This is a genomic window from Sphingomonas sp. CCH10-B3, assembly GCF_001556185.1.
GTDB classification, from domain to species: Bacteria; Pseudomonadota; Alphaproteobacteria; order Sphingomonadales; family Sphingomonadaceae; genus Sphingomonas; species Sphingomonas aquatica.
In genome coordinates this window covers 1-57,671 of record NZ_LSIJ01000064.1, presented here as the reverse complement: position 1 = coordinate 57,671, position 57,671 = coordinate 1, and the positions used below count along the sequence as shown (strand labels likewise).

Genomic DNA, 57,671 nt, shown 5'->3' with positions numbered 1-57,671 from the left:
GACCGTTTTGACCGGTGCACCGGTCACCGATGCGGGTGGCCATTTCTATCCCGGCATTCCCGGCGACTATCGTTTCCCGTTTGTCGCGCAGGGGCGCTATCGCCTCGTGGTACAACCGCCAGCGCCCTACACCGCGCCCTCGGCCGCGAGCCCGCAGGTGCTGGCCGCGCTGCGCCGCCCCGACGGCCAGCCGGTGGAAATCGGCGAGGGCTCCTATGGGCGCACCATCATCATCGACCGGCCCGAGCCGGTGCGCGTCGATATTCCGCTCGATCGCCCGCGCGTCGCCGCCAGCGTCACCAAGGTCGCCGACCGTGGTCTCGCCGCGCCCGGCGATCTGGTGATTTACACCGTCACCGTGCGCAATCCCGATACGCTACGCCCGAAGCGCGGACTGGTGCTGGTCGACACGCTGCCGGGGGCGATGCGGTTGCGGCGCAACACCGTGCGCGTCGATGGGCGCGCAATGCCCGACGCCGTCAAGCCGAGCCCCGACGGCGGCAAGCTGACGGTCGACCTGGGCACGGTGCCGCCCGGCGCGGCCCGCGTCGTCCGTTACGCACTCGAAGTGCGGCTCGACGCGCGCGACGGTGTGGCGGTCAATCGCGCACGCACACGCGACACGCTCGGCACCGAAAGCCCGATTGCCGAAAGCGTGGTGCGGATCAGCCGCGAGACGATTGCCGATCGCATGACGATCATCGGCCGCGTGATCGCGGGCAATTGCGGGCTCGACCCTGATGGCCGCCCCGGCGTGCGCGGCGTGCGCGTGCTGCTGGAGGACGGTAGCTATGCCATTACGGATGCCGACGGCCGCTACCACTTCGAAGGCGTCGTGCCCGGCGTCCATGTCGTCGCGATCGAGCCATCGACCTTGCCCGCGGGTACCAAGGCCGTCGACTGCGCGCGCAACACGCGCAGCGGCGGCAGCGCGGTCTCGCGTTTTGTCGAAGGTAGCGGCGGGTCGCTCCACCGCGCCGATTTCCGCATCGCGCTCGACCCCGATTATGTGCCGTCGGCAGGCGCGTCGTCACGCCCCGCCACGCCCGCTGCGGTTGCCAGCGACAAGGAAGCGGCCGGCGGCGAGGAGGACTGGTTCGCCGACAACACCCCCGGCATCGACTGGCTCTATCCGCGCCCCGATACCAATCCGCGCGCGCCCGCCGTGCGTATCGTCATCAAATATCTGCCGGGCCAGAAGGTCACGCTGTTTGCAGGCGGCAAGCCTGTCGATCCAGTGACTTATGACGGCGAGAAGACCAATGCCGAGCGGACGATTTCGGTCAGCCTGTGGCGCGGCGTGCCGCTTGGCGAAACGGGCACGCGTTTCACGGCCGAAGTCCGCAACGCCGACGGCAGCCTGGCCAAAAAGCTCGAACGCCATGTCGCTTTCGTCGCACAGGCGACGGACGCCGTGGTGCTGCGCGACCAGTCGGTGCTGGTCGCCGACGGCATCACCAAACCGGTGATCACGCTGCGCATCACCGACCGCCACGGCCGCCCGGTTCACCATGGCCTGACCGGCGATATCCAGCTGCCCGCCCCCTATGCGCCCGCCGTCGAGGCCGATGCCGAACAGGCGCGCCAGCTCGCCGGGATGGAGCGGCCGCGCGCGCAATGGCGGGTCGAAGGCGATGACGGCATCGCGCGGGTGATGCTCGAGCCGACCACGGTCAGCGGTGCGCTCGGGCTCGTCCTTCCCTTCTCCGACGGCAGGACAACGCGGCAGCGGCGCATCGACCTGTGGCTCGATCCCGGCGACCGACCATGGACATTGGTCGGGTTGGCCGAGGGTACGCTCGGCTACACCCGGCTGAAGCAGGGGCTCGAGCCCGCCGCGACCAGCACGGACTCGCTCAGCGCCGACGGGCGCATTGCGCTTTTTGCGCGCGGTCGTGTGCGCGGCAAATGGCTGATGACGCTCGCTTACGATAGCAAGAAGCGCGAAAGCGAAACGCGCTTCGGGGGGACGATCGACCCCGACACCTATTACACGGTCTATGCCGACCAGAGCGAACGCCGCTTTGGCGCGGCATCGGTGCGCAAGCTCTATCTCAAGCTCGAGCGCCCGCAATTCTACGCTTTGTTCGGCGATTATGACACTGGCATCAATGAGCCGGTGCTGGCGCGCTATGTCCGCTCGTTCAACGGCATCAAGGCCGAGTATCGTTCGGCGCACGTCTCCGCGCTCGGCTTTGCCGCCGACGCGCCGAGCCGCCACCGGCGCGACGAACTTCAAGGGACCGGCCTGTCGGGGCCGTATCAGCTCGGCGCGCGCGATCTGCTGGCGAACAGCGAAACGATCGCGATAGAAACGCGCGACAGGCTGCGCGGTGACAGGCTCGTCGACCGGCGGGTGCTGACGCGTCACATCGATTACGACATCGATTACGGCGCGGGCACGCTGCGTTTCCGCGAGCCGGTGCTGTCGCGCAGTTCGTCGCTCGACCCGCAGATCATCGTCGCCGATTATGAAGTCAACGGGGTCGGGCGCCGCTCGCTCAATGCCGGCGGACGCGCAACCGCGACGCTGGCGGGCGGCAAGCTGCGGATCGGCGCGACCGGCATTCGCGACGCCGATGATCTGGGCGCAACCAGCCTTGGCGGCGCTGACCTGCGCTACCGCCCCGACGCGAGCACCGAAATCCGCGCCGAAGCCGCCGCCAGCGTTGCCGAAGCCGGGCGCGGCAGCGGCACGTCGATCGCCTATTTGGTTGAGGCCGAGCGTCACAGCCAGAAGCTCGACCTGCTTGCTTATGTGCGGCAGGAAGGCGCCGGCTTCGGCATCGGCCAGACCGCGCGCACGACGCAGGCACGGCGCACGATCGGCTTTGAAGGCAGCATGCGGCTCAGCGAACCGCTGACGATTTCGGGCGCGGCGTGGCATGAGCGATCGCTTGGCGCCCCGGCCAGCCGCATCGCGGCCCGCGCGCTTGCCGAGTATCGGACATCGCTGACGGATTTCCGCGCCGGCGTCACTTTTGCACAGGACCACCGCGTCGATGGCCTCACCGCGCAATCGACGATCGTCCAGCTCGGCGCGACGCGACGGCTGTTCGACAATCGGCTCGAACTCGATGCGCAGACCGAATTCGCACTCGGCAAGGCTGCCAGTGTCGATTTCCCGGCGCGCCAGCGCGTCAGTGCGCGCTTCGCTCTTACCAAATCGGTACGTCTTGCTGCCAGCTATGAACGCGCGCGCGGCGACAAGGTGAAGGCCGACACGCTGCGCGTCGGCGTCGATCTCCAGCCGTGGTCGGGCGCGCGACTGACCAGCGCGATCGGCCAGCAGGGCGGCGGCGAATATGGTCCGCGCGCCTTCGCCGCCTATGGCCTGGCGCAAACGATCGCGATCAGCAGCCGCTGGTCGGTCGATTTCTCGGTCGACGGCAATCGCACGCTGTCGGGCATCGATCCCGCGTCGGTCATCAACCCCGCACAGCCGGTCGCATCGGGCGGACAATTGACGAGCGAGGGCGGCATCACTGAGGATTTCGTCGCGATCACCGGCGGCGCGACCTATCGTGGCGAGCGCTGGAGTGCCGCTGCGCGCGCCGAATATCGCACCGGATCGCTGACCGATCGCTATGCCGTCACCGCATCATTGCTGCGCCGGATCGGCGAAGGCCGCGCGCTCGGCGCCCTGCTGACCGTCGCGCATGCCGAGGACCGCACAGGCCAGGTCACCGAAACCGCCAATCTGGCGCTGTCATGGGCGCATCGCCCGTCGACATCGCGGTTCAGCTGGTTCGACAAGCTCGAAGCGCGCAGCGATCTGGTGCGCGGCGCGGTGCTGGGCCAGCCCGGGCCGATCGGCGGCGCACCGCTCGGCATTTCGGGCGATGTTGCGTCGCGCCGAATCATCAACAGCCTGTCGCTCAACTATTCGGCCAAGGAGCACCGCGGCAGCGAGTGGCTCGATCGCAGCGAAATCTCGCTGTTCTGGGGCAGCCGCTATGTCGACACGCGCTTCGGCGATGCCGATATCAGCGGCTGGAGCAACATCGTCGCGCTGGAAACGCGCTTCGATCTCAATAGTCACATCGATATCGGCGTGGCAGCGAGCACGCGGCTTTCAACCGGCTCCGCGACGGTCGGTTATGCCGTCGGACCCTCGATCGGCCTGCGCCCCTTCAAGAACGGCTGGCTGGTGATCGGCTATAACATCGCCGGGTTCGACGACCGCGATTTTGCCGCCGCGCGCAGCACGCGGCAGGGCGTCTATGCCTCGTTCCGGCTGAAATTTGACAATGGCCTGCTGGCCGATCTTGGGTTGCAGAAATGATCGCTCGACTGATCCTGTTCGTCTTTCTGCTGGCCAGCGCGAGCGCCGCGCGCGCCGATTGCGATGCTGCCAACCGCTATGTCTTCAGCTTCGCGAACCAGAGCGCGGCGACGCTAAGCTATGGCACGACCTACAGCTATACCGCGCGCAACGGCAATGGCGCGACACAAACGGTGACGATGACGCTGACGCAAAATGGCCTGTCGTCGACCGCGGCAGGCGGGGTGACGCTGCCCGCAATCACGACGCTGGTGACCGGCTCGACGCTTGCGCAAACGCTCACCATCGGCGGTATTTTCAGCGGTCGCACCGCCAACCTGACCGGCACGACGCGCGTCGTCACCCTGACCTACAACTTCCCCGAGCCCGTGCGCGACGTGTCGTTCACGCTGCACGACGTCGATTTTGCGGCCAACCAGTTCCGCGACTGGATTCAGGTGACGGGCTCGGCCGGGACCGTCGCAATGTCGGCGCCGCCGGGTAATGGCAATGGCGCCTCCGCCGCGCGCACCGCGACCGGATCGACCGTCGCCTTCGGCACGCTGTCCACGCCGGTATCGCTGACGGTTTCGCAAGCCGCGGGAACGGCCGCGGCGGGCAACAACTCCGATGAGGGCACCGTCAACGTCAGCTTTGCCGCCCCCGTGACCAGCGTGACGTTGCGTTACGGCAATTATCCGCTCGTCAGCGGCGAGAATTCGACCGGGCAGCAGGCAATCGGCATCAGCGGCGTCAATTACTGCCCGTTGCCGCGCATCACCGTGACCAAGACATCGACGCCCTATCTGACGAGCGGGACCAACCGCTTCGCGATCCCCGGCGCCGATGTGATCTACACCTTTTCGGTCGCCAACACCGGCGGCAGCCCGGTCGATGCAGCGACCGTGGTGCTGACCGACGTGCTGCCGGCCAACGTCACCTTTTACGGCGGCGATGTCGATGATGGCGGGCCGGCGACCGGGCCGTTCGAATTCACGCCCGGCTCGAGCGGGCTGACGCTGCCCACCAGCGGCATCGCCTATTCGAACAACGGCGGCGCCAGCTACGCCTATCAGGCGACGGCCAGCTATGATGCCAATGTCCGCGCCATCCGCCTGACGCCAAGCGGCTCCTTCGCTGCCAACAGCAGCTTCACGGTGCGGTTTCGCGCGCGGATCAACTGATTATTGCACCAGGCGGCCGCGCGACGGTCATTTCAGGTCGCCCTCGGGGCGACGTGCAGGGTGACTCGCACGCCGGGGCGACCGTTTGCATCGATCGCTTCGATCGTGCCGCCACGCGCGACGACTTGGCGACGCTCGCCAGCGGGGAGCAGGATCGTGAGCGTCGTGGCACCCTCGCCACCCGTCCGCGACACGTCGAGATCGATCCGGTCGCCCCGCGCGCTACCTTCGATCCGCCAGCGCGTCAGTGGCGCGCCGACGCTTTCGCCATCGTCCTCCACCGCTTCCCACGCGAACTCGTCATCGCCGATCGGCGGGAACAGCCACACCCCGCGCTCGAGCGCGCCGGGCCGGAAACCGCCGCGCGCGAGATCGACGAACAGCCCCGATCGGGCGCGTGCGAACAGCGGCGGCGGGCCGTCGAGCGGGGCGGCAACCTCGACGCGCATGCCGCCCGCATGCGCCTGGCCGCTCCAGACGTCGTACCAATGATCGGCGCCCGGCAGCCGCACCGTCCGCGTCGTCGCGCCGGGTTCGACGACGATCGCCGCGAGCAGATTGCGCCCGATCAGATGGTCGTCGCTATCCGCCCACGCCGCCGGATCGTCCGGATGATCGAGCCAGAGCGGACGCAGCATCGGTTCATAGTCGCGCGCATGACGGTGGAGCAGGTCGTAGAAGAACGGGATCAGCGTCTGGCGCAACGCCATCAGCCGCCGGATCGCGGGCGTCGCGTGCGGGTGCATCCACGGCTCGTTGACGGTGCGGTCGTCGTTCCAGCTATGGATGCTGAAGCGCGGCATCAATATGCCCGCCTGCACCCAGCGGATCAGCAGTTCGGCGTCGGGCGCCGGCCCCGCAAAGCCGCCGACATCATGCCCGCTGTTCGACACGCCCGACAGCGAGAGACCGAGCCCCATCTTGAGATTGTAGCGCAGCGTCGGCCACGCGGTGCGATTGTCGCCCGACCAGGTCTGCGCGTAACGCTGAAGCCCGGCCATGCCCGACCGCGTGACGACATAAGGCCGCTTGGCCGGCGCATGCGCGATCTGGGCCGCGCGCGACGCGCGCATCATCAGCAGCGGCTGGAGCGGCAGCGCCTCCGCCGCCGCGCGCGGGGTGCCGAAGCCATGGATGCGCGCGCGCGCGTCCCAGACCTCATATTCGTTATTGTCGTTCCAGGTCGCGGTGATCCCTTGGTCGAGCAGCGCAGTCGTCACCTGCCCGCGCCACCATGCCGCCGTCGCCGGATTGGTGAAGTCGAGATAGACGCCCGGCGCATCCCAAAATTGCGCTTCGCTCGGCGCGCCCTGCCCGTCGGTAATGAGCATCCCGCCGTCGCGGACCGCATCGATCTGCGGATGGTCGAGCAGCATCGCGGGCTTGATGTTGGCGACGAGCTTCACGCCCGCATCGGCATAGCTCTTCGCGAAACCCGCCGGATTGGGAAATTTGTCGCGGTTCCAGTGGAAGACGTAGCGCTTGTCGCCGATCGAGGTGTAGCCCGACGAGAGGTGAAACGAGCCACAGCCGATGTCGTGCGCCGCCAGCCCGTCGATGAATTCGGCCATCCGTCGCTGCGCATCGGGCGCGTCGGTATAGGTCATCGTCGAGCCCGAATAGCCGAGCGACCAGCGCGGCGGCAGTGCCGGGCGTCCGGTCAGCCAGGTGAAGCGCTTGGTGACGCTCAGCGGATCCGGCCCCGCGATCATGTAGAGATCGATATCGCCGTGCTCCGCGACCATGTGCCGATAGGTCCCGTGATAATTGTCGAGCTCTTGCCCGAAATCGAAGGTCGCGCGGGCGAGCGTATCGTAGAAACTGCCGTGGCAGCTGCCGTCGGCCTGTGCGGTCAGGACATAGGGGATCGACTTGTAGAGCGGGTCGCTGGTTGCCGCATCATAGCCCATCGGGTCGAGATTGGTCAGGCGGAAGCGCCGCCCGCTCCGGTCCATCGGTCCCGATCGCTCACCGAGGCCATAGTAACGCTCCCCGGGGCGGCGGACGAGATAATGATGCGCGCGCCCGTCCCACCAGCCGAAGTCATAGGCCTGCGTCGGGCGATCCTCGGCGATCACGTGCCACTGGTCGCCAACCCGCTGCGCCCAGCGGCACCGGAGGCCGGTGAGGGCGATGCTCAAGCGGAGATGCGTGGTTGCGATCGTCAGGATGTCGCCGGTCTGGCCGACATCGAAATCGGGGCAGGCGAAACCTTGGGTCGTCATCCGGTCGCGGCCGGGCTCGGCGATGTCCTCGGCCCCCGGCGCGATCGCCCAGCTCGGCGGGCTGCGCAGCGTGCCGTCGGCAAGCAGCAGCAGCCGGACGATATCCTCCTCGAGCACGAAGACATGCGCCACCGCGCCGGTGTCCGACGCGAGCGTCACCCGCGCGCCGTCGCGCCCGGCGAACGCGAACACGGGCGGTGCCGAGATCGTCGCGCGCCGCGTCACCTGGCGGCTCCGGGCACCGCGAGGCGGCTGATCGTCAGGATGAGCACGGCAGCGCCGATCAGGTCGAACAGCGCGAGGCAGGCGAACAGCGGCGCATAGCCGATGCCGTCGGCAAGTTGTCCGATCGCGAGCGAGAACAGCAGCCCGCCGGTCCACCCGGCCATGCCGACGAAGCCGTTCGCGGTGCCGACTTCGGCGGGCGTGAAGACGTCGGCCGACAGCGTGTTGATCAGCACCGAGATCATCTGATGCGCAAAGCCGCCGACGCAGAACAGCGCAATCGCCATCATCGGGCTGGTGGCGAGCCCGATGCAGCCCGGGGCGATCATCAGCACCGCGCCGATCGCAATGCCGGTGACGCGCGACGGAATCAGCTTCAGCCCCACGCGTTTCATCAGAAAGGGCGACAGATAGCCGCCAAGGATGCCCCCCATGTCGGCGGCAAGGAACGGCAGCCATGCGAACAGCGCGATCTGCTTCAAGTCCATGCCGCGCTCGGTGACGAGATAGAGCGGGATCCAGAAGCTGAACGTCTGCCATGCCGGCTCGGCGAGGAAGCGCGGCACCGCGATCGCCCAGAACCGCCTAGTGCCGACGATTGCCCGCGCCGATACCTTCGCGCCTGCAATCACCGGCGGGCGATCGGCCTCGATCAGCGTCAGCTCAGCTGGCGTTATCGCAAAGTGATCGGCGGGCGAGCGGTAGAATGCATACCACAGCACCGCCCAGACCAGCCCGATCGCGCCGGTGACGATGAACGCCATCTGCCAGTCGTAGAACGCGCTGATGCCGATCACGACCGGCGGCGCGAGCACCGCGCCGAGCGACGTGCCGGCATTGAACCATCCCGTCGCCACCGATCGCTGGCGCGCCGGAAACCATTCGGCAATCGCCTTCATGCCGGAGGGGATCGCCGCGGCTTCGCTCAGGCCCAGCAGCCCGCGAAAGAACGCCAGCCCCTGCCACCCGCCGGCGAAGGCATGGAGCATGTTCGACACCGACCAGGCGACCGCAAATACCGCAAAACCAATCCGCAGGCCGACCGAATCGACGATGAACCCGCACACCGGCTGCATCAGCGTATAGGCGAGCTGGAACGCGCCGACGACATAGCTGTATTGCTCGGTCGAGAAATGCAGCTCGGTCTTGAGTTGCGGCGCCAGCACGCCGAGCGAATTGCGCGCAAGGTAGTTGAGGATTGTGCCGAGCGAGACAAGGCCGACGATCCACCAGCGCAGGCCGACGATGCTGAAGCGGCGCGTGCTCACCAGTTCCACATCGTGCCGTCGCGCAAGCGAGCGATCGGCAACTGGCGCGGGTCATAGGGATATTTGGCGGCGAGCTCTTCGTCGATGTCGACGCCGTGGCCCGGCGCATCACCCGGATGCAGCAGCCCGTCGGCGAAGGAATATGCATGCGGGAAGATCGCGTCGGTTTCGGGCGTGTGGCGCATATATTCCTGGATGCCGAAATTGGGCACCCAGCTCTGGAAATGGAGCGCCGCGCCCATCGTGACGGGCGACAGGTCGGTGGCGCCGTGGCAGCCGGTGCGCACCTGCCAGATCGCGGCAAAATCGGCGATGCGGCGCAGATGGGTGATGCCGCCCGCGCCGACGATGGTCGCGCGGATATAATCGATCAGCTGGTTCTGGATCAGGTCCTTACAGTCCCAGATCGTGTTGAACACTTCACCGACCGCGAGCGGCGTCGTGCTGTGCTGGCGGATCAGCTTGAAGGCTTCCTGATTTTCGGCCGGAGTCGCATCCTCGAGCCAGAACAGGTCGTAGGGCTCGAGGCTTTTGGCGAGCTTGGCGGCTTCCTGCGGGGTCAGCCGGTGATGGGCGTCGTGGAGCAGCAGCGGCGCCTCGCCGAATTTCGCGCGCAATGCCTCGAACAGCTTCGGCGTGTGGCGCAGATATTCGGGCGTCGACCAGATCGTCTCGGTCGGCAGTTCGGCGTCGGCAGGTTCGTAGAACAACTTGTCCTTCGACACCCCATAGGGCTTGTCGAGCCCTGGCACCCCGCTCTGCGCGCGGATCGCGTGATAGCCCAAGTCGATGTAGCGCGCGACTTCGTCGATCGTATGGGCGATGTCGGCGCCATTGGCATGACCATAGACGAGCACGCCGTCGCGGCTCTTGCCGCCGAGCAGGTCGTAAACGGGTGCGCCGAGCGCCTTACCCTTGATGTCCCACAGCGCCACGTCGACGGCAGCGATCGCGCGCATCGTCACCGGGCCGCACCGCCAATAGGCGCCGCGATAGAGCAATTGCCAGATGTCCTCGATCCGGCGCGCGTCGCGGCCGATCAGCAGCGGGCAGACATGATCGCGAAGATAGCTGACGACGGCCAGCTCGCGTCCGTTGAGCGTCGCGTCGCCGATGCCGTGGATGCCCTCGTCGGTCACGATCTTGAGCGTCACGAAATTGCGCCCCGGGCTCGTCACGATCACACGTGCATCGGTTATTCGCATCGGCTGCTGTCCCCCCCTGACCGGTCAGCCCACGCTAGCCAATCGGTGCTGGCCTGTCTCTATTGGCCTGACCAATTCCAGGGAGAAAGCCATGGCGGGTCCCCCACGCGACGATGCCCGCCGCCTCTATGTGCAGGTCGCGCAGACATTGGCGCGGCAGATTGCCGATGGCGACGATCCGATCGGCGCGCGGGTGCCGTTCGCGGAGGCCGACACGACCGATTTCCGCCCGGTCGAAATCCTCGAAGCGCGGTTGCTGATCGAAAGCGAAGCGGTCGAACAAGCGATCGAGCAGGCGCGCGCGACCGACGCCGCAACGCGGCAGCGCTATGGCAGCGCGGTCTGACCGCCGCTAGCGCGCGGCTTCGTTCGCGAGTTGCTCGGCGGCGACGCGCTGCAGCGCTTCGGTAACGCTGGGGGCAAAGCCCAAGTCGTCGGCGGCCAGTTCCTTCGCGCCCAGCCGGCGCGGGTCGAGCCCGGTCACGCGCCCGAAGATCAGGAGCGCTTCCAGATAATAGCCGTAAGCGCTGCCGTGATAATGGTCGAAGGTCCACAGATCGACCTGGTTGAAGGCAATGCCGTCATAGGGATTGGGATCGGCGATGCGTGCAGCGATCGCCCGGCTCCACGCTTCGCCGATCGGGATGATGCCGCGGATCTGTGGCGCGGCGGCGCGCGCCATGTCGGCGCCCCGGCGCAGGTCGAGCGCCATCTGCTCGATCGGCTGCCCCGACCAGCGGCTGCCAGGCTGATAGACCATGTCGGCACGCGCCCAGGTGGCACTCAGTTCGACATCGACTGCCGGATTGCGCGCCGCGAACATCGCCGCCAGCAGCCCGGCATAGCGGACGTGCAGCGCCGGATCGCCCGGCCGCTCGCGATCGAGCAGGCTGTGCCCTTGCAGGATCACCACGTCCCACGCCCGGTCGAGCACCGCGCGCCGGCTGTCATAATGCCAGTCGAGCCCCTTGCCCCCGCTGGTCTCAAGGCTGACCGCGTAGTTGAGCCCGACCTGTTCGGTGAAGCGCTTGAACAGCGCCGGCACGCCGCCGATGCCGTTCTGGTTCAGGTCAGTGACGGTTTCGGCGCGATAGCGGCGGACCGGCGAATAGGCGGCATAAGTGAAGCTGTTGCCGACGAACAGGATCGTCCGCGCCTTCGCCGGTGCCTGCGCGACCGGAGCGGCAGGGGCAGCAGGGGCAGCAGGCACCGCCGCCCGCTGCGCCGCTGCCGGCCAAGCCCACAGCGCCGCTGCCAACAGGATCAGGATCTGCCGCCCCGTCATACCGCCTCCGTCAGAACCGCTTGCCGATGGTCACATAGAGATAGCGACCATAGGGATTGTAGAGCGCGCCGAGATAGCCGTCACTGGCCAGCGGCGGATCGACATCGAACAGATTGCGCACGCCAATCCGCACCCGGGTGCCGTCGAGCGGGCCGCGCTTGAAGCGATATTGCGCATAGAGGTTCACCGTTGCCTGCCCGGCCACGACATAAGGATTGCCGTTCACGTCGAGGAAACTGGTGTCGTTGACGTCGCTGACCGTGGTGATCTGCGTACCGACCTGAAACTGCTTGAGCGACCAGGTGATGGTGGTGCTCGTGCGCCATTCAGGGCGGCTGCGCGTTTTGATCAGGTCGCTTGAGTCGGTGAGCGGCGTCGCCGCGTTGATCGCGCCCGCCGCGCGGGCAGCGAACAGCACCTGAATGCCCGGCGGCACTTCGCGCGAGAATTTGGTGAGGCGCGCGATGTTGAAGTCGATGTCGAAATCGCCGATCGGCGTGTCGTGGAGCTGATAAAGCAGCGCGAGATCAACGCCCTGCACCGTCTGCGGCAACAGGTTGACGAACTGGTCGCGAATCTGGGTCACCGCGCCCGCCGGCGCGAGGCCAGTGCCGGTGAACAGCGGCGTATCGTCGGTCGTGACCGCGGCGCGGATGACGTTCGGGTTGCTCGATCCCTGCTGGCGCAACAGATAATCGAGCACCAGCGCATTCTGCGGCCCGAACTGGCCGACGATGCCGACCTGGTTGATCGACCAGAAATCGGCCGTCACCGTCAGCTTGCCGAACCGGCTGGGCATGAACTTGGGCTCGAGCACCGTGCCCACCGTCCAGTTGGTGCTGGTTTCCGGCTGCAGATTGGGATTGCCGGAGACGAAGATCGAATAGCTGATGCCGCGATTGCAGAGTGTGAAATTGGCGATGCGCCGCGCCCGTAGATCGGCTTCGCATCGGTAATAGTCGGTGTTCGAGCCGAGGCGCGAATATTGCACCGTCCGCGTCTGTTCGAGGTTGGGCGCGCGGAAGCCGGTCGAATAGGACCCACGGATGCGCAGGCCATCGACGATGTCCCACGCCCCCGCCACCTTGGGCCGGAAGATCGAACCGAAATCGCTATAATGCTCAAATCGGCCCGCGAACTGCACGTCGATGCGACGCACCAGCGGAATGCTCATGTCGGGCGAAATCACCGGCACGGCAAGCTCGCCGAAGGCCGAGAAGACGAAGCGGCTGCCGCTCGTGCTCGGCGTCGGGCTGACCGCTGCGACGTTGCTGAGCGACACCGCGCCAGTGACTGCATCCGTGAACGGGATCGTGCCGTTCAGATTGTCGTCGCGGATGTCCTGCTGCGTTTCGCGCCGCCCTTCGATGCCGAAAGCGATGCCGAGATCGCCACCGGGCAGCTTGAGCAGATCAGGGCGCGACATCTTGAAATCGCCGAGCGCCAGCGTGGTCTTCGACCGCCGCACCAGCTTGAACAAGATGCTGTCGATCGCGACCTGCGACGATGGCGAGCAGTCGCCAATTGCCGGGGTTGCGCTGCATCCGCCGCTGAAGGGGTTATAGGCATCGGGCGTCGACAGCGCGAGGCTCTGCTGCAGCCGGGTCATGTTGATCGCGTCCGACCGATCGACCGCCTCGGCTTCCGAATAAAGCAGCGCCGAGTCAAAGTCGAAGCCGCCGATCTTGCCGCGCAACCCCGCCAGGAAACGCGCCTGCCAGTTGGTCACATCGACATATTGCGGCCCGGTATCGACATAGCGATAGGTGCTGAGCTGCACCGGCAACCCCGCGGCGGGAACGTTGGTTAGGCCGGGAATGCGGTTGGGGTTTGCCTGACCATTGGCAAAGGTAACGGGGCCGAACGGGTTCCAGTAATTGCTCGCCGGGATGACGATCGCGTTGAGGTTGATCGTCGGCGGCTGCACTGCCTTGCTCATCGCCCGGTAGAAGCCGATTTCGGTATAGGCAGTGACGCGGTCGCTGATTTCATAATGCGCGGTCAGGAAGCTGTTGAAGCGTTCGATGCCCGGCGTCACCGTGGTGTTGACGGCGTTGTCGAAACGCTCGTTGCGCAGCGTTGTGTTGGTCGCGCGCGTCCCGCTGCCGAAGCAGGTGTTGACCGAAATGGTCACCAGACAGCCCGGATTGAGCGCCGATTGCGTGTGAAAGACACCGGCTGAGGACGTCAGCGCGGTCGTCCCGCGCCGGATCGTGCCGGGGCCGCCGACGACGGTCAGATTGGCCCAGGGCGACTGCGTCGCGCGCCCGTCAGCGGCGGTATTGCCGGCAAAGGCCGGGTTGTTTGCGAAGAACGGCCGCAGGTCGTTGGTCGCGGTATAGGGCTGGTCCTCGGAAAGCTGAGCGTCGCGCTGCGTCCAGTCGAGGAACAACGTGACATTGCCCTTGCCGCCCGCGAACTTCTTCCCGAACACGCCGGTAAACTGATATTCGCGGCGATGCGTGCCGAGCGCGCCGCCCAAGCGACCGTCGATCGAGATGCCGTCGTAATTTTCCTTCAGCACCGTGTTGACCACGCCCGCGACGGCATCGGCGCCGTAAATGGCGGCGGCGCCGTCACGCAGGATTTCCAGCCGCTGGATATTGGCGACCGGGATCGAGTTGGAATTATATCCCAGCACCGGCACATTGCCTTCGCCCGCCTGGCTGGTCGGGTGCGAGACGAGGCGACGGCCGTTGAGCAGCACCAGCGTGTTGCCGACGCCCAGGTTGCGCAAGTTGATCGAATTGACGTCGCCGCGCGCAGCATTGCTGGTCTGCGGATTGTTCGACGGGTTGAACGTCACGTCACCGAGCTGCGGGATCGCGCGGAAGAGTTCGTCGCCCGACAGCGCACCGGTCGCGTCGATCTGCTTGGTGTCGAGCACCGTCACCGGCAACGCCTGCGTCGCCTTGCCGCGGATCTGCGAGCCGACGACCACGACTTCCTGCGTCGGTTCTTCGGCAGGTGCGTCAGGCGCGGGTGCTGCCGTCTGCGCATAGGCCGGCATCGTAACGCTGGCGCCTGCCAGCAGCAGCGCCGTCTTCCATCCGATCTTCATTTTCCCTCTCCCCTATCTGCTCTATTTTGTCAGTCGGCTGCAGCGTCGGCAGGCGCCGGCATCAACGCCGGCGACACGCCGCCCCCTGCGAGTACTGCCGCCAGCCGCTCGCGATCGAGCGCCCCTTCCCAGCGCGCGACGACGATCGTTGCGACGGCATTGCCCATGAAATTGGTGAGGCTGCGGCATTCGGACATGAACCGGTCGATGCCCAGAATCAGTGCCATGCCCGCAACCGGCACCGTCGGCACGATCGACAGCGTGGCGGCGAGCGTGATGAACCCTGCCCCCGTCACGCCCGCTGCGCCCTTGGAGCTCAGCATCGCCACGCCAAGCAACGCGAGCTGCTCGCCCAGGCTGAGCTCGACATTGGTCGCCTGCGCGATGAACAGCGCTGCCAGCGTCATGTAGATGTTGGTGCCGTCGAGATTGAACGAATAGCCGGTCGGCACCACCAGCCCGACCACGCTGCGCTCGCAGCCCGCTTCCTCCAGCTTGGCGATCAGGCTGGGCAACGCGGCTTCGGACGACGAAGTACCGAGCACGAGCAACAGCTCGGCGCGCAGATAGACAATCAACCGCACCACGGAGAAACCATGCGCCCGTGCGATCGCGCCAAGGATCAGCAGCACGAACAGCAGCGAGGTCGCATAGAAGGTCGCCACCAGCGCGCCGAGATTGACGAGCGCTGCCAGCCCGAACTTGCCGATCGTGAACGCAATCGCGCCGAACGCGCCGATCGGTGCCAGTCGCATCAGCATCGCGACGAGCCGGAACACGACCATCGCCAGCCGTTCGATCAGGTCGCGCACCGGCGCTGCGGGGTCGCCGACCAGCGACAATGCGAGGCCGAACAGGATCGCGACGAACAGCGTCTGCAGGATCGACCCGTCGGTCAGCGCCGAGACCAAAGTGGTCGGGATGATGTCGCTCAGGAAGCCGATGATGCTCGTGTCATGCGCCTTGTTGACGTAATCGGCGACCGCCGTCGGATCGAGCGTCGCCGGATCGATGTTGAGTCCGGCGCCAGGACGAACGAGATTGGCGACGATAAGCCCCAGCACCAGCGCGCCGGTCGACACGGTGATGAAATAGGCAAAAGCCTTGGCCGCGACGCGACCGACCCCGCCCATGTCGCGCATGCCCGCGATACCGCTGACCACCGACAGAAAGATCACCGGCGCGATCACCATCTTCACGAGCTTGATGAAGCCGTCGCCCAGCGGCTTCAGCGCGACGCCCAGATCGGGATAGAAATGGCCAAGCGCCGCGCCCACACCGATCGCCACCAGCACCTGCACATAAAGATGCTGCCACCAGCGGTGCTGGCCCTGCCTCGACTCGGGCGAAATCGGCGTGATCTTCATCGCTCCCCTTTGCGCCGCGTGCGCGCCTTCATCCGAGGCTTTGGGATAAGGATAGGCAGCGGTTCGCCCTTGGCAAATTTGCCCGAAACCGCGCTAACACATTAATTTTATGCGATCTTCCATAGTGACCTCGATCTGTCGCTGTGCGGAAATGGTGACGTGCATTGCGCAAACTGTGTGATAAACCGCCCAGATGATCGGATTGTGGGAGCGGCGGCGCGGCCTCATTCTCGCCGGGCTGGCGGCAGTGGCGGCGGTCGCGCTGTTCGCCACGCTCGGCGACCGCTGGGCGCGGACGCAGGCGATTGCCGCGACCGACCTGACCGCGTCGCGGACCGCGCGCAGCCACGCCAGCCTGCTCGCCAGCGAATTGCAGAAATTCCGCCTGCTGCCCGTCGTGCTTGCCGAATATCCCGATGTCGGCGCGGCCCTTGCCACGCATGGCGCCGCGCCGATCGCGCGGCTGAATCGCACGCTGGAATTGCTCGCCGCGCGGACCGATTCGGCGGCCATTTATCTGATCGACCGCGACGGGCTGACCATTGCCGCCAGCAATTGGCGGCTGGCGACCAGCTTCGTCGGCAGCAATTACGGCTTTCGGCCCTATTTCCGCGATGCGATGGCGCGCGGCCAGTCCGAACTGTTCGCACTCGGCACGGTCAGCGGGCGCCCGGGCCTCTACCTTGCGCGGCGGCTCGACATCAGCGGACGACCGGCGGGGACGATCGTCGTGAAGGTCGAATTCGACCGCGTCGAATCGATCTGGGCACGCGCTGCCGGTCCCAGCTTCGTGACCGACGCGCAGGGAGTGATCCTGATCACGGCCGTTCCCGGCTGGCGCTTTCGCGCGACCCGGCCGCTCGACGCCGCGACGCTGGCGCGCGTGCGCGAGACGCTGCAGTTCGGCGGGGCGGCACCAAAGCCTGCCGCTGTCGATCTGTCGGGACCGCTGGCGCAGATCGGCGGCGGAGACCGGGCGACATATTATCGCGCGGCGACCGAGCCGGTGCCGCTGGCCGACGGTCGGCTTGTCCACCTCGAACCGCTCGCCGGCCCGCTGGCGGCTGCAACCAGCAATGTCCGCCTGTGGGGGCTCGGATTGCTGGTCGTAGTCGTTGCCGCGGGCGCGCTCGTCCTGCGCGATAGGGAGAAGCGCCAGCTCGCGGTCGAGGCACAGCGGACGCTCGAAGCCGAAGTGGTCCGGCGCACCGCCGAGCTGCAGGCCGCCAACGAAGCGCTCCACATCGAATCGCGCGAGCGTGCCGATGCCGACCGGCGCTTCCGCGCCGCGCGCGAGGAACTGGCGCAGGCCAACCGGCTCGGCTCGCTCGGCCAGATTACGGCGGGCGTCGCGCACGAGATCAACCAGCCGGTGGCGGCGATCCGCACCTTTGCCGAAAATGCCGGTCTGCTGCTCGATCGCGCCCAGCCGCAGCGAGCATATGACAATCTGCACCGCATCATCGAGCTGACCAGCCGGATCGGCAGCATCACGGCTGAATTGCGCAATTTCGCGCGCCGCAAGGTCCCGGCGATCGACGCGGTGCCAATCGGCTCGGTGATCGACGGGTCGCTGATGATCCTGGGCGAGCGCGCGCGGCACATCACGGCAATCGAATTGCCGCGCGCACTGGCCGACACACTGGTGATCGGCGACCGCGTGCGGCTAGAGCAGATCCTGATCAACCTCTTGCAGAATGCGCTGGAGGCAATTGCCGGTAACGCCGACCCCGCCATTTCGCTCACCGTTGCCGCGATTGACGATCGCGCAATCACCGTCACGATCGCTGACAATGGCCCCGGCGTCGATCCGTCGATCGCCGATGCGCTGTTCACGCCGTTCGTTTCCGCCAAGCCCGCGGGGATCGGGCTGGGTCTCGCGATCGCGCGCGACATTGCGCGCGAGTTCGGCGGCGAACTGACATTGACGCCCTCGCCGCTCGGCGGCGCGGCCTTCACGCTGCTGCTGAAGCGAAGCTGATGCTGTTTGCCACCCACCAACCGGTGTGTTTCGTCGAGGACGATCCCGCGCTGCGCGAGGCGACGGTGCAGACGCTGGAGCTGGCAGGCTTTTCGGTCGAGGCCTTTGCGAGCGCGGACCGTGCGCTGCCCGGTATCGGCCGCGATTTCGCAGGCGCGATCGTCTCCGACATCAGGATGCGCGGCATGGACGGACTCCAGCTGTTCGCGCGGGTGCGCGCGATCGACCCCGATATTCCGGTCATCCTCGTCACCGGCCATGCCGATGTCGCGATGGCCGTCGGCGCGCTGCGCGAAGGCGCGTTCGACTTCATCACCAAGCCCTTCGCGACCGATCACCTGATCGCCGCGACCCGCCGCGCGCTCGAAAAGCGGCTGCTGGTGCTCGACAATCGCCGCCTGCGCGCCGCCGCCGAGGCCCAGGGCGAGGCCGATCCGCTGGTGGGCGAGAGCGCGGCGATAGCCCGGCTGCGCGCGACGATCCGGCAGGTTGCGGCATCCGATATCGACGTGCTCGTCGAGGGCGAGACCGGAACCGGCAAGGAACTGGTCGCCACCATGATCCACCGTTCGAGCCCGCGCCGCGGCCGACCGCTCATTGCCGTCAACTGCGGCGCGCTGCCCGAAGCGCTCGCCGAGACCGAGCTGTTCGGCCACGCTGCCGATGCCGTGGCGCACACGCGGCTCGCCCGCGCCGGCCAGATCGAAAACTCGAGCGGCGGCACGCTGCTGCTCGACGAGATCGACAGCATGCCGCTACCGGTCCAGTCCAAGCTGCTCCGTGTGCTCGAAGAGCGCGAAGTCCAGCCGATCGGCGCCCCGCGTCCGCGCGCGGTCGATCTGCGGGTAATCGCGACGAGCAAGGCCGATTTGGCCGGACTGGTCGCACAGGGGCGCTTCCGCCAGGATTTATTCTATCGGCTGAACGTGGTGCGCCTGCAGGTTCCCCCGCTGCGCGACCGGCGCGAGGACATTGCGCCGCTGTTCGCGCTGTTTGTCGAGGAAGCGCAGGCACGCGCCGATGGGGCCGCATTCACGCTGACCGAGGCGGTCCGGCGCCACCTGACGAGCCACGACTGGCCGGGCAATGTCCGCGAGCTGCGCAACTATGCCGTGCAAGCCGTGCTCGGCTTCACGCAAGCGCCGGGAGTCACGCCGGATACGAGCGGATACCCGCTTGCCGAGCGCGTGCGCCGGTTCGAGGCAAGCGTGATCGAGGATGTGCTGCGCCAGACCGGCGGCAATGTTACGGCCGCACAGGCGATCCTGCAGACGCCGCGCAAGACGCTTTACGAAAAGATGGCGCGCCACGCGATCGATGCGGCGGACTATCGACGCCGACGCGACTGACCGGACCTATCCGCGCGGTCCGTCATACTCGATCGCGGCAGCGGCGGCGCCCGACATCACGAAGCCGATCGGCCGTTCGGTTTCTTCCTGAAGATGCGCGATCAGGCTGGCGGTCCGCGCGAGCAGCGAAATGCCCTTGAGCGCGGCGACCGGGAAGCCGACGTCGAGCATGACCGCCGGAATTGCGCCGTTGACGTTGATCGGCAGCGGTCGCCCGAGCGCCTCGGGCAGCGCATCGCGGATTGCGTAAAGCATGCCGATATGCGGACCGAAGACGCCGTGCTGTGCGGCGAGATCGAGCAGCAGCAGCGCACGCGGATCGCCACCGCTGTGCTGGGGGTGGCCGAAGCCGGGGATGGCGCGCTTGTCGGCCCGCAGCACGCGGATGCCCTCGGCCGCGACCTCGGTCGCGATCGCGCCTCCGCCCGTCTTTGCGACCAGATCCGCATAGAATCGCCCGGCGACCTCGGCACTGCCGAGCACCACCGACCCGCAGCCGAGCAGCCCTGCGGCCACGGCGCCGTGGAACGCCTCGGGTGCTGCGGCATAGGTCATCCGCGCGGCAACGACGCTCGGCACCAGCCCGTGTTCGGCAATCGCCGCGAGCACCGCATTGGCGAAGAAGCGCTGCGTCTCGCTCGGCGCACTGCCGGTGACCAGCAGCCAGAAATAGCTGGTAAAATCCATCTGGCCGATGATCTCGCCGCACAGGTCGCGCCCGCGCACGGTGATGCTTTCCGCATCCGACGTGCAGATCGCGCTGAACGGAGCATCCTGTTTGCCGATGCGCATGCTGTAGAGCCTTTCCGAAACCGACGCGCCTCGGCGCCGCACATGTTTTCGATTTACGAAGTTGATTTCGTATATCGAATTTTCTATGCCCTTTGGCAGGGAGTAGTCAATATGGCCAAGCCGCTCGGCGATGTCACTGTGCTGGAAATGGGGACCTTCATCACCGGCCCCGCTGCCGGCATGTTGCTTGCCGACCTCGGCGCCGATGTGATCAAGGTCGAGCGCCCCGACGGCGGCGATCCCTTCCGTGCCTTCAAGGGCGAACTCTACAGCCCGCATTTCCAGACCTATAACCGCAACAAGCGCTCGATCACGCTCGACACGCGCGGCGGCGACGATCTGGCAGCGTTCGATCGCATGATCGCCGACGCCGATGTCTTCATCCAGAATTTCCGCCCCGGCATTGCGGGCAAGCTCAACGTCGATCCCGAACGGCTGCGCGCGATCAATCCGCGGCTCATCTATCTCTCAATCTCGGGCTTCGGCGCAACCGGCCCCGACCGCGACCGGCCCGCATTCGATACCGTCGCTCAGGCGGCGAGCGGCTTTCTGCGCCTGCTCGTCAATCCCGCCAATCCCCGCGTTGTCGGCCCGGCGCTCGCCGATGCGATCACCGGCTTTTACGGCGCTTATGGCGTGCTTGCGGCGCTGCACGAACGCGCGCGCACCGGCCAGGGGCGTCTGGTCGAAGTGTCGATGTTCGAGGCAATGGCGCATTTCAACCTCGACGATTTCACCCATTACCTGTCGGCAGGCGAAGTGATGGGGCCGTACAGCCGCCCCAATGTCTCGCAATCCTATGTCTTCCAGTGCGGCTGCGGTGGCTGGATCGCGCTCCACATGTCGTCGCCGCCCAAATTCTGGGAAAATCTGGCCGAAGCGGTAGGCGAACCGCAGATGCTCGCGCGCCCCGAATTCGCTGACCGCAATGCCCGCATCGCCAATTATGAGAAGGTCGCCGCACATCTCGCCCCGATCTTCGCGACGCGCGACCGGGCGGCGTGGTGCGCGATTCTCGAACGGCTCGAAGTGCCGCATTCGCCCGTCTATTCGGCGCCCGAAGTGATCGCGACCGAACAGGCGCAGCATCTGCAACTCTGCATCGACGATCCGGACGGGCCGCATGGCCGCTTCCGCACGATCCGATCGCCAGTCAGCTTCGACGGCGAACGCGCGCTCGACGTCACCGCGCCGCCGACGCTCGGCCAGCACAATGACGAATTGCTGGGGCAGCGCGTGGCCGAAGCGCAGTGAGCGCGGCAGGTCGCTCGCTTGCCCAAGCCGGCGTCGGCCGGTAACGCGGGCCATGCCCGACCCCGCCAAACCGCCCAAGGACAGCGAATATCTCTCGACGCTCGAGCGCGGCCTGCGCGTGCTGCGCGCGTTCGATGCGAGCCATCCCGAAATGCAGCTGAGCGAAGTCGCGCAGATCACCGGGCTGAGCCCTGCGGTTGCGCGGCGCTGCCTCAATACGCTGGTGCAGCTGGGCTATATTGCCCAGTTCGGGCGTAAATTCCTGCTGCGGCCCGAAGTGCTGAGCTTCGGCACCAGCTACCTCTCGTCGATGAACGTCGAGCAGGTCGTGCTGCCGCCGCTGCAACAGTTGCGCGACGACACCGGCGACAGCTCGTCGATGGCGGTGCTGTCGGGCGATGACATCCTCTATGTCGCGCATGTCTCGACCAACCGGCGCATCCGGCTCGGCGCGACGGTGGGCACGCGCTTTCCGGTGCACGCGACTTCGCTCGGCAAGGTGTTGCTGGCGTTTCAGGACGAGGACGTGATCGCAGCCTATCTCGCGCGTGCCGCGCTGACGCGGTTCACCGAGCGCACCGTGACGTCGGCGGAAGTGCTCGGCGCGCGGTTGCGCGATGTCCGCGCGCATGGCTATGATTCGGCGCTCGACGAGCTCGACTATGGTCTGGTGTCGGTCGCGGTGCCGGTGTTCGACGCGCAGCGGCGGACCGTTGCCGCAATCAACTGCTCGACGTCGACGACACGGATTTCGCAGGACGAACTGGTGCGCACGCGCCTGCCAATGCTGCGCGGTGCCGCAAGCGAGATTGGCGCAGCGCTCCAGCGCTGGCCGGCGTTGATCCACTCGCTCGCCCGCAACTGACCCAAGCCGTCTCTGCGATATCGCCGCGCGTCGGCACGCGCAAACTTCGCATATCGAACTTGACTTCGCTTGGCGAAACGCCTTAAGGATTTCATGTAAAGGTCGGCGCCCGTCGGGCGACCATCAAGGGCCGTGCTTCGGGGGGAGAATCGCCGTGATCGCATCCGCTTCAGTCAAGACCGTGCTGCTCGCCACGTCGGCGCTGGCATTGCTCGTGTCGGCACCCGCCGCCGCGCAGGAAGCACCTGCCGCACCTGCGGAGGAAAAGGACAGCAACGAAGTCGTCGTGTCGGCGCTGCGCCGCGACAGCACGATCCAGAACACACCGGCCGCGATCACCGCCTTCGACGCCAAGGCGATCGAAGCCGCCGGCATCGATCGTCCTGCCGATTTCGTCGCGCTGACATCGAACGTCCAGCTGATCGAAACGCAGAACGTCGGCAATGCCTTCGTCATCATCCGCGGCATTACCCAGAACCGCAACTCGGAACCGTCGGTCGCGGTGGTCGTCGACGGTGTGCAACAGGTCAATGCGGCGCAGTTCAACCAGGAACTGTTCGACATCGAACAGATCGAAATCCTGAAAGGGCCGCAGGGTGGCCTTTACGGTCGCAACGCGATCGGCGGCGCGATCGTCGTCAAGACCAAGGACCCGACCAACCAGTTCGAAGGACGCGCCTTCGCCGGCATCGACAATGGTTTCGGCTATACGCTGCGTGCCGGGCTCAGCGGACCGATCACCGACAATCTGAAGTTCCGGGTGTCGGGGTCGTGGCGCGACACCGAAGGGTATATCCCCAACACCTTCCTCGGCCGCGATGCCGATCCGGTGCGCGATTTCTCGATCCGCGGCAAATTGCTGTGGCAGCCGACCGACAATTTCAGCGTCGACCTGCGCGGCTATGTCTCGCTGCTCAAGACGCAGGCTTTCTATTACAACATCGTCAACGACGTGAACGACGTCAGCCTGCCGGTGCGCGTCAACAATCCCGGCATCGACAATCGCGACATTTATAACGTTTCGCTCAAGATCGATTACAAGACCGATTGGGGATTGATCCGCTCGGTAACCTCTTATGACAAGGTCAGCGAAATTCTGACCGGCGACGCCTTCAACTTTCTGCCGATCCGCGAATCGCTGCTGTTCCAGTTCTTTGGCTTCGATCTCAACCAAAGCCAATATCTCGATGTGCGCGCAATAAGCGAGGATCTGCGCATCTCGTCGCGCGATACCGACCGGTTCCAATGGTCGCTCGGCACCTATTTGATCCAGACCGACCGTTATATTTCGACGGGCAATCTGGTCGACACCGGCAATGGCGTGACGGCGGTGTTCCGCACGCCGAGCACCAATCCGCTCAACCCGCAGGCCACCTTCCTCGCCGATAGCCAGAGCAATTTCGCCTGGGCGATCTATGGCGGGCTTGGATATGAATTCAGCAAGGCATTCCGGATCGACGCCTCGCTCCGCTATGACCGCGACGATCGCGCCAATACGACGCTGACGCCGCAGCAGTTCATCCCCGTGGTCGCCGGCTTCCCGGCCGGCATTCCGGGGCAAGTCCGCAATCGCGGCTTCTCGGCATGGCAGCCCAAGATTACCGCGACCTGGAAGCCGATTCCGGACCTGACGGTCTATGGCGGTTATAGCCGCGGCTTCCGCTCGGGCGGCTTTAACCAGACCGGCGTCGGCGCAGTGGCGGCCGGCACCGGTGTTGTCGGCGTGCAGGATATTTATGAGGCCGAAACCGCGGACACCTTCGAAGTCGGTCTGAAATCGACGCTGTTCGACCGCAAGCTGACCTTTAACATCAGTGGCTACACGACGCTGTCGAAGAACGGCTATTTCTTCGTCTTCCTCGCCGCCAACTCGACGCAGAATCTGGGCAATGTGCCAGCAGCCCGGCTGCGCGGGTTCGAAATCGAGGCCAATCTGCGCCCCACCCGCGGGCTAGAACTCAACGCCGCGCTCGGCGTGACCTACAGCCGGATCGAGCGCTTCCCCGATCGCACCGTGATCGGCAACGAAGCCCCGTTCATCTCGCGCTACACGCTCAACCTGGGCGGCCAATATGAATCGCGGCTAGGCAACAGCGACCTGAAAGGTCGTTTCCGCATCGATTATCGCCGCATCGGGCGCACCTGGTTTGACGTGACCAATTCGACCTCGCGCAACCCGGTCGACCTCGTCGATACCCGCTTCACAATCGATGGCGGCAAATGGACGGTATCGGCCTATGCCAACAACCTGTTCGACAAACGGTACAACGCCGAATTCTCGCCCGGCGGCTTCGTCTTCAAGGCACGGCCGCGCATCTACGGGCTAGAGGGCAGCTTCAAATTCTGATCGTTTGCCAGCCAAGGATCGTTTCGTGACCCGCATTCTGATTCTCTATTATTCGTCCTACGGCCACATCGAGGCAATGGCGCAGTCGGTCGCCGCTGGCGTCGACGGTGTCGAAGGGTGTCAAGCGATCCTGAAGCGCGTTCCCGAGATCATGCCCGAAGCGCAGGCGCGTGCAGCGGGCATGAAGCTCGATCAGGCCGCCCCGGTCGCGACTCCCGACGAACTCGCCGATTATGACGCGATCATCTTCGGCACCCCGACGCGGTTCGGCAACATGGCCGCGCAGATGCGCAACTTCCTCGACCAGACCGGCGGCCTGTGGGCGCGCGGCGCGCTGATCGGCAAGGTCGGCAGCGTCTTCGCCAGCACCGCCAGCCAGCACGGCGGCCAGGAAACCACGATCACCTCGTTCCACACCACGCTGCTGCACCACGGCATGGTCGTGGTGGGCCTGCCCTACAGCTTCACCGGCAATACCGTGATGACCGAAATCAGCGGCGGCACGCCCTATGGCGCGACGACGATTGCGGGCGGCGACGGCAGCCGGATGCCAAGCGACAACGAACTTGCCGGTGCGCGCTTTCAGGGCGACCATGTCGCCCGGATCGCCCAAAAGCTGACCCGCTGACCCCGACCACCCGATTCGACAGGAGCAGATCATGAGCGCCCATTTGCCCAGCCGCCTGCATCACACTGCCTATGTCTCCAAGGATCTCGAAGCCACCCGCCATTTTTACGAAGACATTCTCGGCTTCCCATTGACGGCAACCTGGTGCGAGCAGGAAGACCTGTTCGGCAAGGAACGCACCTATTGCCATTGTTTCTTCGGCCTGCCCGATGGCAGCGCGATGGCGTTCTTCTCGTTCGCCGATCCCGCCGACCAGGCCGAATTCGGCCCCGAGCTGCCGCCGAGCCCGTTCCGCCATCTCGCGCTCAACGTGGATGCCGACGCGCAGGCCGAGCTGGAGCGCCGCATTGCTGCGGCCGGGTTCGTTGAGCCGGAAACCTATGTGCTCGAACATGGCTATTGCCGCTCGGTCTATGTCACCGACCCCGATGGCATGATCATCGAATTCACCCGCGACGCCGAACATGCGCCGCAAATCAACGCGCTGCGCCTGCAGGACGCGCACAGCGAGCTGAAGCGCTGGCTGGCGGGCGATCACCGGCCCAACAACGACGTGCGGCATCTGGCTGACGCCCCCCCGCCAGCGACCGCGCGCGCCATCGATGTCGGCGACGGCACGCTGCCCGTCGCGGTGGCGGGCGAGGGCGTGGAAGCGCTGTTACTGCACGGCTGGACGCTCGATCACCGCAGCTGGACGCCGCAACTGCCGCTCGCGGATCGCCTGCGGCTGGTGATGCCCGACCGGCGCGGCTTCGGCGGCGCAACTGCCCCCGCCAGCCTCGCGCGCGAATGGCAGGACGTCGACCGGCTGGTCGGCAGCGACCGCTTCGTGCTGGTCGGCATGTCGCAGGGGGCCGCCGTCGCGCTCGACTATGCGCGGCACCGGCCGGAACGGCTCGCGGGGCTGGTGGTGGTCGGCGCGCCGCTGCACGATGTCGTGCCCCACGACAGCGAGGAAGACGCGCTGCCCCGCAGCTATTATTCGACGATGGTCGCCGAAGGACAGCTCGAGGCGATGAAGGCCGAATGGCGGCAACATCCGCTGACACGCATCTCGCCGGCCGCGCGGCCGCTGCTCGAGGCGATGCTGGACGCTTATGACGGGCGCGACCTGCGCGCAGTGCAGCAACCGATCGCGATTGCCGAGGCCGATATCGCCGCGCTGCCGATGCCGGTGCTGGCGATCGTCGGCGCCGACGATATGCCGTGGCGCCGCCGGGTCGCGGACTTCATCGGTGCAACTGCCCCCCGGGGTCGCACGGTCGTGATCGAGGGTGCCGGTCATCTGTGCAATCTCGACCAGCCCGGCGCGTTCAACACGCTCCTGCTCGACTTCGTCCATTCCCTTCCCTGCTGAAAAGGCCCTACCCATGCTGCTGCCCACCTCGCTCGTCGGTTCCTACACCCAGCCCGACTGGCTGATCGACAAGGTCAAGCTCGCCGGTCGCTTCCCGCCGCGCGTGCGCGCGACCGAGCTGTGGCGCGTCGATCCCGAATGGCGCGAGCAGGCGTTCGATGACGCGACCATCCTCGCGATCCGCGACCAGGAGCGCGCCGGGCTCGACATCATCACCGACGGCGAGATGCGCCGCGAAAGCTATTCGAACCGCTTCGCGACCGCGCTCGACGGCGTCGATCTCGACAATCCCGGCGTCGCGCTCGACCGCAGCGGCGAGCCCAATCCGGTGCCGCGCGTGACCGGCAAGATCGTCCGCCGTCACGCGGTCGAGACACGCGACGTCGAATTCCTGCGCGCGAACACCGACCGGATGATCAAGATCACCGTCCCCGGCCCCTTCACCATGGCCCAGCAGGCGCAGAACGACTTTTACGCCGACGAGGCGGAGATGGCGCACGACTATGCCGTCGCCGTCAATGCCGAGATCAAGGACCTGTTCGCGGCGGGGGCCGACATCGTCCAGATCGACGAGCCCTATATGCAGGCCCGCCCCGCGAAGGCGCGCGACTATGGCCTCGCCGCGCTCAAGACCGCGCTCGACGGTGTGGAGGGGCGCACTGCGCTCCACATCTGCTTCGGCTATGCAGCGCTGATCCACGAACGGCCCGAGGGCTATAATTTCCTGCCCGAACTCGCCGATACCGACCTCAATGACATTTCGATCGAAACCGCTCAGTCGAACCTCGATTGCAGCATTCTCGAAAAGCTGACCGGCAAGACGATCATTCTCGGCGTGCTCGACCTGTCGACGCACGAAATCGAAACGCCCGAGACGGTTGCCGCGCGCATCCGCCGCGCGCTGCCGCATGTCGCCGCCGAACGGCTGGTGATCGCGCCCGACTGCGGGCTGAAATATCTGCCGCGCGACGTGGCTTTCGGGAAAATGAAGGCGATGGCCGATGGCGCCGCCATCGTCCGGGGCGAACTGGCATGAGCGCGGGGCGTTTCCTCACCACTCATGTCGGCAGCCTGCCGCGCCAGGACGACCTGATCGCGCTGATGTTCGCGCGCGAGGAAGGATTGCCGCTCGACCCCGTTGCAGTCGAGGCGCGCGTGGAAGCCGCGGTCGATTATGTCGTGACGAAGCAGGCGGAGGCCGGGCTCGACATCATCAACGATGGCGAACAGTCGAAGCCGAGCTATGCCACCTACATCAAGGACCGGCTCAACGGCTTCGGCGGCAGCGGCAACAGCTATGTCTTTGCGGATGTCGAAGATTTCCCGGGCGTCAAGGAACGCATTTCGGGCGATGCCGGTCGCAAGCACCGCAAGACGCCGGCGTGCAACGCGCCGATCACCGTCAAGGACATGACCGCCGTCGAAGCCGACACGCGCACCCTGAACGCGGCACTCGCCAGGCATCCGGGGCGGCAGGCGTTCATGAGCGCCGCTTCGCCGGGCGTCACCGCGCTGTTCTTCGCCAATGATTATTACGACAGCGACGAGGACTATCTGTTCGCGCTCGCCGAAGGGCTGCGCCACGAATATGAAGCGATCGCCGCTGCCGGGATCACGCTCCAGATCGATTGCCCCGATCTCGCGATGGGCCGCCACACCCAGTTCCGCGAGCTGACGCTGTCGCAGTTCCGCGACCGGATGATGCTCAATATCGAGGCACTCAACCGCGCGACCGCGAACATCCCCGAGCAGCAGCTGCGGATGCACATGTGCTGGGGCAATTATCCGGGGCCGCACCACTGCGACGTGCCCTTCAGGGACATCATCGACCTCGTCTGGCGCGCGCGCCCGCACGCGATCCAGTTCGAGGCCGCCAATCCGCGCCACGCGCACGAATATGAGATGTTCAAGGAAATCGGCCTGCCCGACGGCAAGGTGCTGATCCCCGGCGTCGTCGAATGCCAGTCGAATTACATCGAGCATCCCGAACTGATCGCGCAGCGGATCGGCCGCTATGCCGATCTGGTCGGGCGCGACAATGTGATGGCCGGCGTCGACTGCGGCTTTTCGGTGCATGTCGGCTCGGGCGGCGTCGACCGCGACATCGTCTGGGCGAAGATGGCGGTGCTGGCCGAAGGCGCCCGGATCGCGAGCGCGCGCTACTGGTAGCAGCCAGCGTTCAACCGCGCGCGATTTCGGGCACCAGTTCCTTCAGCGCCACCACCAGCCGGTCGAGATCGGCGGGCGTAGTGAACAGCGCAGGCGTCACCCGCACGCAGGCACCATCGGCGAGGCCGGTGCGGTGGACCGTCATGATCCGGTAGCGATTGAACAGCGTGTCGGTGATCGCGACATTGTCGGCGACCGAGACATGGCCGGCAATCCGGAATGAGGTGATCGCGCCGAACGTCGCGGGATCATCGCCGACCATGATTTCGAGGCCCGATAGCCCCCGCAATTGCCGCACCCAATGGTTGCGCAGATATTGCAGCCGCGCGAGCTTCATCGGCACCGGCAGCACCGATGCCTGAAAATCGAGCGCGGTCGGCAGTGTCAATTGCGGCGCGAAGTCGACCGTGCCGAGATGCACCTTGGCCTGCACGTCGCCGGGTTTGGCATCGGTCGCTTCGGACGGCGCGGTCGCGATCTGCGCGGCCATGCCGGGGCGGCACCAGAACGCCGCAATGCCGACCGGCGCGCCGACCCATTTATGGAAGTTGAGCACGACATAATCGGCGCCAAAATCGGGGATCGCGAAGGGGCGCTGGAAGAAGCTCTGCGCGCAATCGACCAGCACCACCGCGCCTGCTACCTTGGCGAGCGCGGCGATCTCGGTGACCGGCACCACCATCCCGCTGCGGTGCGTGCCGTGGGTCAGCAGCACGAACTTGAGCCGCTTGGCGCGCTTGATTGCCTCGGCATAGACGGCGATCACATTGTCGCGCGTGGGCGCGCGCGGCAGCGCGACCTTGATTGCCTGCGCGCGCCGGGTCCGCGCCAGATAGGCCATCGCATTTTGCGAGGCCTCATAGTCATTGTCCGAATAAAGGATCGCGTCGCCCTCAGCCACGCCCTGAAACTGGCTGATCAGCGCCTGCAACCCTTCGGCGGCGTTGCGGCAAAAGCCCATGTCCTCGGGCTGCACGCCCATCGCCGCTCCCGCCCGCGCCTGTGCCACAATCTGGTCGCGCCGCATCGCGCGACGGGCATAGATGCTGGTATCGCGATTGAGCCGCGCGAGAATCTCGCGATGCGCGTCCGCCACCGGCGCAGCCATATTCCCCCAATAGCCATGTTCGAGCTGCGTCACTGGCCCCATCGCCGGATAGAGCTTGCCGATCCGCGCCCATGCCGCCTCGTCGTCGGGGGCGACAGTCGTCCTGCCGGGCGTCGTGGCCCCGACCGCAACCGACGGAGTGACCGCGACACCCGCCGCAAGCATCATCGCGTCGCGCCGTGACACTGCCATTGTGTTGTCCTTCCGGTTGTGTGGCTCGTTCACAGAAACAACTCCGCTGCCGCATCGATGATTGCCTGCGCGTCGAGCCGGTATTCGCGGTAGAGGTCGGGCAGATCGCCGGTCTGCCCGAAGCGGTCGATGCCGAGCGGTGACACCCGGTTGCCACGCACCCCGCCGATCCAGCTCAGCGTGCCGGGGCTGCCATCGATGATCGTCACCAGCCCCGCGGTCGGCGACAGCGCGCCGAGCAGGGTTGCGATATGCGCGGGTCCGCCCCCGCCGCTCCAGCGCGCCGCGCGCGCCGCCGACCAGCCGCGGTGGAGCAGATCGGGCGAGGTGACGGCCATCAGGCCGATACCGGGCAGATCGTCCTTGAGCTGCTCCCAAGCCTCCAGCGCCTCGGGCAGGATCGCCCCCGTGGCGATGATCGCGGCCTCGGCGCCCGGCGCGGGGCGCTTCAGCCAATAACCGCCCTTGATCGCGCCTTCCTCCCAGCGATCGTTCTCGCGGCTGACCTGCGCGATGCTGCGCGTCGACAGCCGCAGATAGACCGCACCGCCATCGGCGGCCTGCATGTGCCGGAACGCATGGCCCATCAGCAGCGCGACCTCGTCGGCATAGGCGGGCTCATAATAGGTCAGCCCCGGCTGGCCCATGCCGATCAGCGGCGAATTGATTGACTGATGCGCCCCCCCTTCCGGCCCCAGAGTGAGCCCCGAAGGCGTCGCCACCAGCAGGAAGCGCGCGTTCATGTAACAGCCGTAATTCATCGCATCGAGCCCGCGCGCGATGAACGGGTCATAGACCGTCCCGACCGGCATCAACCGCGTGCCGAACAACGGCGCAGAGATGCCCGCCGCCGCCAGCATCAGGAACAGATTGCTCTCGGCAATGCCCAGCTCGACATGCTGGCCCGCCGGTCGTGCCGCCCATTTCTGGGCGGAAGGAATGCGCGCGGCGGCGAAGACATCGGCGATGTCCTGCCGCCGGAACAGCCCGCGCTGGTTCACCCAAGCGCCGAGGTTGGTCGAGACAGTCACATCGGGCGAGGTGGTAACGATATGGTCGGCGAGTGGATGCCCCGACTTCGCCAGATCGAGCAGGATCTTGCCGAACGCCGTCTGCGTGGATTGCTCGTCCCCATCCGGCACTGGCAGCCGGTCGGGCACCGGCACTTCGGCAAAGGCGCGATCGGCGACCTTCACCTTGAGCGGCGACGCATCGACGAAGGCTTTGACGCTGGTCCGGGCGTTATCGCCCAGCCCCGACCAGGGCTGCCACTCTTCGCCCGCTGCAATGCCCATCTGGTCGCGCAAGGCTTCGATCTGGCCGGGGTTCATCAACCCGGCATGATTGTCCTTATGTCCTGCGAACGGTAGGCCATAGCCCTTGACGGTATAGGCAATGAAACAGGTCGGCGTATCATCGGCCGCCTGGGCGAAGGCATCGAGGATCGTCTCGACACAATGCCCGCCAAGGTTGGTCATCAGCCGCGCAAGCGCTGCATTGTCGTGCGCCGCCAGCAACGCGGCAACGCCCGACTTTCCGCCGATGTCGCGGGTCAGCCGCTCGCGCCATGCGGCACCGCCCTGATAGGTGAGCGCCGCGAAATCGGCATTGGGGCAGGCATCGATCCATTGTTCGAGATGCTGGCCGCCGGGTTGCTTGAACGCGGCGCGTTGCAGCTTGCCGTGCTTCAGTGTCAGCACGCGCCAGCCGCAGGTTTCGAAAATATCGTCAAACCGGTCGAACATCCGGTCCGCCGTCGTCGCATCGAGCGACTGGCGGTTGTAATCGACAATCCACCAGCAATTGCGGACGTCGTGCTTGTAAGCCTCGATCAGGCATTCGTAGATATTGCCTTCGTCGAGTTCGGCATCCCCCATCAGCGCGATCATCCGACCGGTGTCCTCGGGCGCGAGCTTGCCGTGCGCGACCAGATAATCTTGCACCAGCGATGCAAAGGCGGTGATCGCCACCCCCAGCCCGACCGATCCGGTCGAAAAGTCGATCGGGATCGCGTCCTTGGTCCGGCTGGGATAGCTCTGCATGCCGCCGAAGCCGCGAAACGCCTGCAGCTGGTCGAGGCTCTGCTGGCCGAGCAGATAATGGATCGCGTGCAGGATCGGCCCCGCGTGCGGCTTCACGGCGACGCGGTCATTGGGGCCGAGCGCCGCGAAATAGAGCGCGGCCATGATCGTCGAGATCGACGCGCACGACGCCTGATGCCCGCCGACCTTCAGCCCGTCGCGGCTCTCGCGCAAGTGATTGGCGTTGTGGATCGTCCACGATGCCAGCCAGCGCAACCGCGCATCGATGGTTTCGATCAGCGCGACCTGCTCGGGCGAGGGCAGTGCAAGCGGCGCAGCGACATCGGACGGGACGGTGTTCAAGGGGGTGTTTCCACTGGCCAGACGATGACGAAAGGATCGCCTTGCCTTAGGCGGCTGACCCGCAAACGGCAACGACTGCGCGCCCTTCTGGCCGCCGCAGCAGCGATCGGAATGCGCCGACTTCGACCATGTTTCGACTCGCTTGAGCCCGATCAGAACGCGTCGCCGCGCGCCCTTTCCTCCGACACGCGTCTCGTCGCGTCTCCCGTGCCCAAAATGGGTAATGCGCGTCGCAGAGCCCTTCGAAAGGGACGCCGCGATCGGCGCTGCCAGCACCGATCGTCCAAGCCGCTGTATCTCTAAGTAGTTTTTGAACGCTCGACGGAAACCGGTGGCAATACCGTCCTTGAACGCGTGGCTCAGACCCCGTTCGAAGGCCCTGAAATGGCGTCAAAACGCCAACATGAAAAAAATTTCATTAAGAAAGACCGCCTAATCCGCAGGCTCGACCTGAACACGGATGGGGCTGAGGGAAATGAGCATCAAGCGGAACGCCACGATCGGCGGTGGATTGATACTGGGCGCAATGGCGCTGGCAGGCGTCGTCGCATCGACCGAAATCAATCAAATTCGTTTCGGCGGCCCTATTCAGTTGAAGAACGCCCAGGTCAGCGATCTGGTCGCCGACATTCTGCCCCCACCCGAATATGTGATCGAGCCGTATCTCGAAGCGACACTGCTGGTGAATGATCCGGCATCATTGCCCGCGCGCAAGGCGCGTATGGTCGAACTGCACAAGCAGTTCGATGATCGTTTCGAGCATTGGCAGGGCAGCAACCTCGACCCGGCGCTGAAGCAGGCGCTGCTGAGCGAGTCTGGCGCTGCGGCGAAAAAATTCTGGAATGAATTCGAAAACACGCTGGTGCCTGCCGTCGAGCGCCGCGATGCCGACGCCGTCCGCGCCAGCTATGCGCGGCTGACAACGCTCTATGCCGATCACCGCCGCAAGATCGACGCGCTGGTCAGCGCTGCAACGGCTTTTCAGGCGAAGCTGGCAGAGTCGAGCAACGCGGTACTGTCGACCGCGATTGCGTGGCTGGTGGGTATCGGCCTGATGGTCTCGGGGCTGTTGATCGCCGGGATCTGGTATGTCGTTCGCCGTGCGCTGACGCCGCTCGCCGCAACGGCTGACGCGATGCAACGGATGGCCGCCGGCGATTTCGACGCGGTGGTGCCGGGTGCCGGACGCCGCGACGAAATCGGCACGATGGCGGCTGCTTTCGAAGTCTTCCGCGGCGCATCGCGCGCGCAGGCCGAAAGCGAAGCCAAGCAGCGTGCAGTGGTCGAGGAACTGGCCCGCGCGATGGACGCGCTTGCGGCCGGCGACATGACCTACCGCATCGAAACGCCGCTGGCGCCCGAATATGAAAGCCTGCGCACGGGGTTCAACAACTCGATCGAAGGGCTTGGCGAAATCCTGACCAGCGTGTCGGACACCGCGTCGAGCGTCCACAGCGGCGCGTCCGAAATCCGCGCGGCTTCCGACGATCTGGCGCTGCGCACCGAACAACAGGCGGCGAGCCTTGAGGAAACGGCTGCGGCCATGAACCAGGTGACGGCGATGGTACGCGATACCGCCAAGGGCGCGGCCGACGTCAACCGTTCGATCGACGAAGCGCATCGGGAAGCGAGCGAAGGCGGCGCGGTCGTCAAGCGCGCGGTCAGCGCGATGGGTGCGATCGAAAAGTCGGCGAACGAGATCACGCAGATCATCAATGTCATCGACGGCATTGCCTTCCAGACCAATCTGCTGGCGCTCAACGCCGGTGTCGAAGCCGCGCGCGCGGGTGACGCGGGCAAGGGCTTTGCGGTGGTCGCCAACGAAGTGCGTGCGCTGGCGCAGCGCTCCGCCGATGCCGCCAAGGACATCAAGGCGCTGATCACGACCTCGGCCGAACAAGTGAGCACGGGCGTCGCGCTGGTCGGTGAAACCGGCACGCTGCTCGACCGGATGGTGGCGCGCGTCGGCGATATCAGCGCGATGATCACGACGATCGCCGATTCTGCCGAGACACAGGCGACCAATCTGCAGCAGGTCAACGGCGCCGTCGGCGAGATGGACAAGATGACCCAGCAGAACGCGGCAATGGTCGAGGAATCGACCGCCGCCGCGCGCAGCCTCGCCAGCGAGGCCGAAGCGCTCGCCGATGTCGTCGCCCGCTTCAAACTCGGCGGCGAGGCCCCGGCTCGGCGTGCCGTTGCGCCGACCCGGCTGGCACCCCGGCGCAAGGCCCGCGCGCCGATGGTGACGGGCAATCTCGCGCTCAAGTCCGACCAGGACGACGACTGGTCCGAATTCTAGGCGAGGTTCAGCGGCGTGGCCCCTCCAATCCTGATCTTGCCGGCGCGCTGCGATCGCCAAGCTGCCGACGAACTGCTGCCGCGCCTGCGTGAAGCGGTGGCGAGCGGCGACGTTACGGTCGACGGCAGCGCGGTGGTCCAGATCGGCCAGGCAATGCTGCAATTGCTGCTCAGCGCACGCAAGACCGCCTCGGTACGGCGAGCCGCGCTGACCATGTCGATGTCCGACGCGATGCTGACCAGCCTCAAGACGATCGGCGCCGATCACCTGTTCGATAATGGAAACATGCGGTGACGAACGAGGAAATCCAGGCGATCTTCTTTATCGAATGCGATGAAGCGCTGGCCGCTGCCGAGGTCGCGCTCGATCGGTGCCGTGCGGGCGGCGCCGATCATGAGACCGTCAACGCCATTTTCCGCGCGGTCCATTCGATCAAGGGCGGGGCTGGGGCCTTTGGTTTTGAGGCGCTGCAGGCCTATACGCACGGGTTCGAAACGCTGCTGTCCGACGTGCGCGACGGGAGCGTCGCGGTCACCGAGCCGCTTGTTGCGCTGCTGCTGCGCGCGCTCGACTTGCTCGGCGATCATGTCGCCGCCGTCCGCCATGGCAGCGCCACACCCAACGACGCGGCACTGCTCGCGCAACTGGCAGCCGCGCAGGCGGGCACCTTGGCGGACGAAGCTTCCGCCCCGACCGATGATTTCGCCTTCGACCTCGACGCCATGCTCGGCGAGATCACCGCCGACATCGCTGCCAGTGCCGATTGGTCGGTGACCGTTCGTCCGCACGCCGGCGCGCTCGCCAATGGCGGCGAGCCACTGCTGCTGCTGCGCGAGTTGGTGGCGCTCGGCGGCGACAAATCGGCAATCACAATCGACGAGGCGGCGGTGCCCGAGCTTGGATCGTTCGATCCTGCCGAGGGCTATCTGTGCTGGACCGTCACCCTCCCCGGATCGGTTGAACGCGCCGCGATCGAGGAGATTTTCGATTTTGTCGGCGACGGCTGCACTGTTGCGATTGCCCGCGCCGGAGAGGAAGCGCCGCCGTCGGTGGCGCCGGTCAGCGTTAATCCGGCGCCACCGGTCCGGCCGGTCGCCATTGCCGCCGAGCCCGCCGCGCCTGCCGCCCCTGTTAGCGAAGCTGCCGCCCCGGCGACCGGTCACTCGATCCGCATCGATCTCGCCAAGCTCGATCGCCTGATCGATGCCGTCGGCGAGCTGGTGATCGCACAGGCGATGATGACCCAGCGCCTGTCGAACCACGGTCTTGGCGGGATCGAGGAGCTGGCGATGCTCGACGGGCTGACCCGCGACATTCAGGAAAGCGCGATGGCGATCCGCGCGCAGCCGATCGGGTCGGTGTTCAGTCGCGTGCCCCGTATCCTGCGCGAGCTCGAGGCATCGACCGGCAAGAAAGTCCGGCTCGAACTCGCCGGCGAAGCGACCGAACTCGACAAGACCGTGATCGAACGGCTGAGCGAACCGCTGACGCACTTGATCCGCAATGCGGTGGACCACGGCATCGAACCCGTCGCCGACCGGGTCGCGGCCGGCAAACCGCCCGAAGGTCTGCTGAGCCTGTCGGCCGAGCATCGGTCGGGCCGGATCGTCATCCGCATCGCCGACGATGGTCGTGGGATCAATCGCCCGCGCGTCCAGGCCAAGGCCGTCGAGCGCGGCCTGATCGCCGCCGACGCCGTGCTGAGCGACGAGGAAATCGACAATCTGATCTTCGCGCCCGGCTTTTCGACGGCAGAGACGCTCTCGAACATCTCCGGGCGCGGCGTCGGCATGGATGTCGTGCGCCAGAATGTGAAGGAATTGGGCGGGCGCATCTCGATCGAATCGCATCCGGGCCGGGGATCGGTGTTCACGCTCGCGCTGCCGCTGACGCTCGCCATTTCGGATGGCATGATCGTGACCGTCGGCGATCAGACGCTCGTCGTCCCGCTCGCCCATGTCGTCGAAAGCCTGCGGCCCGAACCGCGCGACGTCCAGCATCTGGGCGCGGGTCGCGCAATGCTCAATGTGCGCGGGCAGTTCATCCCGATCCTCCCCCTTGAAGGGCCGGTCGGCGCGCGCGGCGCGATTGCCGATCCGACCCAGGCCGTGCTGATCGTCGTCGATACCGAGGCAGCCGGTCAGGCCGCGCTGCTCGTCGACACGATCTGTGACCAGCGCCAGTTTGTCATCAAGAGCCTCGACACGCATTACCGCCCGGTCGACGGCGTCGCCGGCGCGACGATTTTGGGCAATGGCCGGGTTGCGCTGATCATCGACGTCGATGGCCTTGTCGCGGGCGCGGTGGGCGAAGCCGCCCCGCTGCGGAAAGCCGCATGAACGCGCTCGCCGAAGCCTTTGAAAAGCTGCCGGGCATTGGCAGGGGCGTCTATGCCCCCGCCGATTTCGAAGCCGTGCGCAAGATCGTCCACCAGTCGGCGGGGATCGTGCTCGTACCGGGCAAGGCAATGCTGGTCTATTCGCGGCTGGCCCCGCTGGTGCGCAGCACCGGCTGCGGCACCTTCGCTGCCTATGTGAAGCGGATCGAAGCCGATGATGCCGAGCGGCGGCGGGCGATCTGTGCGCTGACCACCAATCACACCTTCTTCTTTCGCGAGCAGCACCATTTCGACCATCTGGGCGCTCAAGTGCGCCCGGCGTTGCTGAAGCGCGCCTATCGGGGCGAGCCGGTGCGCATCTGGTCGGCGGGCTGTTCGAGCGGCGAAGAAACCTGGTCGATCCTGATGACGATGCTGGGCGCCGAGCGCGGCATTGCCGGACGGCTGGGCGCCGCCGATTTCCTGTTGCTGGCGACCGACATCGCCGACCATGCCCTGGCGTCGGCAGCGGCAGCGCAATATCGCAGCGAGACGCTCGACGCGGTGCCGGGCGACTTGCGGCGCGCGTGGCTTCGCGAAGCCGATGGTCAGGCGACGATCGCCGACGAGGCGCGCGCGCTCGTACGCTTCAAGTCGCTCAATCTGCTCGGCGACTGGCCGATGGCGCGGCCGTTCGACGTGATCTTCTGCCGCAACGTCATGATCTATTTCGACCATGCGACCAAGGAACGGCTGGTCGATCGGTTCGCGCGCCAGCTCGCGCCGGGTGGACACCTTTACATCGGCCATAGCGAGCGCGTGACCGGCCCCGCCGAGCGGCTGCTGACGCAGGTCGGCCCGACCATCTACCGAAAGGACGCCGCATGACGATCCGGGTCCTGATTGTCGACGATTCGCCGACGATGCGCGCGCTGCTGACCGAATTGCTGCGCGCCGAACCCGACATTAGCGTGATTGGCGCCGCTGCCGATGCGGCCGAAGCGCGCACGATCATCCGCGAGCAAAGCCCCGATGTCGTAACGCTCGACATCGAAATGCCGGGGATGAACGGGCTCGATTTCCTTCAGAAAGTGATGCGGCTGAAGCCGACGCCGGTCATCATCGTATCGGGGCTGACGCGCGATGGCGCCGATGCAACCGTGCGCGCGCTCGAAATCGGCGCGGTCGATTGCTACGCCAAGCCCGACGGCAGGATCGGATCGCTGCTCACGACCGACGGTGGCCGCCTTGCCGCCCTGATTCGCAGTGCCGCCCGGGTTCGGCTCGGCGACCGCGTGCTGGCGCCCGTCGCGCCTGCACCGACGAACAGGGAGAGCGCGCCGGTCGCGCGCCGGGACCGCGCGGCGCTCATCGCAATCGGCGCATCGACTGGCGGCATCGAGGCACTGCAGATCATGCTCCAGCATTTTCCCGCCGATTGCCCGCCGACCGTGATCGTGCAGCACATCAACGGCCATTTCGCCGATGCGCTTGCCCGGCGGCTCGACCAGCAATGCGCGCCCAAGGTCACGATCGCCGAGCCCGACCTGCCGCTGAAACTGGGGCATATTTATCTGGCGCCGGGCAATGAACGGCACCTGCAGGTGCGCGGATCGCCAGCGCACCCGATTGCGAGGATGCGTGCGGACGACAAGGTTTCGGGTCACCGCCCGAGCGTCGACGTGCTGTTCCGTACTGTCGCCGAGTCCATCGGCGACCAGGCGGTCGGCGTTCTGCTGACCGGCATGGGGTCGGACGGCGCGCAGGGATTGCTGGCAATGGCGCGCGCTGGCGCCGCCACGATTGCGCAGGACGAGGCGACCTCGACCGTGTTCGGCATGCCCAAGGCAGCGATTGCAATCGGTGCGGCGGGCGTGGTCGCCCCGATCCACCGGATCGCCGATCATGTCCTCGCGAGGGCAGCGTGATGCTGTATCAGCCGATCGACACCGCCGCCTCCGCACCGCGCCCGCCCGTCCGCCTCACGGTGATGCAGGGTCAGGCGCGCGTCAGCGGCGATCCGCGCGTCGAACTCACGACCGTGCTGGGCAGCTGCATAGCCTGCTGCCTGTTCGATCCGACCAGCAATGTCGGCGGCATGAACCATTTTCTGCTCTCCGAACCCAAGGGTGGGCGCGGCGTCGACGAACATTACGGCGCCTATCTGATGGAAGTGCTGATCAACGAGATGCTCGCTTATGGCGCCAGCCGCATGGCGCTGCGCGCGCATCTCTATGGCGGCGCCAATATGCATAGCGGCATGACCCGGATCGGATCGGCCAATGCTGCCTTCGCCGTCAATTTCCTTGAGCAGGAACGCATCCCGCTCGTCCGCTCGTCGCTCGGCGGCGTGCGTGCGCGCCGGGCCGACTTCAGGCCGGCGCACGGTCAGGCACGCTTCCGCTTCGTCGATGAAAGCTTCGCTCCGCAACCCACCCCAACGCCGGCCGCTTCCCGCGGCGATGTCGAACTCTTTTGATGAGGGAAATGCCATGATGACCTCGCCGAACGCCGCGACCCGCATCCTGACGGTCGATGACAGCGCGACGATGCGCAGCCTGTTGAGACATGCCCTGCAGAGCCAGGGGTTTGAGGTGGCGCAGGCCGAAGACGGTGTCGCTGCGCTCGACTGGCTGGCGAGCAACGATTGCGATGTCATCATCACCGACATCAACATGCCGCGCATGGACGGGTTCGGCCTGATCGAGCGCGTCCGCGCCGGCGGGCCGCATGTCCACCGGCCCATCCTCGTCCTGTCGACCGAATTCTCGGACGAGAAGAAAGCCCGCGCGCGCAGCGCCGGCGCGACCGGCTGGATCGTGAAGCCCTTCGACGCCGAAAAGCTCGCCGCCGCGGTTCGCCGCGTCACGCACTGAAATTGGGGGAAGATGTTATGACGATGCGTCAACTCATCACGTTCGAAGTCGAATCGCAGGTTTTCGGCATCGACATCATGGCCATCCGTGAAATCCGCGCCTGGACGCCGACCACGCGACTGCCGCACGTGCCGCATTATGTCGCGGGCGTCGTCAATCTGCGCGGCACCGTGCTGCCGGTGGTCGATCTCGCCGCGCGGCTGGGCTGGCGCGCGACCGAGCCGACCGCGCGCCATGTCATCATCGTCACCCAGATCGCCGGACAGTTCCGCGGGCTGATCGTCGATTCGGTCAGCGACATCGTGACTTTCCCGGTCGCTTCACTCCAGCCGCCGCCCGCGACGGGCGATGCCGTGGTCAGCTTCCTCGAAGGCCTCGTCTCGATCGACGAGCGCATGGTGATGGTGCTCGACCTGCCATCACTCACTGACGCGCATGTTGCCGCCGAAGCGGCTTAGCCGACCTCCTGCTTGCTGAAAGACCTTTCCAATGGCCGTTACCAAAGTCCTTGTCGTCGATGATTCAATTACCATGCGCGCGCTGTTCACCCACGCGCTCGAACGCAGCAAGGACATCGTCGTCGTGGGTGCTGCCGACAGCGCTGACGAAGCCCGCCAATTGATCGACGAATTGCGGCCCAATGTACTGACGCTCGACGTCGAAATGCCGGGAATGAACGGACTCGATTTCCTGGCGGAACTGATGGAAACGCGGCCGATCCCGGTGGTCATGCTGTCGACGCTGACGCAGAAAGGCGCCGATGTGTCGTTGCGCGCGATCGAACTCGGCGCCGTCGATTGCTTTCCCAAGCCGCAGCGCGCGACGCCCGACGAATTCGACAAGATTTCGGGCAAGCTGTGCAAGATCGTGCTGACGGCAGCCAAGACCAATCTGGCCGTGCGCAAGCTGCCGACGCCTGCTGCGCCCGTCGCAGCCCCGGCCGATTATCGCTGGGATGGCGAGCTGATGGCCGTCGCCGGCGGCATGGGCGCGATCGAGGCAGCGACCGACATGCTGTGCGCGCTGCCCGCCAACTGCCCGCCAACGATCGTCTCGCTCGCCATCGACGAAGGCCTTGGCGAGCCCTTTGTCGCGCGCCTTGACCAGAATGCCGCCGCAAAGATCAAGCTCGCCGCCGACGGTGACCTTCTCGAGCCCGGCGTCGTCTATGTCGCGATCGACCCGCGATTCCACGCCGTCGTCGATCGCTGGCCCGAAGGGCGCCTCCGCCTCGTCGATTGCGATCCGGTGAACGGCGTCCGCCCGTCGGCTGACCTGCTGTTCGGCTCGGTGGCAAAGACGGCGCTCAAAAAGGCGATCGGCGTCGTGCTGTCGGGCGATGGCAGCGACGGCGCGGTGGGCATTGCCGCCATTCGCGCGGCGGGTGGTGTCTGCCTTGTCCAGGATCCGGCAACCGCGCTGGTGCCGACAATGGCAGAAGCGGCGATTGCCCGCGGCGTGACTGCCATGGCTGCGCCTGCACAGCTCGCCGCTCAGGCCTGCCCGGCGAGGAGCGAATGCCTTGCTGCCTGATCGCGCCCATCTGGAAATCATCGCACGCGAACTGGCAGCGATTGCCAACGACATCGAAACCATCGGCGCGCAACTGTGCAGCGACGATGCGGTCGTGTCCGCGCATGCGACATCGTTGCAGGCGATCGACCTGATCAGCCAGCGGCAAATGGCAATCGCGCGGCTGATTGTCGCCACCGACTTTGACGCAGCGCTGGCCGCATGCACCTTGGGCCGCACCGTCGAGCTGTTCGAGGATCAGCGCAGCTAGGGAAGCGCCGGACGGTCGCTTAACCGTCCGGCGCATCGGGTTCAGGCGGCGAGCGCGACGTCGACGACGGGGAAGTCGATCGGGGTCAGCGCGACATTGTTGGTGAAGTTGGTCAGCACATTGTGCGCGACATTGGCGATCACTTCGATGATCTGCGCGTCGCTCAGGCCGTTCGCGCGCGCAGCGGCGACTTCGGCATCGCTCAGCTGGCCGCGGGTTTCGGTCACGCGCCGGGCGAGCGCCGCAATCGCATGGTCGATGCCATCGTCAGCCTGACCGGCACGCGCCGCGCGCACGCCTTCGGGCGACAGGCCGGCGCCCTTGCCCATCAGCGTGTGCGCCGACAGACAATAGTGACATTCGTTGACCTGCGCGGTCGCGAGCGCGACGATTTCGCGCTGCTTGGCGGTCAGCACGCCCTTGGCAAGCTCGCCCGCAAAGGCGAGGTTGGCGTTGAGAACGGCAGGCGAATGAGCGAACACTTTGAACAGGTTCGGCACCATGCCGATCTGCTTCTTGACGGCGTCGAGCGTGGCGGCGGTGGCGGCGTCGACGGTGTCGACATTGACGGGATTGATGCGGGTCATCGTGAAATTCCTTGTTGGGCCGTGCGGGTTGCACACAGGCTCAATGGCGGATTATGAGCGACTATTGGTGCCAACTAGTTTGCAGATCGTACCATGGACCAGTTTGATGCCCTGTTCGGCCAGTTCACCCCGACCGCGCGGGCCTTTTTCGCGGGCAATCTGTGCCAGGCGATCGGCTTCGAAAATCCGGACGGACTGGGCTATCTGCACATCCTGAAGGGCGGGCGGCTGCGCGTCAGCGGCGCCGGCCAAGACGCGATCGACATCGACGAGCCATCGGTGCTGGTCCTGCCGCGCAACGCGCCGCATGCGTTCGAAGTCGATGTCGATCGCGGGGCCGATCTTGTCTGCGCGACGATCCAGATCGGCGGCGGGCTCGGCAATCCAGTGGCGGCGGGGCTGCCCGATCTGATGGTGATCCGGCTTGCCGACATCGCCAATCTTGCACCGACGCTCGATCTGCTGCTCGACGAAGCCTTTGCGGCGCGCGACGGTCGCCAGGTCGCGCTCGACCGGTTGTTCGAATATGTCTTCGTCCAGCTGCTGCGCCATATCATCGCAAGCGGCGCCGTCACGAGCGGGGTGCTGGCGGGGCTTGCCGATCCGCGGCTGGCGCGGGCGATCACGGCCATGCACGAAGGACCCGGGCGGGCTTGGTCGCTCGAGGACCTTGCTGAGCGGGCGGGCATGTCGCGCACGCGCTTTGCCGCCCATTTCCGCAGCGTCACCGGCACCACCGCCGTCGACTATCTGACGCGCTGGCGGATGACGGTGGCGCAGAATCTGATTCGGCGGGGCAAGCCGATCAAGTCCGTCGCGACCGCCGTCGGCTATGACAGCCCCGCCGCACTGTCGCGGGCCTTTGCGAAGGTGGTGGGCGAATCGCCGCGGCAATGGGCGGCGGCCAATGTCGGGCGAGACACCATCGATGGACCGCCCCCCCGATAACCGGATCGCCGGCGAGCCGCGCGCTGGAACGCCGGTCGGTCGGCGCGCTGCCGACGCATGGCGACACTGCCACCAACAATCACCCATTTGACTGAAATCAAGGGCGGGCAGCCGCCGCGGCGCCAAGGCCGATCCATCTGGCAAGAAGGGATCGGCCATGGAATCAAGGGTTACATGGGCTGGCGTGTGGATGGCGCTCGCCTTTGCGGCAGTCGGCTGCGTCGTGGTCGCGGCGGACTGGGGCTTTGCCGTCCATATGACGATCTGCGCGCTGGCCGGATTGATCGCCGCTTTCGCTACGATGCGGGACGCAGCGAACCCGCCTCGTCCGCTCGACACCGGCCGCTATGACGACCAGGTGATCCGCTGGGGCGTCATCGCCACGCTGTTCTGGGGCGTGGCGGGTTTTGCCGTCGGCCTGCTGATCGCGCTGCAACTGGCCTTCCCGGTGCTCAATTTCCCGACCGAATTCACCACCTTCGGCCGGTTGCGCCCGCTCCATACCTCGGCGGTGATTTTCGCGTTCGGCGGCAACGCGCTGCTCGCGTCGAGCTTCTACATCGTCCAGCGCACCTGCCGTGCGCGGCTGTTCATGCCGGGCCTCGCCCGCTTCGTGTTCTGGGGATACCAGCTGTTCATCGTGCTGGCCGCGACCGGCTATCTGATGGGGATTACCGAGGGCCGCGAATATGCCGAGCCCGAATGGTATGTCGACATCTGGCTGACGATCGTCTGGGTCAGCTATCTGGTCGTGTTCGGCGGCACGATCCTGAAGCGCAGCGAGCCGCACATCTATGTGGCGAACTGGTTCTTCCTCGCCTTCATCATTACCGTCGCGATGCTGCATCTGGTCAACAACCTGACCGTGCCGGTGTCGTTCCTCGGCTCCAAATCCTATTCGGCCTTCGCCGGGGTGCAGGATGCGCTGACCCAGTGGTGGTACGGCCATAATGCCGTCGGCTTCTTCCTGACCGCCGGGTTCCTCGGCATGATGTATTACTTCGTGCCCAAGCAGGCCGAGCGACCGGTCTATAGCTACCGACTGTCGATCGTGCACTTCTGGTCGCTGATCTTCCTCTACATTTGGGCGGGGCCGCACCACCTTCATTACACCGCGCTTCCCGACTGGGCGCAGACGCTCGGCATGGTCTTTTCGGTGATGCTGTGGATGCCGAGCTGGGGCGGCATGATCAACGGACTGATGACGCTCAACGGCGCGTGGGACAAGGTCCGCACCGATCCGATCATCCGCATGTTCGTGCTGTCGCTCGCTTTCTACGGGATGAGCACCTTCGAAGGGCCGATGATGTCGATCAAGTCGGTCAACAGCCTGTCGCATTACACCGACTGGACGATCGGCCATGTCCATTCGGGCGCGCTCGGGTGGAACGGCATGATCACCTTTGCCGCGCTCTATTTCATGACGCCACGGCTGTGGGGTCGCCAGCGGCTCTATTCGCTGCGAATGGTCAACTGGCACTTCTGGCTCGCGACGCTGGGGATCGTTCTCTACACCGCGTCGATGTGGGTGTCGGGGATCACCCAGGGCCTGCTGTGGCGCGAATATGGAGCCGACGGCTACCTCGTCTATTCCTTCGCCGAAGTCGTCGCCGCGCTGCACCCCTATTACCTGATCCGCGCAACCGGCGGCCTGCTCTACCTCGCCGGCGCCGTCGTGATGGTCGTCAACATCTGGATGACGATCGCCGGCAAGCTGCGCGACGAAGCGCCGCTGACCGAAACGCCGTTCGACGCGAGCCGCGACCGTCCGCTCGCGCCCGCCGCGCCGCTCGCCCCAGCCGAATAAGGAGCCGATGACATGGCCACAGGCATTCTCCACCGCCACAAGCTGATCGAGCGGCACGTGACGCTGCTCGGCGCGCTCGCGCTCGTCACCGTTGCGATCGGCGGCATCATCGAGATCGCGCCGCTGTTCTGGATCCAGTCGACCGTCACGCGTGTCGAAGGCGTCCGGCCCTATACCCCGCTCGAACTCGCGGGCCGGGATATCTATGTCCGTGAAGGCTGCTACGGCTGCCACAGCCAGATGGTTCGCCCGTTCCGCGACGAGGTCGAACGCTACGGCCACTACAGCCTGGCCGCCGAAAGCATGTACGACCATCCCTTCCAATGGGGGTCGAAGCGCACCGGACCTGACCTTGCCCGCGTCGGCGGCCGCTATTCGGACGAATGGCACGTCCAGCACCTGAAGAGCCCGCAAGCGGTGGTGCCGGAATCGATCATGCCACCCTATGCCTTCCTTGCCGAGCGCGAGCTCGACGGCAAGGCAATGGCCGCGCATCTGGTCGCGCTGCGCGACGTCGGCGTTCCCTATGACGACGACGCCATCAGGCAGGCAGCCGTCGATTTCGAGGTGCAGGCAACCGGCGAGGGCGATGTTGCCGCCCTCCAGAAGCGTTACCCCAAGGCGCAGGCCCGCGACTATGACGGCGACCCCAAGCGCGTCACCGAAATGGATGCGCTCGTCGCCTATCTGCAGGGGCTGGGCACGCAGGTCGATTTCAAGGCCGGCGAGCCGCAGGAGCAACGCAAATGACCTATGAAGCGCTACGCCAGTTCGCCGACAGCTGGGGGTTGCTGGCGACTGTCATCCTGTTCCTGACCTTGGCCGGCTGGCCGTTCCTGCCGCGCGCCGCCGCCGCGCATCGCCGTGCCGCCACGATGATCCTTGAAGATGAGGAAGCGACCAATGGCTGAGCAGCCGAACCGCATCGACGCCGCCACCGGCACCGGTTTTGTCGGTCATGAATGGGACGGCATCGAGGAACTCGACACGCCGATGCCGCGCTGGTGGCTCTATATCCTCTACGCCACGATCGTCTTCGCGATCGGCTATGTGGTGCTGTACCCTGCGATCCCGCTGGCGACGAATGCAACGAAGGGCACGCTGGGGTGGACCAGCCACGGCCAGCTCGCGGCGGAGCAGGCCGACGAAGCGCGCCGCAAGGGTCAGGTTCTCACCGCAATCGCCGCAACGCCCGCCGAGCAACTGCTGGCACGACCCGATCTGCTGCGCGCGGCGCAGGAGGGCGGGCGCGCCGCATTCAAGGTCAATTGCGTCCAGTGCCATGGATCGGGTGCAGCGGGCAGCAACGGCTATCCCAATCTCAACGACGACGACTGGCTGTGGGGCGGCGACCCGGCTTCGATCGAACAGACGATCACCCATGGCATCCGCCAGCCAGGCGATGACGCGACTCGCATGTCGCAGATGCCCGCTTTCGGCAAGGACGGCATCCTGAGCGCTGCACAGATCGGCGATGTCGTCAGCTATGTCCGCTTCATATCGAAGCAGGCGCCGATCTCGAGCGGGGCCAGACGCGGTCAACCGCTGTTCGCGACGAATTGCGCTGTCTGTCACGGCGACAACGGCACCGGAGGCCGCAGCGTCGGCGCCCCGAACCTGACCGACGCGATCTGGCTCTACGGTGGCGACCGCGCGGCGCTGACACAATCGATCACCAACGCGCGCTATGGCATCATGCCGGCGTGGGACACGCGGCTCAGCCCGGTCACCATCCGTATGCTGACGGCCTATGTCCACTCGCTCGGCGGCGGCGAAAAGGCCCCTGCGCCGGCACCCCAACCGATCGCGGCCAATGTCACACCCCGATGAACTGACCTATCAGGAGCCGTTCTTCGAAGCGCGGCGCAAGGTCTTTCCCAAGGCCGTCCATGGCCCGTTCCGGCGGCTGAAATGGGCGATCATGGCGGTGACGCTGACGATCTATTACGTCACGCCGTGGCTGCGATGGGACCGGGGCCCCTATGCGCCCGACCAGGCCGCGCTGGTCGATATCGCGCACCGCCGTTTCTACCTGTTCTCGATCGAGATCTGGCCGAACGAATTCTACTATGTCGCCGGCATGCTGATCATGGCGGGGATCGGCCTGTTCCTCGTCACGTCGGCCGTTGGGCGGGCATGGTGCGGCTATGCCTGTCCGCAGACGGTGTGGACCGACTTGTTCGTCCATGTCGAACGGCTGATCGACGGCGATCGCAACGCGCAGTTCCGGCTGCTGAAAGCACCTTGGGGACCGGGGAAGATCGCACGGCGCATCGCAAAGCATGCAATATGGCTTTTGATCGCCGCGGCGACCGGCGGCGCGTGGATCTTCTATTTCGCCGATGCGCCGACGCTCGCACGCCAGCTGTTCAGCGGCACCGCGCCCTTTGTCGCTTATGCAACGGTCGGTGTGCTGACCTTCACGACCTATACGCTCGGCGGGCTGATGCGCGAACAGGTGTGCATCTACATGTGCCCCTGGCCACGCATCCAGACCGCGCTTATGGACGAGCAGTCGCTCGGCGTCACCTACAAGGCATGGCGCGGCGAGCCCCGATCGCGCGGGCTGAAGCGCAGCCACGACCTGAGCGAGCTGGCCAGCGATCCCGATGCGCGGATTGGCGACTGCATCGACTGTAATGCCTGCGTGGCCGCCTGCCCGACCGGCATCGACATCCGCGAAGGGCCGCAGATCGGCTGCATCACCTGCGGCCTGTGCATCGATGCCTGCGACGAGATCATGGCCAAGGTCGGCCGGCCGCCGCGCCTGATCGGTTATTCGAGCGCGGCCGACGAAAAGGCCGTGCGCGAAGGACGTTCGCCGAAGCCGCCACTCAAGCGCCTGCTGCGCCCGCGCACCATTGCCTATTCGCTGGTTTGGGGAAGCATCGGTCTGGGCATGCTGTTCGTGCTCGGCAACCGGGCGCGGCTGGACCTGTCGATCGCGCAAGGCCGCAATCCCGAATGGGTGCGCCTTGCCGACGGCGCGATCCGCAACAGCTACACCGTCAAGATCCGCAACATGGAAACGCGCCCGCGCAATTTCCGCATCGGCATCGCCGGATTACCGAATGCGGTGTTGTGGCGCGAGACGGGCGCCCGGCAACAGGCCGCGCGCAGCATCGACCTGAGCGTCGCGCCCGATCAGGTACGCGCGGTCCAGCTGTTCGTCGCGGCACCTGCCGATGGCCCCGAGCGGGCCGCGCTCGATTTCACGCTGACGGCACGCGACGACGAGGGCGGGACCGTTACACGCTCGACCCGCTTCGACCGGCCTGAGCAAGAGGGAGATGACGAATGACCCAGCGCTTCACCGGCTGGCACATGCTGGCAATCATGCTCGCGGGCTTTGGCCTGGTCATCGCGGTGAATGTCGTCATGGCGCGCGCGGCGATCAGTACCTTCGGCGGCGAAGTTGTCGCCAACAGCTATGTCGCGAGCCAGCGCTACAATGACTGGCTGAAGGCCGCCGAGGCGCAGCGCGCGCTTGGCTGGCAAGTGCGGGCGGGTGCGGGCAGCGACCGCGTGCTGCACATTGCCGTTACCGATGCCAATGGCCAGCCGGTTGTGGGCGCGGTCACCGTGACCGCGCGGCATCCGCTGGGCCGAACGCCCGACCGGCGCATCGGCCTGCACGCGACCGCGCGCGACCATGTCAGCGACCGTGCGCTCCCCGCCGGTCGCTGGCTGCTACATGTGGATGTTCGTGCGCAGGGCCATCAAGCGCGCTTCGAAGCCGAAGTCGACGCATGACGAGCGTGACCCCTATCGTCGCTTCGGGCGAAGCTGCCGAGAGCCGGTTCGTCGTCGAAGGCATGCACTGCGCGGGGTGCATCGCACGGATCGAAAGCGCCCTTGCCCGGCTCGATGGCGTCGTGCAGGCGCGCGTCAATTTTGGCGCAAAGCTGGTCCGCGTCGTGCATCTGCCCGAAACCGACGATGCGGCGATCGAAGCCGCCATCGCCTCGCTCGGCTTCAAGGCGCATCTCGCCCGCGCCGCCGACGCCGAGCAGGGGCATGAGGAAAGCCGTCGGCTGATGAAGGCGATGGCGGTCGCGGGCTTTGCCGCGATGAACGTCATGCTGTTGTCGGTATCGGTCTGGGCCGGTGCCGATGGATCGACGCGCGACCTGTTTCACTGGCTGTCGGCAGTGATCGCGCTGCCCGCAATCGCCTATGCCGGGCAGCCCTTCTTTCGCAGCGCCTGGGCCGCGCTGCGCCATGGCCACACCAACATGGACGTGCCGATTTCGATCGGCGTCGTGCTGACCGCGGCGATGAGCCTCTATGAAACTGCGACCCACGGCGCGCACGCCTATTTCGACGGCGCGGTGATGCTGTTGTTCTTCCTGCTCGCCGGGCGCTTCCTTGACAGCATGATGCGCGCGCGGGCGCAGGATGGCGTCGCGGCGCTGCTGCGGCGCGTGCCCGCCGATGCCCTGGTGCTGCGCCCCGACGGCAGCACCGAACGGCGGCTCGCGACTGAAATCGCGCCAGGCATGCGCGTGCTGGTGGCGGCGGGCGAGCGGATCGGCGTCGATGGCCTAGTGGAAACAGGCGACGGCCATGTCGATCGTGCGCTCGTCTCAGGCGAAAGCGCGCCGGAGCGGGTCGCCGCGGGTGATACCGTCCTCGCCGGTACGATCTGCCTCGACGCGCTGCTCACGATCCGCGCGACGGCGGTGGGCACCGATACCGTCATCGCCGACATCGCCCGGCTGATGGAAAGCGCCGGACAAGGCAAATCGCGCTATGTCCGCATCGCCGATCGCGCCGCGCGGCTCTACGCGCCTGCGGTCCACAGCCTGGCGGCACTGACCGTGATCGGCTGGCTGATCGCCGGGGCGGGTATCCACGCGGCTGTAACGGCGGGCGTCGCGGTGCTGATCATCACTTGCCCCTGTGCGCTGGGACTGGCGGTGCCGATTGCGCAGGTGGTGGCGTCGGGCGCACTGCTGCGCGCTGGCGTGCTGATCAAGGACGGCTCCGCGCTCGAGCGGCTCGCCGAAGCCGACACCGCACTGCTCGACAAGACCGGTACGGTGACGCTGGCGCAGTTACGGCCGATCGCAGGCCTGCCCGAAGCCGCCGACGAGCGTGCCGCGCTCGCATCGCTGGCGCGGGCGAGCCGTCATCCGCATGCTCAGGCGATTGCCGCCGCGCTTGCGGACGCACCCGCCGTCGCGCTTGCCGATGTTGTCGAGCATGCCGGTCGCGGCGTCGCTGCCCGGATGGGCGGCGTTGCAGTGTTGCTGGGCAGTCCCAGCTGGCTCGGAATCGGCACCGACAGCGCCGATATCGTGACCGCATTCCGCATCGGCGAGCGCGCGCCTTGCCTGATCCGGCTGGCCGACACGCCGCGCACCGACGCTGCCCAAGCCACCGCTCGATTGAAGACGCTCGGCCTGCCGCCGGTGCTGCTGTCGGGCGATCGTGCTGCACCGGTCGCGGTGCTCGCGCGCCAGCTTGGCGTGACCGGCGTCGCCGGGGTGTCGCCTGCCGACAAATTCGCTTTCGTCGAGCGGCTGGGTACGCAAGGCAAGCGCGTGCTGATGGTCGGCGATGGCTTGAACGACGGCCCTGCGCTGAAACGCGCGCATGTCGCGATGGCCCCCGCCACCGCCAGCGACGTCGGCCAGCTGGCCGCCGATCTGGTGTTCTTTGGCGACCGACTTGGCCCAGTGCCCTCCGCCGTCGTCGCCGCGCGACGGACGATGGCGGTTGTCCGCCAGAATTTCGCGCTGGCGATCGGCTACAACGTGCTGGCGGTGCCGCTGGCGATGGCGGGCTATGTCACGCCGCTGATCGCCGCGCTGGCGATGTCGGGATCGTCGCTGATTGTCGTCGCCAATGCGCTGCGCCTGCGGGGGTGTGCGCGATGACCGGCATCGCCTTCCTGCTGCCGATTGCGTTGGGGTTGGGGCTGCTGGGGCTCGCGGCGTTCTTCTGGGCGGCGCGGTCGGGCCAGTTCGAGGATCTGGACGGCGCCGCGCTGCGCGTGCTGATCGACGAAGACGAATAGCGGCGACACCCAGCAAAAAGGGGCGGGCATCGCTGCCCGCCCCCCACGACATGCTGGCGTCAGCCCCTTTCCTAAAGCCGCATGCCGATGCCGACCCCGACGATGATCGGGCTGATCCGCGTGCGCACCGTCTGCGTCCCGAGCGCGGTGGTGTAGATCGTCGCGCGCGGGCTCATGTCGATGTATTTCGCGTCGAGGTTCAGGAAAAAGCGCTTGCTGATGTCGATGTCGACACCGCCCTGCAGCGCATAACCGACACTGTCGTTGATATGGACCCGCGTCGGGCCGACCGCGCTGGTCAGCTCGGGCGTCGCTTTCTCGTTCCAGAAAACGGTATAATTGATGCCGGCGCCCAGATAGGGCCGCACCTTGCCTTTCGAGTTGAAGTGATATTGCGCCGTCAGCGTCGGCGGCAGCACCCAGGTTTCGACGACCCGGCCCAGCCCGGCGGTAACGCCCGCCTTGCCATGCGCCGAATGTTTGGTGGTGGCGGCGATCAGCTCGAAGCCGATGTGATCGGTCGCCATCCAGGTCACGTCGATCTCGGGCGCGAAGGAATCGCCAATGCGCAGCCGATCGCCCGGCAGCGTCGGCAGGATGCCGTCCGATGTGCCATTGGGCGCGACCCAGATGCCGCGCACGCGCAGCAGCACGTCGTGCGCCTTCAGCCCCTCGCCTTCCCTGGCGGCGGCCGGTGCGGCGGCGATGACAGCCATCGCTGCCAGCGCAACCATTGGAACCTTGTGTTTCATCTAACGTCCCCTTTGTTGTTGCTGGGACGGAATTATTCGGCAGCAACCGCACCGGCTTTGACCGGCGTCAACTAATGCTGCTGCGCTTCATGCAATCACCCTTGCATGTGGTCATATTATCCCGATCTGCTGAGCCAGCCGGTGCCGCGCTACACCAGCTTTCCGACCGCCGCCGAATTCGGTGAAGGCGTGGGCCCCGCCGACATGACAGCGGCGCTTGGCGGCCTCGCGCCCGCCACGCCGGTGTCGCTTTACCTGCATGTGCCATATTGCCACGAGCTGTGCTGGTATTGCGGCTGCAACACGGGTGCTGCCAACCGCACCCAGCGAGTTCAGGCCTATCTGCAGCGGCTGGGCGAGGAGATTGATCTGGTCGGTGCAGCGCTGGGCGAGCGCGGCGTGGTCCGGCGGATCGCCTGGGGCGGCGGCAGCCCCAACGCGCTTGCGCCCGAGGACTTCGACGCGCTGATGCTGCGCCTGTCGCGCGCCTTCCGCCTCGACAATCCGACGATTTCGGTCGAGGTCGATCCGCGCGGCTTCGACTGGCCATGGGCAGCCGCGATCAGCCGCAATGGCGTCAGCCGCGTCAGCCTGGGCGTGCAGACGTTCGAGCCCGATATCCAGGCGGCGATCGGCCGCGTCCAGCCGACCGAAATGATCGCTTGCGTCACGGCGCGGCTGCGCGCGGCGGGCGTCCGCTCGCTCAATTTCGACCTGATGTATGGCCTTCCCAACCAGTCGATCGCGAGCCTTGCCGCAACGCTCGATACCGCGCTCGATCTGCGGCCAGATCGCATCGCTGTGTTCGGCTATGCGCATGTCCCGCACCTTGTGCCGCGCCAGCGCCGGATAGACGCATCGGCGCTGCCCGATCAGTTCACGCGCTTTGCCCAGGCCGAATATGCGTTCGAGCGGCTGACGCGAAACGGCTATGTGCCGATCGGCTTCGACCATTTTGCGCTGCCCGGCGATGACATTGCCCGGGCTGCGCAGTCCGGCCGGCTGCGCCGCAACTTTCAGGGCTTTACCGAGGATCAAGCCGATGTCCTGATCGGCCTTGGCGCCTCGGCGATCAGCAGCTTTCCCCATCTGCTGCTGCAAAATGAAAAGAACGCCGGGCGCTATCACCTGCGCATTGCCAATCGCCAGTTCGCGATCGAACGCGGGATCCGCCGATCGGGGGCCGATCAACGCCATGGTCAGGCGATCGAGCAGCTGCTGTGTCAAGGCTATGCGCGGACGGCCGGGCTCGCCGATGTCGATGTCATCCGCGCGCGGCTGGCATTGTTCGTCGATGCCGGGCTGGCGCGCTGGGACGCCGACCGGCTGACCATTTTGGACGGCGGACTGCCTTATGCACGCACAATCGCCGCGCAATTCGACCCCTATCGCCATGCCGCCGAACCGCGATTCAGCAGTGCGGTCTAGTCCGATGCTGGCGCGACTGGCCTTTGCGTTGGCGGCGATCGAGTTGGCGGCAGCACCCGTCATGCCGGCGATCGGCGCGAGCGATAAAACGGCTCTGGTTATCCCGGTTTGCGGGAGCCCCGGCCATACGATCACGGTGCCGGTCAAGGGCAAGCACGAGGCTCCTGCCCGCGACTGTCCGTCCGCATGCCATGCCCTGTGCGCCCGGCGGCTCGGTGAAGACAACGACAGCGAAGGGTAGCGGCGCGCTGCCTCAGTCCGTAACGGGGCGCATCGGCAAGAATGTCGGCGACACCCGGTACACTGGCAATGCCAGCGCTTTCCGCTGTGCGATCGGAACCGCGTTATCGGATTGAACGGCGGCAAACGCGGCGGTGGCCACGAACAGGCATGGGACAATACGATTATTGACCAGCCCGCACGTTCAGCTTCGAAGCCCGTCCCCCTCAGGATTGCAGCGTCCGATGGCGAAGGACTCCGTCGCATGTGTGCGGCTCGGCAAACACGACAACACTAAAGGAGCGATATTGGTAGGCACTTACCAATGATAGAACTCATCCAGCGAGTTCAGGATTTGATGGCGGAGACGGAGGGATTCGAACCCTCGGTACCGCTAATCGCAGTACGGCGGTTTAGCAAACCGCTGGTTTCAGCCACTCACCCACGTCTCCGGACTGGCGGCAAGCGGCGGCTATAGCCGTGCCCGCCGTCCGCTTCAACCGTCAGTTCGATTCGGTCGGGCGTGAAATCGACTCGCACTGTCGCCATGCGGTTGCGCGCCAGAGTCACCGCGCGCTACCGTCTACCGCGCACAGCGAAGGGGTTGGCAAGATGGGAAAATTCACCGGCTGGATGGGCCTGGCATTGCTGCTCGCCCCGATCGGATCGGTACCGGGCGCAGCGCAAGTACGAACCGTCGACCCCAATACCGCGATCGACAGCGATCTGGCGCGTCCGCAAAGCAATGTCGCGACTCCGCCGCCACCGCCCGTCTCGGCGAGCGATACGCCGCGCTATGAAACCGATCCGGCGGCGCCGGTGCAAAACACTCCCCCGCCGCCCGCCGATCGGGCGACCGGCGCCACGGTTGCGGCATCGACCTATCAGCGCAAGGATTTGCTGAGCGCGGGCGAGCGCGTGTTCGGCAAGGGCGCACAGGGGCTGGCCGGCATTCTTGAAAAGATCTTGCGCGACCAGGGTGAGCCCAACGCCTATATCGCTGGTCGCGAGGCATCGGGCGCGTTCATCGTCGGGCTGCGCTATGGCTCGGGCATCCTGTCGCACCGCATCGAAGGCGATCGGCCGATCTATTGGACCGGGCCGTCGGTGGGATTCGATCTCGGCGGCAACGCGTCCAAAGTGTTCGTGCTGGTCTATAACCTCTATGATTCACAGGAAATCTATCGGCGCTTTCCCGAAGGCGAAGGTCACCTCTATTTCGTCGGCGGCTTTTCGGCGACCTATCTGCGCAGCGGTAACAAAGTGTTGATCCCGATCCGGCTTGGCGTTGGCGCCCGCGCGGGCGTCAACATCGGTTATATGAAGTTCAGCCAGAAGGCGCGCTGGCAGCCGTTCTGATGCCCGCCGAGGGCAGCGCCCGCACGATCGCGCGCGTGGTCCTGGCCACTGCCTTTTTCGCGGCCGGCGTGCTCCATCTGGTGGCGCCGGGCGGGTTCATCGCCATCACGCCGGCATGGGTGCCCTTCGCGCGCGAAGTGATTGCGATCACCGGCATTTGCGAGATACTGGGTGCGCTCGCGCTGCTGGTGCCGCGGCTTCGGCGTGTCGCGGGCATCATGCTCGCGCTCTATGCGCTCTGCGTTTTCCCGGCGAACATCAAACACGCCGTCGATGGCGTCGCGATCGGCGGGGTCGTGCTCGGGCCCGCGTATCATGTGCCGCGGCTGCTGTTTCAGCCGGTGATCATCTGGTGGGCGCTGTGGGCAGGCGCGGTGATCGACTGGCCGATGCGCCGCCAAGCCCGGCATCAATCCTGATCGACCAGCCGCCAGCCGAGCGTCTCGCCCGCGTGGAAAGGGATGATGTCGGCGCCCGCTGCCTCCAGCCGTTCAGGAACGACGATGGGGGCCTGTTCGAGCGTGATCATGCTCTCGTTGAGCGGCAGGCCGTAGAAGCGCGGCCCGTTTTCGGAAGCAAATGCCTCAAGCCGATCGAGCGCGCCCTCAGCTTCGAACACCGCCGCATAGCTTTCGATCGCGAAGGGTGCGTTGAAAATGCCGGCGCAACCGCAGGCCGATTCCTTGGCCGAAGCGAGATGCGGCGCGCTGTCGGTGCCGAGGAAGAAGCTCGCCTCGCCCGAGGTGGCTGCTGCGCGCAGTGCAAGCCGATGCACCTCGCGCTTGGCGACGGGCAGGCAATAGGCGTGCGGCCGGATGCCACCGTCGAACATCGCATTGCGGTTGATGTGCAGATGCTGCGGCGTGATGGTCGCTGCCACCTGCGGACCGCTGGCCCGCACGAAAGCCACGGCATCGGCGGTGGTGATATGCTCGAAGACGATCTTCAGGGCCGGAAAATCCGCCACCAGCCGCATGAGCACGCGATCGATGAACGCCGCTTCACGGTCGAAAATATCGACGCTGGGATCCGTGACTTCGCCGTGGACGAGCAGCGGCATGCCGATGCGCTCCATCGTTTCGAATACGGGGGCAAGCGCGGCAATGTCGGTCACCCCGTGCGCCGAGCCCGTCGTGGCATGCGCGGGATAGAGTTTGCAGGCCGTGAAGATGCCGTTGGCGAACCCGGCTTCGATATCGGCAGGGTCGGCGGCATCGGTGAGATAGCATGTCATCAGCGGCGTGAAGTCGGTGCCTGGCGCGAGAGCGGCGACGATACGCTCGTGATAGGCAGCGGCGGCGGCTGCACTGGTCACCGGCGGCGACAGATTGGGCATCACGATCGCGCGCGCGAACTGACGCGCGGTATAGCCGACGACCGACGCCAACATCGCGCCGTCGCGGAGATGGACATGCCAATCGTCGGGACGGCGTAGCTTGAGGCGGCGGGGGACTTGGGATTCCATCGCTTCCGTCCTAGCTAGAGGGCATGATCGAGGAAAGCCCCCCAGCGCGCGGCGCAACGATGCTGGCCGACCGGGCCGTGTTGCAACTCTCCGGTGACGGGGTTCGTGACTTTCTGCAAGGACTGGTGACGCAGGACGTGGCGCTGGTCGCGCCTGGCCGCCCGGTCTGGGGTGGATTGCTCACGCCGCAAGGCAAGGCGCTGTTCGATTTCATCCTGTGGGACGGCAAGGATGGCGGTGCGGACGGCGCGATCCTGATCGATTGCGAAGCCGATCGAGCCGATGCACTGGTGCGGCGGCTCGGCATGTACCGGCTCCGGCGAGCGATTGCGATTGAGCGGACATCGCTTGCCGCTCACTGGGCGATCGGCACCACCGATGGAGTGGACGATCCGCGGCTTGCCCAACTCGGTCGGCGCTGGCTTGGTGCGCCGGGTGACGCGACCAGCAGCTGGCTGGCGCACCGACTGGCGCTTGGAGTGACCGAGGGGGTCAGCGAGCTCGGCGACGGCGAAACTCTGTGGCTCGAATGCAATGCGCGCGAGCTGAACGGCGTCAGTTTCACAAAGGGTTGTTACATCGGCCAGGAGAATACCGCGCGGATGCATCACCGCGCGAAAGTGAACCGGCGACTGGTGGTGACGCCGATCGGCCCTGTCGGCGAACGGACCCGCGCACGCTATGAAGCGCTCGGGCTGATGGTCGAACTGCGCCGGGCCGAGGCACTCGGCGATGCGCTTATACCCGGCTGGCTCGCCGGGGCACTCGTCGAGGACTGAAGTAGCCGATCGCCGATCGCACTGTCGCACTGTCGTACGAGGCAACAAAAAGGGGAGGCCGACCGAAGTCGACCTCCCCTATTTTGTAACCGTGACTAAGGCTTAGTTGCCCGAGCCCGGCCCGTAGGTGATTTCCACGCGACGGTTCTGCACTTCACGAACGCCATCGGCGGTCTGAACGCGCAGCTTGGTGGGGTCTTCACCAAATGCCGAGGTGGTGATCACGCCTTCGGGGATCGAGTGCGAGCTGAAGTACGCCTTCACCGCGTCGGCGCGACGCTGCGACAGGCCAATATTGTACTTCGGCGTACCCGAGCGGTCGGTGAAGCCCGCAAGCATCACCTGCGCTTGGCCGCAGTTGCCATAAGCCGCGATCGCATTGTCGAGGATCGACGCTGCTTCAGTCGTGATGTCCGACTTGTTGAAGTCGAAGAACACGATGAACGGACCGGGCTGGCAAACCGCTGCCGGCGGCGGCGGCGGAGGTGCGGGTTCAGCCGGCGGCGGGGGCGGCGGC

49 protein-coding genes and 1 tRNA gene (1 of these 50 running past the window's edge) are annotated in these 57,671 nt (G+C 66.1%); 36 read left to right on the top strand and 14 right to left on the bottom strand.

All coding sequences use genetic code 11. The features are described from left to right. Positions 1 to 4,285: the 3' portion of a hypothetical protein gene (locus AX672_RS11360; RefSeq protein WP_231731293.1), read on the top strand. The gene continues 779 nt to the left of window position 1, outside the view; 4,285 of the gene's 5,064 nt are visible here — the last part of the coding sequence; its start codon lies off the left edge, out of view; its stop codon occupies positions 4,283 to 4,285. Then, a complete protein-coding gene (locus tag AX672_RS11355; RefSeq protein WP_066651464.1) occupies positions 4,282 to 5,448 on the top strand; it encodes a hypothetical protein in 1,167 nt (388 codons plus the stop codon). The genes AX672_RS11360 and AX672_RS11355 overlap by 4 nt, the downstream gene beginning before the upstream one ends. A gap of 32 nt (positions 5,449 to 5,480) precedes the next feature. Here the strand turns inward: AX672_RS11355 and AX672_RS11350 are convergent, their stop codons facing one another. From AX672_RS11350 to manD, 3 genes are read right to left on the bottom strand one after another with little or no spacing between them, the layout of a single operon-like run. Next, the gene (locus tag AX672_RS11350; protein WP_066651459.1) at positions 5,481 to 7,898 is read right to left on the bottom strand and encodes a glycoside hydrolase family 31 protein; all 2,418 of its coding nucleotides are present in this window, start codon (positions 7,896 to 7,898) and stop codon (positions 5,481 to 5,483) included. After that, positions 7,895 to 9,175, bottom strand: a complete 1,281-nt coding sequence (locus AX672_RS11345; RefSeq protein ID WP_202189315.1) for an MFS transporter — start codon at positions 9,173 to 9,175, stop codon at positions 7,895 to 7,897. The genes AX672_RS11350 and AX672_RS11345 overlap by 4 nt, the downstream gene beginning before the upstream one ends. Further along, positions 9,163 to 10,371: a D-mannonate dehydratase ManD gene (gene manD / locus AX672_RS11340; protein WP_066651457.1), complete on the bottom strand. Its 1,209-nt coding sequence runs from the start codon at positions 10,369 to 10,371 to the stop codon at positions 9,163 to 9,165. Before manD ends, AX672_RS11345 begins: the two co-directional genes overlap by 13 nt. 91 nt (positions 10,372 to 10,462) lie before the next feature. On the opposite strand from manD, the gene AX672_RS11335 reads away from it, so the two are divergent. Then, entirely contained in the window at positions 10,463 to 10,717 is a 255-nt protein-coding gene (locus AX672_RS11335) for a hypothetical protein (protein ID WP_066651455.1), read from the top strand. Positions 10,718 to 10,723: 6 nt separating this feature from the next. Here the strand turns inward: AX672_RS11335 and AX672_RS11330 are convergent, their stop codons facing one another. Genes AX672_RS11330 through AX672_RS11320 form a run of 3 tightly spaced genes read right to left on the bottom strand, consistent with a single transcriptional unit; the run spans position 10,724 to position 16,084 of the window. Then, the gene (locus AX672_RS11330; protein WP_066651453.1) at positions 10,724 to 11,656 is read right to left on the bottom strand and encodes a glycosyl transferase family 1; all 933 of its coding nucleotides are present in this window, start codon (positions 11,654 to 11,656) and stop codon (positions 10,724 to 10,726) included. Positions 11,657 to 11,666: 10 nt separating this feature from the next. Next, a complete protein-coding gene (locus AX672_RS11325) occupies positions 11,667 to 14,717 on the bottom strand; it encodes a TonB-dependent receptor domain-containing protein (protein ID WP_066651451.1) in 3,051 nt (1,016 codons plus the stop codon). 29 nt (positions 14,718 to 14,746) lie between these two features. Further along, positions 14,747 to 16,084, bottom strand: a complete 1,338-nt coding sequence (locus AX672_RS11320) for a dicarboxylate/amino acid:cation symporter (RefSeq protein ID WP_066651449.1) — start codon at positions 16,082 to 16,084, stop codon at positions 14,747 to 14,749. Positions 16,085 to 16,277: 193 nt separating this feature from the next. Between AX672_RS11320 and AX672_RS11315 the strand changes: the two genes are divergently transcribed. Further along, positions 16,278 to 18,065, top strand: coding sequence for a sensor histidine kinase (locus AX672_RS11315; protein ID WP_066651447.1), 1,788 nt, complete (start codon positions 16,278 to 16,280; stop codon positions 18,063 to 18,065). Next, positions 18,065 to 19,414 carry a sigma-54-dependent transcriptional regulator gene (locus AX672_RS11310; RefSeq protein ID WP_066651445.1) on the top strand — a complete coding sequence of 450 codons (1,350 nt, stop codon included), beginning with the start codon at positions 18,065 to 18,067 and terminating at the stop codon, positions 19,412 to 19,414. Before AX672_RS11315 ends, AX672_RS11310 begins: the two co-directional genes overlap by 1 nt. Before the next feature lie 6 nt (positions 19,415 to 19,420). Here the strand turns inward: AX672_RS11310 and AX672_RS11305 are convergent, their stop codons facing one another. Next, on the bottom strand, positions 19,421 to 20,206 hold the full coding sequence (locus AX672_RS11305) for a citryl-CoA lyase (protein ID WP_066651443.1): 786 nt from the start codon (positions 20,204 to 20,206) through the stop codon (positions 19,421 to 19,423). A gap of 111 nt (positions 20,207 to 20,317) precedes the next feature. Here AX672_RS11305 and AX672_RS11300 point away from each other — a divergent pair, with 111 nt between their 5' ends. The 7 genes from AX672_RS11300 (at position 20,318) to AX672_RS11270 (ending at position 28,826) form a co-directional block, all read left to right on the top strand. After that, the gene (locus tag AX672_RS11300) at positions 20,318 to 21,460 is read left to right on the top strand and encodes a CaiB/BaiF CoA transferase family protein (RefSeq protein WP_066651570.1); all 1,143 of its coding nucleotides are present in this window, start codon (positions 20,318 to 20,320) and stop codon (positions 21,458 to 21,460) included. A 52-nt stretch (positions 21,461 to 21,512) separates the two neighbouring features. Then, positions 21,513 to 22,325 carry an IclR family transcriptional regulator domain-containing protein gene (locus tag AX672_RS11295; protein ID WP_066651442.1) on the top strand — a complete coding sequence of 271 codons (813 nt, stop codon included), beginning with the start codon at positions 21,513 to 21,515 and terminating at the stop codon, positions 22,323 to 22,325. A gap of 154 nt (positions 22,326 to 22,479) precedes the next feature. Further along, positions 22,480 to 24,672 carry a TonB-dependent receptor gene (locus AX672_RS11290; RefSeq protein WP_168727451.1) on the top strand — a complete coding sequence of 731 codons (2,193 nt, stop codon included), beginning with the start codon at positions 22,480 to 22,482 and terminating at the stop codon, positions 24,670 to 24,672. Positions 24,673 to 24,697: 25 nt separating this feature from the next. Then, positions 24,698 to 25,300 (top strand): NAD(P)H:quinone oxidoreductase, encoded by a 603-nt coding sequence (wrbA, locus tag AX672_RS11285; RefSeq protein WP_066651566.1) that lies wholly within the window; start codon positions 24,698 to 24,700, stop codon positions 25,298 to 25,300. A 31-nt stretch (positions 25,301 to 25,331) separates the two neighbouring features. Next, entirely contained in the window at positions 25,332 to 26,657 is a 1,326-nt protein-coding gene (locus tag AX672_RS18265) for an alpha/beta fold hydrolase (RefSeq protein ID WP_082730515.1), read from the top strand. 13 nt (positions 26,658 to 26,670) lie between these two features. Beyond that, positions 26,671 to 27,693, top strand: a complete 1,023-nt coding sequence (locus AX672_RS11275) for a 5-methyltetrahydropteroyltriglutamate--homocysteine methyltransferase (protein ID WP_066651437.1) — start codon at positions 26,671 to 26,673, stop codon at positions 27,691 to 27,693. Beyond that, the gene (locus AX672_RS11270; RefSeq protein WP_066651436.1) at positions 27,690 to 28,826 is read left to right on the top strand and encodes a cobalamin-independent methionine synthase II family protein; all 1,137 of its coding nucleotides are present in this window, start codon (positions 27,690 to 27,692) and stop codon (positions 28,824 to 28,826) included. Before AX672_RS11275 ends, AX672_RS11270 begins: the two co-directional genes overlap by 4 nt. A gap of 10 nt (positions 28,827 to 28,836) precedes the next feature. Here the strand turns inward: AX672_RS11270 and AX672_RS11265 are convergent, their stop codons facing one another. Both AX672_RS11265 and AX672_RS11260 read right to left on the bottom strand, forming a co-directional pair. Continuing rightward, positions 28,837 to 30,126: an aminotransferase class V-fold PLP-dependent enzyme gene (locus tag AX672_RS11265; protein ID WP_066651433.1), complete on the bottom strand. Its 1,290-nt coding sequence runs from the start codon at positions 30,124 to 30,126 to the stop codon at positions 28,837 to 28,839. Positions 30,127 to 30,155: 29 nt separating this feature from the next. Further along, entirely contained in the window at positions 30,156 to 32,471 is a 2,316-nt protein-coding gene (locus AX672_RS11260) for a transketolase (RefSeq protein WP_066651564.1), read from the bottom strand. Between the two features lie 514 nt (positions 32,472 to 32,985). On the opposite strand from AX672_RS11260, the gene AX672_RS11255 reads away from it, so the two are divergent. The 10 genes from AX672_RS11255 to AX672_RS11210 are packed head-to-tail and all read left to right on the top strand — an operon-like array spanning position 32,986 to position 41,788. Continuing rightward, positions 32,986 to 34,812: a methyl-accepting chemotaxis protein gene (locus AX672_RS11255; protein WP_066651431.1), complete on the top strand. Its 1,827-nt coding sequence runs from the start codon at positions 32,986 to 32,988 to the stop codon at positions 34,810 to 34,812. A 15-nt stretch (positions 34,813 to 34,827) separates the two neighbouring features. Beyond that, a complete protein-coding gene (locus AX672_RS11250; RefSeq protein WP_066651430.1) occupies positions 34,828 to 35,106 on the top strand; it encodes an STAS domain-containing protein in 279 nt (92 codons plus the stop codon). Beyond that, complete coding sequence (locus AX672_RS11245; RefSeq protein WP_066651427.1) at positions 35,103 to 37,151, top strand: chemotaxis protein CheA; 2,049 nt, start codon at positions 35,103 to 35,105, stop codon at positions 37,149 to 37,151. Before AX672_RS11250 ends, AX672_RS11245 begins: the two co-directional genes overlap by 4 nt. After that, positions 37,148 to 38,017, top strand: a complete 870-nt coding sequence (locus AX672_RS11240; RefSeq protein ID WP_066651426.1) for a CheR family methyltransferase — start codon at positions 37,148 to 37,150, stop codon at positions 38,015 to 38,017. The genes AX672_RS11245 and AX672_RS11240 overlap by 4 nt, the downstream gene beginning before the upstream one ends. Next, positions 38,014 to 39,057: a protein-glutamate methylesterase/protein-glutamine glutaminase gene (locus tag AX672_RS11235; protein WP_066651425.1), complete on the top strand. Its 1,044-nt coding sequence runs from the start codon at positions 38,014 to 38,016 to the stop codon at positions 39,055 to 39,057. The genes AX672_RS11240 and AX672_RS11235 overlap by 4 nt, the downstream gene beginning before the upstream one ends. Continuing rightward, complete coding sequence (locus tag AX672_RS11230) at positions 39,057 to 39,608, top strand: chemotaxis protein CheD (protein ID WP_066651424.1); 552 nt, start codon at positions 39,057 to 39,059, stop codon at positions 39,606 to 39,608. The genes AX672_RS11235 and AX672_RS11230 overlap by 1 nt, the downstream gene beginning before the upstream one ends. 13 nt (positions 39,609 to 39,621) lie before the next feature. After that, on the top strand, positions 39,622 to 40,005 hold the full coding sequence (locus tag AX672_RS11225; RefSeq protein ID WP_269454048.1) for a response regulator: 384 nt from the start codon (positions 39,622 to 39,624) through the stop codon (positions 40,003 to 40,005). Positions 40,006 to 40,022: 17 nt separating this feature from the next. Further along, positions 40,023 to 40,463: a chemotaxis protein CheW gene (locus AX672_RS11220; protein ID WP_066651423.1), complete on the top strand. Its 441-nt coding sequence runs from the start codon at positions 40,023 to 40,025 to the stop codon at positions 40,461 to 40,463. Positions 40,464 to 40,494: 31 nt separating this feature from the next. Further along, complete coding sequence (locus tag AX672_RS11215) at positions 40,495 to 41,538, top strand: chemotaxis protein CheB (protein WP_066651422.1); 1,044 nt, start codon at positions 40,495 to 40,497, stop codon at positions 41,536 to 41,538. Continuing rightward, entirely contained in the window at positions 41,528 to 41,788 is a 261-nt protein-coding gene (locus AX672_RS11210; protein ID WP_066651421.1) for a hypothetical protein, read from the top strand. The genes AX672_RS11215 and AX672_RS11210 overlap by 11 nt, the downstream gene beginning before the upstream one ends. 41 nt (positions 41,789 to 41,829) lie before the next feature. Here AX672_RS11210 and AX672_RS11205 read toward each other — a convergent pair whose 3' ends face one another. After that, entirely contained in the window at positions 41,830 to 42,375 is a 546-nt protein-coding gene (locus tag AX672_RS11205) for a carboxymuconolactone decarboxylase family protein (RefSeq protein WP_066651420.1), read from the bottom strand. Between the two features lie 93 nt (positions 42,376 to 42,468). Between AX672_RS11205 and AX672_RS11200 the strand changes: the two genes are divergently transcribed. From AX672_RS11200 to ccoS, 9 genes are all read left to right on the top strand, one after another. Further along, on the top strand, positions 42,469 to 43,323 hold the full coding sequence (locus AX672_RS11200; protein WP_066651418.1) for a helix-turn-helix transcriptional regulator: 855 nt from the start codon (positions 42,469 to 42,471) through the stop codon (positions 43,321 to 43,323). Between the two features lie 157 nt (positions 43,324 to 43,480). Then, positions 43,481 to 45,130: a cytochrome-c oxidase, cbb3-type subunit I gene (gene ccoN, locus AX672_RS11195; protein WP_066651416.1), complete on the top strand. Its 1,650-nt coding sequence runs from the start codon at positions 43,481 to 43,483 to the stop codon at positions 45,128 to 45,130. Between the two features lie 12 nt (positions 45,131 to 45,142). Then, the gene (gene ccoO, locus AX672_RS11190) at positions 45,143 to 45,880 is read left to right on the top strand and encodes a cytochrome-c oxidase, cbb3-type subunit II (protein ID WP_066651414.1); all 738 of its coding nucleotides are present in this window, start codon (positions 45,143 to 45,145) and stop codon (positions 45,878 to 45,880) included. After that, positions 45,877 to 46,041: a cbb3-type cytochrome c oxidase subunit 3 gene (locus tag AX672_RS11185; RefSeq protein WP_066651412.1), complete on the top strand. Its 165-nt coding sequence runs from the start codon at positions 45,877 to 45,879 to the stop codon at positions 46,039 to 46,041. The genes ccoO and AX672_RS11185 overlap by 4 nt, the downstream gene beginning before the upstream one ends. Next, complete coding sequence (ccoP, locus tag AX672_RS11180; RefSeq protein WP_066651409.1) at positions 46,034 to 46,960, top strand: cytochrome-c oxidase, cbb3-type subunit III; 927 nt, start codon at positions 46,034 to 46,036, stop codon at positions 46,958 to 46,960. Before AX672_RS11185 ends, ccoP begins: the two co-directional genes overlap by 8 nt. Then, on the top strand, positions 46,944 to 48,431 hold the full coding sequence (gene ccoG / locus AX672_RS11175) for a cytochrome c oxidase accessory protein CcoG (protein ID WP_066651408.1): 1,488 nt from the start codon (positions 46,944 to 46,946) through the stop codon (positions 48,429 to 48,431). The genes ccoP and ccoG overlap by 17 nt, the downstream gene beginning before the upstream one ends. Beyond that, the gene (locus AX672_RS11170; RefSeq protein ID WP_066651407.1) at positions 48,428 to 48,883 is read left to right on the top strand and encodes a FixH family protein; all 456 of its coding nucleotides are present in this window, start codon (positions 48,428 to 48,430) and stop codon (positions 48,881 to 48,883) included. Before ccoG ends, AX672_RS11170 begins: the two co-directional genes overlap by 4 nt. Further along, complete coding sequence (locus AX672_RS11165) at positions 48,880 to 51,012, top strand: heavy metal translocating P-type ATPase (RefSeq protein WP_066651405.1); 2,133 nt, start codon at positions 48,880 to 48,882, stop codon at positions 51,010 to 51,012. Before AX672_RS11170 ends, AX672_RS11165 begins: the two co-directional genes overlap by 4 nt. Then, on the top strand, positions 51,009 to 51,152 hold the full coding sequence (ccoS, locus tag AX672_RS11160; protein ID WP_066651560.1) for a cbb3-type cytochrome oxidase assembly protein CcoS: 144 nt from the start codon (positions 51,009 to 51,011) through the stop codon (positions 51,150 to 51,152). The genes AX672_RS11165 and ccoS overlap by 4 nt, the downstream gene beginning before the upstream one ends. A gap of 71 nt (positions 51,153 to 51,223) precedes the next feature. Here ccoS and AX672_RS11155 read toward each other — a convergent pair whose 3' ends face one another. Next, the gene (locus AX672_RS11155; RefSeq protein ID WP_066651403.1) at positions 51,224 to 51,904 is read right to left on the bottom strand and encodes an OmpW/AlkL family protein; all 681 of its coding nucleotides are present in this window, start codon (positions 51,902 to 51,904) and stop codon (positions 51,224 to 51,226) included. A 105-nt stretch (positions 51,905 to 52,009) separates the two neighbouring features. On the opposite strand from AX672_RS11155, the gene hemN reads away from it, so the two are divergent. Then, on the top strand, positions 52,010 to 53,332 hold the full coding sequence (hemN, locus tag AX672_RS11150; protein ID WP_066651401.1) for an oxygen-independent coproporphyrinogen III oxidase: 1,323 nt from the start codon (positions 52,010 to 52,012) through the stop codon (positions 53,330 to 53,332). Between the two features lie 4 nt (positions 53,333 to 53,336). Continuing rightward, a complete protein-coding gene (locus tag AX672_RS11145) occupies positions 53,337 to 53,573 on the top strand; it encodes a hypothetical protein (protein WP_066651396.1) in 237 nt (78 codons plus the stop codon). 337 nt (positions 53,574 to 53,910) lie between these two features. Here the strand turns inward: AX672_RS11145 and AX672_RS11140 are convergent. Then, positions 53,911 to 54,003, bottom strand: a tRNA-Ser gene (locus tag AX672_RS11140). Between the two features lie 160 nt (positions 54,004 to 54,163). Between AX672_RS11140 and AX672_RS11135 the strand changes: the two genes are divergently transcribed. Continuing rightward, a complete protein-coding gene (locus AX672_RS11135) occupies positions 54,164 to 54,910 on the top strand; it encodes a DUF1134 domain-containing protein (RefSeq protein ID WP_082730520.1) in 747 nt (248 codons plus the stop codon). Beyond that, the gene (locus AX672_RS11130; RefSeq protein ID WP_066651394.1) at positions 54,910 to 55,329 is read left to right on the top strand and encodes a DoxX family protein; all 420 of its coding nucleotides are present in this window, start codon (positions 54,910 to 54,912) and stop codon (positions 55,327 to 55,329) included. Before AX672_RS11135 ends, AX672_RS11130 begins: the two co-directional genes overlap by 1 nt. Here the strand turns inward: AX672_RS11130 and pyrC are convergent. Continuing rightward, a complete protein-coding gene (gene pyrC / locus AX672_RS11125; RefSeq protein WP_066651392.1) occupies positions 55,320 to 56,375 on the bottom strand; it encodes a dihydroorotase in 1,056 nt (351 codons plus the stop codon). The two genes, AX672_RS11130 and pyrC, sit on opposite strands and share 10 nt — an antisense overlap. Positions 56,376 to 56,398: 23 nt before the next feature. Between pyrC and ygfZ the strand changes: the two genes are divergently transcribed. Then, positions 56,399 to 57,154 (top strand): CAF17-like 4Fe-4S cluster assembly/insertion protein YgfZ, encoded by a 756-nt coding sequence (ygfZ, locus tag AX672_RS11120; protein WP_066651390.1) that lies wholly within the window; start codon positions 56,399 to 56,401, stop codon positions 57,152 to 57,154. Positions 57,155 to 57,256: 102 nt separating this feature from the next. On the opposite strand, the gene AX672_RS11115 is transcribed toward ygfZ, so the two are convergent. Beyond that, positions 57,257 to 57,671 (bottom strand): OmpA family protein (locus AX672_RS11115; RefSeq protein WP_168727450.1); only part of this gene is annotated, 415 nt, incomplete at its 5' end.

Bases quoted from the DNA above. Each gene is read 5' to 3' on its own strand.
- AX672_RS11355 (WP_066651464.1), top strand. From the start codon at position 4,282: ATGATCGCTCGACTGATCCTGTTCGTCTTTCTGCTGGCCAGCGCGAGC.
- manD (WP_066651457.1), bottom strand. From the start codon at position 10,371: ATGCGAATAACCGATGCACGTGTGATCGTGACGAGCCCGGGGCGCAAT.
- AX672_RS11335 (WP_066651455.1), top strand. From the start codon at position 10,463: ATGGCGGGTCCCCCACGCGACGATGCCCGCCGCCTCTATGTGCAGGTC.
- AX672_RS11330 (WP_066651453.1), bottom strand. From the start codon at position 11,656: ATGACGGGGCGGCAGATCCTGATCCTGTTGGCAGCGGCGCTGTGGGCT.
- AX672_RS11325 (WP_066651451.1), bottom strand. From the start codon at position 14,717: ATGAAGATCGGATGGAAGACGGCGCTGCTGCTGGCAGGCGCCAGCGTT.
- AX672_RS11320 (WP_066651449.1), bottom strand. From the start codon at position 16,084: ATGAAGATCACGCCGATTTCGCCCGAGTCGAGGCAGGGCCAGCACCGC.
- AX672_RS11315 (WP_066651447.1), top strand. From the start codon at position 16,278: ATGATCGGATTGTGGGAGCGGCGGCGCGGCCTCATTCTCGCCGGGCTG.
- AX672_RS11310 (WP_066651445.1), top strand. From the start codon at position 18,065: ATGCTGTTTGCCACCCACCAACCGGTGTGTTTCGTCGAGGACGATCCC.
- AX672_RS11305 (WP_066651443.1), bottom strand. From the start codon at position 20,206: ATGCGCATCGGCAAACAGGATGCTCCGTTCAGCGCGATCTGCACGTCG.
- AX672_RS11300 (WP_066651570.1), top strand. From the start codon at position 20,318: ATGGCCAAGCCGCTCGGCGATGTCACTGTGCTGGAAATGGGGACCTTC.
- AX672_RS11295 (WP_066651442.1), top strand. From the start codon at position 21,513: ATGCCCGACCCCGCCAAACCGCCCAAGGACAGCGAATATCTCTCGACG.
- AX672_RS18265 (WP_082730515.1), top strand. From the start codon at position 25,332: ATGAGCGCCCATTTGCCCAGCCGCCTGCATCACACTGCCTATGTCTCC.
- AX672_RS11275 (WP_066651437.1), top strand. From the start codon at position 26,671: ATGCTGCTGCCCACCTCGCTCGTCGGTTCCTACACCCAGCCCGACTGG.
- AX672_RS11270 (WP_066651436.1), top strand. From the start codon at position 27,690: ATGAGCGCGGGGCGTTTCCTCACCACTCATGTCGGCAGCCTGCCGCGC.
- AX672_RS11265 (WP_066651433.1), bottom strand. From the start codon at position 30,126: ATGGCAGTGTCACGGCGCGACGCGATGATGCTTGCGGCGGGTGTCGCG.
- AX672_RS11255 (WP_066651431.1), top strand. From the start codon at position 32,986: ATGAGCATCAAGCGGAACGCCACGATCGGCGGTGGATTGATACTGGGC.
- AX672_RS11240 (WP_066651426.1), top strand. From the start codon at position 37,148: ATGAACGCGCTCGCCGAAGCCTTTGAAAAGCTGCCGGGCATTGGCAGG.
- AX672_RS11235 (WP_066651425.1), top strand. From the start codon at position 38,014: ATGACGATCCGGGTCCTGATTGTCGACGATTCGCCGACGATGCGCGCG.
- AX672_RS11230 (WP_066651424.1), top strand. From the start codon at position 39,057: ATGCTGTATCAGCCGATCGACACCGCCGCCTCCGCACCGCGCCCGCCC.
- AX672_RS11225 (WP_269454048.1), top strand. From the start codon at position 39,622: ATGATGACCTCGCCGAACGCCGCGACCCGCATCCTGACGGTCGATGAC.
- AX672_RS11220 (WP_066651423.1), top strand. From the start codon at position 40,023: ATGACGATGCGTCAACTCATCACGTTCGAAGTCGAATCGCAGGTTTTC.
- AX672_RS11215 (WP_066651422.1), top strand. From the start codon at position 40,495: ATGGCCGTTACCAAAGTCCTTGTCGTCGATGATTCAATTACCATGCGC.
- AX672_RS11205 (WP_066651420.1), bottom strand. From the start codon at position 42,375: ATGACCCGCATCAATCCCGTCAATGTCGACACCGTCGACGCCGCCACC.
- AX672_RS11200 (WP_066651418.1), top strand. From the start codon at position 42,469: ATGGACCAGTTTGATGCCCTGTTCGGCCAGTTCACCCCGACCGCGCGG.
- ccoN (WP_066651416.1), top strand. From the start codon at position 43,481: ATGGAATCAAGGGTTACATGGGCTGGCGTGTGGATGGCGCTCGCCTTT.
- ccoO (WP_066651414.1), top strand. From the start codon at position 45,143: ATGGCCACAGGCATTCTCCACCGCCACAAGCTGATCGAGCGGCACGTG.
- AX672_RS11185 (WP_066651412.1), top strand. From the start codon at position 45,877: ATGACCTATGAAGCGCTACGCCAGTTCGCCGACAGCTGGGGGTTGCTG.
- ccoP (WP_066651409.1), top strand. From the start codon at position 46,034: ATGGCTGAGCAGCCGAACCGCATCGACGCCGCCACCGGCACCGGTTTT.
- ccoG (WP_066651408.1), top strand. From the start codon at position 46,944: ATGTCACACCCCGATGAACTGACCTATCAGGAGCCGTTCTTCGAAGCG.
- AX672_RS11170 (WP_066651407.1), top strand. From the start codon at position 48,428: ATGACCCAGCGCTTCACCGGCTGGCACATGCTGGCAATCATGCTCGCG.
- AX672_RS11165 (WP_066651405.1), top strand. From the start codon at position 48,880: ATGACGAGCGTGACCCCTATCGTCGCTTCGGGCGAAGCTGCCGAGAGC.
- ccoS (WP_066651560.1), top strand. From the start codon at position 51,009: ATGACCGGCATCGCCTTCCTGCTGCCGATTGCGTTGGGGTTGGGGCTG.
- AX672_RS11155 (WP_066651403.1), bottom strand. From the start codon at position 51,904: ATGAAACACAAGGTTCCAATGGTTGCGCTGGCAGCGATGGCTGTCATC.
- hemN (WP_066651401.1), top strand. From the start codon at position 52,010: ATGTGGTCATATTATCCCGATCTGCTGAGCCAGCCGGTGCCGCGCTAC.
- AX672_RS11145 (WP_066651396.1), top strand. From the start codon at position 53,337: ATGCTGGCGCGACTGGCCTTTGCGTTGGCGGCGATCGAGTTGGCGGCA.
- AX672_RS11135 (WP_082730520.1), top strand. From the start codon at position 54,164: ATGGGAAAATTCACCGGCTGGATGGGCCTGGCATTGCTGCTCGCCCCG.
- AX672_RS11130 (WP_066651394.1), top strand. From the start codon at position 54,910: ATGCCCGCCGAGGGCAGCGCCCGCACGATCGCGCGCGTGGTCCTGGCC.
- pyrC (WP_066651392.1), bottom strand. From the start codon at position 56,375: ATGGAATCCCAAGTCCCCCGCCGCCTCAAGCTACGCCGTCCCGACGAT.
- ygfZ (WP_066651390.1), top strand. From the start codon at position 56,399: ATGATCGAGGAAAGCCCCCCAGCGCGCGGCGCAACGATGCTGGCCGAC.